The 55,818-nt window shown below is 72.7% G+C and carries 54 protein-coding genes and 3 tRNA genes (2 of these 57 only partly in view); 27 read left to right on the top strand and 30 right to left on the bottom strand.

All coding sequences use genetic code 11. The features are described from left to right. On the bottom strand, positions 1–139 hold the 5' end (the start) of the coding sequence (locus FHX71_RS02090) for an ATP-grasp domain-containing protein (protein WP_182614197.1). 758 nt of this gene lie to the left of the window's left edge; only the first 139 of its 897 coding nucleotides appear in the window; its start codon is at positions 137–139; its stop codon lies off the left edge, out of view. A gap of 51 nt (positions 140–190) precedes the next feature. Then, complete coding sequence (locus FHX71_RS02085; RefSeq protein WP_182614196.1) at positions 191–1,309, bottom strand: ABC transporter ATP-binding protein; 1,119 nt, start codon at positions 1,307–1,309, stop codon at positions 191–193. A gap of 42 nt (positions 1,310–1,351) precedes the next feature. On the opposite strand from FHX71_RS02085, the gene FHX71_RS02080 reads away from it, so the two are divergent. From FHX71_RS02080 to FHX71_RS02070, 3 genes are all read left to right on the top strand, one after another. Next, the gene (locus tag FHX71_RS02080; protein ID WP_182614195.1) at positions 1,352–2,011 is read left to right on the top strand and encodes an ABC transporter permease; all 660 of its coding nucleotides are present in this window, start codon (positions 1,352–1,354) and stop codon (positions 2,009–2,011) included. After that, positions 2,008–2,691: an ABC transporter permease gene (locus tag FHX71_RS02075; RefSeq protein ID WP_182614194.1), complete on the top strand. Its 684-nt coding sequence runs from the start codon at positions 2,008–2,010 to the stop codon at positions 2,689–2,691. Before FHX71_RS02080 ends, FHX71_RS02075 begins: the two co-directional genes overlap by 4 nt. Before the next feature lie 157 nt (positions 2,692–2,848). Then, positions 2,849–3,883: a glycine betaine ABC transporter substrate-binding protein gene (locus FHX71_RS02070; protein ID WP_182614193.1), complete on the top strand. Its 1,035-nt coding sequence runs from the start codon at positions 2,849–2,851 to the stop codon at positions 3,881–3,883. Positions 3,884–4,064: 181 nt separating this feature from the next. Here FHX71_RS02070 and FHX71_RS02065 read toward each other — a convergent pair whose 3' ends face one another. The 3 genes from FHX71_RS02065 to FHX71_RS02055 form a co-directional block, all read right to left on the bottom strand. Then, a complete protein-coding gene (locus FHX71_RS02065) occupies positions 4,065–5,705 on the bottom strand; it encodes a dihydrolipoyl dehydrogenase family protein (protein WP_182614192.1) in 1,641 nt (546 codons plus the stop codon). A gap of 54 nt (positions 5,706–5,759) precedes the next feature. Continuing rightward, positions 5,760–7,535 (bottom strand): TetR/AcrR family transcriptional regulator, encoded by a 1,776-nt coding sequence (locus tag FHX71_RS02060; protein ID WP_182614191.1) that lies wholly within the window; start codon positions 7,533–7,535, stop codon positions 5,760–5,762. A gap of 176 nt (positions 7,536–7,711) precedes the next feature. Further along, positions 7,712–10,132, bottom strand: a complete 2,421-nt coding sequence (locus FHX71_RS02055) for a Tex family protein (RefSeq protein WP_182614190.1) — start codon at positions 10,130–10,132, stop codon at positions 7,712–7,714. A 257-nt stretch (positions 10,133–10,389) separates the two neighbouring features. On the opposite strand from FHX71_RS02055, the gene FHX71_RS02050 reads away from it, so the two are divergent. From FHX71_RS02050 to FHX71_RS02025, 6 genes are all read left to right on the top strand, one after another. After that, on the top strand, positions 10,390–11,019 hold the full coding sequence (locus FHX71_RS02050) for a nucleotidyltransferase domain-containing protein (protein ID WP_182614189.1): 630 nt from the start codon (positions 10,390–10,392) through the stop codon (positions 11,017–11,019). Continuing rightward, positions 11,016–11,432 carry a hypothetical protein gene (locus FHX71_RS02045; RefSeq protein ID WP_182614188.1) on the top strand — a complete coding sequence of 139 codons (417 nt, stop codon included), beginning with the start codon at positions 11,016–11,018 and terminating at the stop codon, positions 11,430–11,432. Before FHX71_RS02050 ends, FHX71_RS02045 begins: the two co-directional genes overlap by 4 nt. A gap of 79 nt (positions 11,433–11,511) precedes the next feature. Further along, positions 11,512–12,834, top strand: coding sequence for a serpin family protein (locus FHX71_RS02040; protein ID WP_312876894.1), 1,323 nt, complete (start codon positions 11,512–11,514; stop codon positions 12,832–12,834). Positions 12,835–12,974: 140 nt separating this feature from the next. Beyond that, positions 12,975–14,372 (top strand): OFA family MFS transporter, encoded by a 1,398-nt coding sequence (locus FHX71_RS02035; protein ID WP_182614187.1) that lies wholly within the window; start codon positions 12,975–12,977, stop codon positions 14,370–14,372. Between the two features lie 2 nt (positions 14,373–14,374). Continuing rightward, the gene (locus tag FHX71_RS02030) at positions 14,375–14,521 is read left to right on the top strand and encodes an MFS transporter small subunit (RefSeq protein WP_182614186.1); all 147 of its coding nucleotides are present in this window, start codon (positions 14,375–14,377) and stop codon (positions 14,519–14,521) included. Positions 14,522–14,697: 176 nt separating this feature from the next. Beyond that, positions 14,698–15,249 carry an RICIN domain-containing protein gene (locus FHX71_RS02025; RefSeq protein WP_182614185.1) on the top strand — a complete coding sequence of 184 codons (552 nt, stop codon included), beginning with the start codon at positions 14,698–14,700 and terminating at the stop codon, positions 15,247–15,249. Between the two features lie 45 nt (positions 15,250–15,294). On the opposite strand, the gene fdhD is transcribed toward FHX71_RS02025, so the two are convergent. Continuing rightward, positions 15,295–16,200 carry a formate dehydrogenase accessory sulfurtransferase FdhD gene (fdhD, locus tag FHX71_RS02020; RefSeq protein WP_246402144.1) on the bottom strand — a complete coding sequence of 302 codons (906 nt, stop codon included), beginning with the start codon at positions 16,198–16,200 and terminating at the stop codon, positions 15,295–15,297. A gap of 138 nt (positions 16,201–16,338) precedes the next feature. Between fdhD and FHX71_RS02015 the strand changes: the two genes are divergently transcribed. Both FHX71_RS02015 and FHX71_RS02010 read left to right on the top strand, forming a co-directional pair. Further along, positions 16,339–18,663 carry an FdhF/YdeP family oxidoreductase gene (locus tag FHX71_RS02015; protein WP_376770116.1) on the top strand — a complete coding sequence of 775 codons (2,325 nt, stop codon included), beginning with the start codon at positions 16,339–16,341 and terminating at the stop codon, positions 18,661–18,663. Positions 18,664–18,770: 107 nt separating this feature from the next. Beyond that, the gene (locus FHX71_RS02010; RefSeq protein WP_182614184.1) at positions 18,771–19,766 is read left to right on the top strand and encodes an epimerase; all 996 of its coding nucleotides are present in this window, start codon (positions 18,771–18,773) and stop codon (positions 19,764–19,766) included. Positions 19,767–19,834: 68 nt separating this feature from the next. Here FHX71_RS02010 and FHX71_RS02005 read toward each other — a convergent pair whose 3' ends face one another. The 3 genes from FHX71_RS02005 to trmB all read right to left on the bottom strand — a co-directional run bounded on the left by FHX71_RS02005 (position 19,835) and on the right by trmB (position 22,854). Beyond that, a complete protein-coding gene (locus FHX71_RS02005; protein WP_182618413.1) occupies positions 19,835–21,469 on the bottom strand; it encodes a monocarboxylic acid transporter in 1,635 nt (544 codons plus the stop codon). Between the two features lie 11 nt (positions 21,470–21,480). Further along, positions 21,481–21,819 carry a DUF485 domain-containing protein gene (locus FHX71_RS02000; protein ID WP_182614183.1) on the bottom strand — a complete coding sequence of 113 codons (339 nt, stop codon included), beginning with the start codon at positions 21,817–21,819 and terminating at the stop codon, positions 21,481–21,483. Between the two features lie 240 nt (positions 21,820–22,059). Continuing rightward, entirely contained in the window at positions 22,060–22,854 is a 795-nt protein-coding gene (gene trmB, locus FHX71_RS01995) for a tRNA (guanosine(46)-N7)-methyltransferase TrmB (protein WP_182614182.1), read from the bottom strand. A gap of 130 nt (positions 22,855–22,984) precedes the next feature. Between trmB and FHX71_RS01990 the strand changes: the two genes are divergently transcribed. Then, the gene (locus tag FHX71_RS01990) at positions 22,985–23,164 is read left to right on the top strand and encodes a hypothetical protein (protein WP_182614181.1); all 180 of its coding nucleotides are present in this window, start codon (positions 22,985–22,987) and stop codon (positions 23,162–23,164) included. Positions 23,165–23,198: 34 nt separating this feature from the next. Further along, positions 23,199–23,495 carry a hypothetical protein gene (locus FHX71_RS01985; RefSeq protein ID WP_182614180.1) on the top strand — a complete coding sequence of 99 codons (297 nt, stop codon included), beginning with the start codon at positions 23,199–23,201 and terminating at the stop codon, positions 23,493–23,495. Between the two features lie 48 nt (positions 23,496–23,543). Here the strand turns inward: FHX71_RS01985 and FHX71_RS01980 are convergent, their stop codons facing one another. Further along, positions 23,544–24,107, bottom strand: a complete 564-nt coding sequence (locus FHX71_RS01980; RefSeq protein WP_220489427.1) for a TetR/AcrR family transcriptional regulator — start codon at positions 24,105–24,107, stop codon at positions 23,544–23,546. A gap of 85 nt (positions 24,108–24,192) precedes the next feature. On the opposite strand from FHX71_RS01980, the gene FHX71_RS01975 reads away from it, so the two are divergent. Beyond that, on the top strand, positions 24,193–25,194 hold the full coding sequence (locus FHX71_RS01975) for an alpha/beta fold hydrolase (RefSeq protein ID WP_182614179.1): 1,002 nt from the start codon (positions 24,193–24,195) through the stop codon (positions 25,192–25,194). A 131-nt stretch (positions 25,195–25,325) separates the two neighbouring features. Here FHX71_RS01975 and FHX71_RS01970 read toward each other — a convergent pair whose 3' ends face one another. Then, positions 25,326–26,621, bottom strand: a complete 1,296-nt coding sequence (locus tag FHX71_RS01970) for a HupE/UreJ family protein (RefSeq protein WP_182614178.1) — start codon at positions 26,619–26,621, stop codon at positions 25,326–25,328. Next, a complete protein-coding gene (locus FHX71_RS01965; protein ID WP_182614177.1) occupies positions 26,618–30,127 on the bottom strand; it encodes a metallophosphoesterase in 3,510 nt (1,169 codons plus the stop codon). Before FHX71_RS01965 ends, FHX71_RS01970 begins: the two co-directional genes overlap by 4 nt. Positions 30,128–30,301: 174 nt before the next feature. On the opposite strand from FHX71_RS01965, the gene FHX71_RS01960 reads away from it, so the two are divergent. Next, positions 30,302–30,604: a hypothetical protein gene (locus FHX71_RS01960; protein ID WP_182614176.1), complete on the top strand. Its 303-nt coding sequence runs from the start codon at positions 30,302–30,304 to the stop codon at positions 30,602–30,604. A 69-nt stretch (positions 30,605–30,673) separates the two neighbouring features. Here FHX71_RS01960 and FHX71_RS01955 read toward each other — a convergent pair. The 3 genes from FHX71_RS01955 to FHX71_RS01945 all read right to left on the bottom strand — a co-directional run bounded on the left by FHX71_RS01955 (position 30,674) and on the right by FHX71_RS01945 (position 31,338). Further along, positions 30,674–30,746: transfer RNA gene (locus FHX71_RS01955), tRNA-Lys, on the bottom strand. A 107-nt stretch (positions 30,747–30,853) separates the two neighbouring features. Further along, positions 30,854–30,929 (bottom strand) — tRNA-Lys (locus tag FHX71_RS01950). Positions 30,930–31,041: 112 nt separating this feature from the next. Continuing rightward, complete coding sequence (locus tag FHX71_RS01945; RefSeq protein WP_182618411.1) at positions 31,042–31,338, bottom strand: GroES family chaperonin; 297 nt, start codon at positions 31,336–31,338, stop codon at positions 31,042–31,044. A 149-nt stretch (positions 31,339–31,487) separates the two neighbouring features. Between FHX71_RS01945 and bcp the strand changes: the two genes are divergently transcribed. The 5 genes from bcp to FHX71_RS01920 all read left to right on the top strand — a co-directional run bounded on the left by bcp (position 31,488) and on the right by FHX71_RS01920 (position 34,673). Next, a complete protein-coding gene (gene bcp / locus FHX71_RS01940) occupies positions 31,488–31,970 on the top strand; it encodes a thioredoxin-dependent thiol peroxidase (RefSeq protein WP_182614175.1) in 483 nt (160 codons plus the stop codon). After that, a complete protein-coding gene (locus FHX71_RS01935) occupies positions 31,970–33,181 on the top strand; it encodes an acyl-CoA dehydrogenase family protein (RefSeq protein WP_182614174.1) in 1,212 nt (403 codons plus the stop codon). Before bcp ends, FHX71_RS01935 begins: the two co-directional genes overlap by 1 nt. 35 nt (positions 33,182–33,216) lie before the next feature. After that, positions 33,217–33,298, top strand: a tRNA-Leu gene (locus tag FHX71_RS01930). Between the two features lie 62 nt (positions 33,299–33,360). Beyond that, complete coding sequence (locus tag FHX71_RS01925) at positions 33,361–33,768, top strand: hypothetical protein (RefSeq protein WP_182614173.1); 408 nt, start codon at positions 33,361–33,363, stop codon at positions 33,766–33,768. Positions 33,769–34,058: 290 nt separating this feature from the next. Then, positions 34,059–34,673, top strand: coding sequence for a DsbA family protein (locus tag FHX71_RS01920; protein WP_312876893.1), 615 nt, complete (start codon positions 34,059–34,061; stop codon positions 34,671–34,673). A gap of 41 nt (positions 34,674–34,714) precedes the next feature. Here FHX71_RS01920 and trxA read toward each other — a convergent pair whose 3' ends face one another. Next, complete coding sequence (gene trxA, locus FHX71_RS01915; protein WP_182614171.1) at positions 34,715–35,080, bottom strand: thioredoxin; 366 nt, start codon at positions 35,078–35,080, stop codon at positions 34,715–34,717. Between the two features lie 155 nt (positions 35,081–35,235). On the opposite strand from trxA, the gene FHX71_RS01910 reads away from it, so the two are divergent. Both FHX71_RS01910 and FHX71_RS01905 read left to right on the top strand, forming a co-directional pair. Further along, positions 35,236–35,805, top strand: a complete 570-nt coding sequence (locus FHX71_RS01910; protein ID WP_182614170.1) for an NUDIX hydrolase family protein — start codon at positions 35,236–35,238, stop codon at positions 35,803–35,805. A 185-nt stretch (positions 35,806–35,990) separates the two neighbouring features. Next, positions 35,991–36,518: a hypothetical protein gene (locus tag FHX71_RS01905; protein WP_312876892.1), complete on the top strand. Its 528-nt coding sequence runs from the start codon at positions 35,991–35,993 to the stop codon at positions 36,516–36,518. Between the two features lie 116 nt (positions 36,519–36,634). Here the strand turns inward: FHX71_RS01905 and FHX71_RS01900 are convergent, their stop codons facing one another. After that, positions 36,635–38,314, bottom strand: coding sequence for an ABC-F family ATP-binding cassette domain-containing protein (locus FHX71_RS01900; protein ID WP_182614168.1), 1,680 nt, complete (start codon positions 38,312–38,314; stop codon positions 36,635–36,637). A gap of 131 nt (positions 38,315–38,445) precedes the next feature. Here FHX71_RS01900 and FHX71_RS01895 point away from each other — a divergent pair, with 131 nt between their 5' ends. Continuing rightward, positions 38,446–39,663, top strand: coding sequence for a sulfotransferase family protein (locus FHX71_RS01895; RefSeq protein WP_182614167.1), 1,218 nt, complete (start codon positions 38,446–38,448; stop codon positions 39,661–39,663). Between the two features lie 58 nt (positions 39,664–39,721). Continuing rightward, complete coding sequence (locus tag FHX71_RS01890; RefSeq protein WP_312876891.1) at positions 39,722–40,105, top strand: DUF3054 domain-containing protein; 384 nt, start codon at positions 39,722–39,724, stop codon at positions 40,103–40,105. A 95-nt stretch (positions 40,106–40,200) separates the two neighbouring features. On the opposite strand, the gene rdgB is transcribed toward FHX71_RS01890, so the two are convergent. Further along, positions 40,201–40,872: an RdgB/HAM1 family non-canonical purine NTP pyrophosphatase gene (gene rdgB / locus FHX71_RS01885; protein ID WP_182614166.1), complete on the bottom strand. Its 672-nt coding sequence runs from the start codon at positions 40,870–40,872 to the stop codon at positions 40,201–40,203. Positions 40,873–40,913: 41 nt separating this feature from the next. Continuing rightward, complete coding sequence (rph, locus tag FHX71_RS01880; protein WP_220489423.1) at positions 40,914–41,666, bottom strand: ribonuclease PH; 753 nt, start codon at positions 41,664–41,666, stop codon at positions 40,914–40,916. A 204-nt stretch (positions 41,667–41,870) separates the two neighbouring features. On the opposite strand from rph, the gene murI reads away from it, so the two are divergent. Both murI and FHX71_RS01870 read left to right on the top strand, forming a co-directional pair. Then, entirely contained in the window at positions 41,871–42,674 is an 804-nt protein-coding gene (gene murI / locus FHX71_RS01875) for a glutamate racemase (RefSeq protein ID WP_182614165.1), read from the top strand. Further along, the gene (locus FHX71_RS01870) at positions 42,674–43,501 is read left to right on the top strand and encodes an MBL fold metallo-hydrolase (protein ID WP_182614164.1); all 828 of its coding nucleotides are present in this window, start codon (positions 42,674–42,676) and stop codon (positions 43,499–43,501) included. The genes murI and FHX71_RS01870 overlap by 1 nt, the downstream gene beginning before the upstream one ends. A gap of 69 nt (positions 43,502–43,570) precedes the next feature. Here the strand turns inward: FHX71_RS01870 and FHX71_RS01865 are convergent, their stop codons facing one another. The 5 genes from FHX71_RS01865 to FHX71_RS01845 all read right to left on the bottom strand — a co-directional run bounded on the left by FHX71_RS01865 (position 43,571) and on the right by FHX71_RS01845 (position 48,387). Then, positions 43,571–44,323: a DUF2017 family protein gene (locus FHX71_RS01865; RefSeq protein ID WP_182614163.1), complete on the bottom strand. Its 753-nt coding sequence runs from the start codon at positions 44,321–44,323 to the stop codon at positions 43,571–43,573. After that, complete coding sequence (gene clpS, locus FHX71_RS01860; RefSeq protein WP_182618408.1) at positions 44,320–44,628, bottom strand: ATP-dependent Clp protease adapter ClpS; 309 nt, start codon at positions 44,626–44,628, stop codon at positions 44,320–44,322. Before clpS ends, FHX71_RS01865 begins: the two co-directional genes overlap by 4 nt. Positions 44,629–44,742: 114 nt before the next feature. Beyond that, complete coding sequence (locus FHX71_RS01855; protein ID WP_182614162.1) at positions 44,743–46,191, bottom strand: nicotinate phosphoribosyltransferase; 1,449 nt, start codon at positions 46,189–46,191, stop codon at positions 44,743–44,745. Between the two features lie 91 nt (positions 46,192–46,282). After that, entirely contained in the window at positions 46,283–48,088 is a 1,806-nt protein-coding gene (locus tag FHX71_RS01850; RefSeq protein WP_182614161.1) for a DEAD/DEAH box helicase, read from the bottom strand. Further along, a complete protein-coding gene (locus tag FHX71_RS01845; protein WP_182614160.1) occupies positions 48,085–48,387 on the bottom strand; it encodes a DUF3039 domain-containing protein in 303 nt (100 codons plus the stop codon). The genes FHX71_RS01850 and FHX71_RS01845 overlap by 4 nt, the downstream gene beginning before the upstream one ends. Positions 48,388–48,513: 126 nt before the next feature. Between FHX71_RS01845 and FHX71_RS01840 the strand changes: the two genes are divergently transcribed. Further along, complete coding sequence (locus FHX71_RS01840) at positions 48,514–49,920, top strand: AAA family ATPase (RefSeq protein WP_182614159.1); 1,407 nt, start codon at positions 48,514–48,516, stop codon at positions 49,918–49,920. Between the two features lie 63 nt (positions 49,921–49,983). On the opposite strand, the gene nagB is transcribed toward FHX71_RS01840, so the two are convergent. The 6 genes from nagB to FHX71_RS01810 all read right to left on the bottom strand — a co-directional run. After that, positions 49,984–50,763 (bottom strand): glucosamine-6-phosphate deaminase, encoded by a 780-nt coding sequence (nagB, locus tag FHX71_RS01835; RefSeq protein ID WP_182614158.1) that lies wholly within the window; start codon positions 50,761–50,763, stop codon positions 49,984–49,986. Continuing rightward, a complete protein-coding gene (locus FHX71_RS01830; RefSeq protein ID WP_182614157.1) occupies positions 50,763–51,782 on the bottom strand; it encodes an ROK family protein in 1,020 nt (339 codons plus the stop codon). Before FHX71_RS01830 ends, nagB begins: the two co-directional genes overlap by 1 nt. A gap of 59 nt (positions 51,783–51,841) precedes the next feature. Beyond that, entirely contained in the window at positions 51,842–52,693 is an 852-nt protein-coding gene (locus tag FHX71_RS01825; protein WP_182614156.1) for a carbohydrate ABC transporter permease, read from the bottom strand. Then, positions 52,690–53,637: a carbohydrate ABC transporter permease gene (locus FHX71_RS01820; protein ID WP_246402141.1), complete on the bottom strand. Its 948-nt coding sequence runs from the start codon at positions 53,635–53,637 to the stop codon at positions 52,690–52,692. Before FHX71_RS01820 ends, FHX71_RS01825 begins: the two co-directional genes overlap by 4 nt. Positions 53,638–53,770: 133 nt before the next feature. Beyond that, entirely contained in the window at positions 53,771–55,063 is a 1,293-nt protein-coding gene (locus FHX71_RS01815; protein ID WP_182614155.1) for an extracellular solute-binding protein, read from the bottom strand. 90 nt (positions 55,064–55,153) lie between these two features. Beyond that, positions 55,154–55,818 carry the 3' portion of an ROK family transcriptional regulator gene (locus FHX71_RS01810; protein ID WP_182614154.1) on the bottom strand. It continues 490 nt past the right edge of the window, so the window shows 665 of its 1,155 coding nt (coding positions 491–1,155); the start codon falls outside the window, past its right edge; the stop codon is at positions 55,154–55,156.

Genomic DNA, 55,818 nt, shown 5'->3' with positions numbered 1-55,818 from the left:
AGTCGACGGCCGGGTCGTCCCACACGGCGGGTTCGGCCGTCACGCCGCGCTCGGCGAGCGCCGCGATCAGCGGCACGTCGTCCTTGTCGAGGTCGGGCAGCTGGGAGCAGGTCGCGAGGGCTACACGTGCGTTGGTCACGCCCCCGAGACTATCCGGACACGTTCGTTGAGGTCCCGGCGTGCGCGCAGGTCAAGACGCGGCGTCGGTCACAGCGGCGTCGTCGGCGTCCGCCGTCGCGCCCGTCGCGCTCGTCGCGCCCGCCCCGCCGCTCCCGGCCGCACCATCAGCGTCGCCCGGCACACCGTTCGCCGGCTCCTGGGCCGCCGCGTCCGCCGCGCGGCGCAGCGCCCCGAGGATCCCGTCCGCCGTGAGCGAGCCGACGACGTCGCCCGACTCCCCCACGACCGGCACCCGACCCATGGCCGACGCCGGCAGCGCGGCCACGGCCTCGAACGCGTCGGTGAGGCGCGCGCCCAGCCGCACGGGGGCGGGGGCCGGCTGCACGATCCGGTCCGCGCCGTCCAGGTCGGCGCTCTGCACGCGGGCGAGCGACAGCATGCGCGAGGCCGCGCCGTCGCCGATGAAGTCGCGCACGCGCTCGGAGGCCGGGTGGGCCAGCACCGCGAGCGGGCTCGCGACCTGCTCCAGCCTGCCGCCGCGGGACAGCACGGCGATGCGGTCGCCCAGGCGCGCGGCCTCGTCGATGTCGTGCGTCACGAGGATCACCGTGGTGCCGGTCTCCTGCTGGATGCGCTGGAACTCGGTCTGCAGGTGGCGGCGGAACTCCGGGTCGACGGCGCCGAACGGCTCGTCCATCAGCAGCACCGGCGGGTCGGTCGCGAGCGCCCGGGCCACGCCGATGCGCTGGCGCTCACCGCCGGACAGCTCGTGCGGGTACCGCTTCGCGTACGTGGCGGCGGGCAGGCCCACGAGGTCGAGCAGCTCGGCGACGCGCGCCCGGGTGCGCCGGCGGTCCCAGCCGAGCAGGCCCGGCACGGTGGCGATGTTCGCCTCGACGGTCCGGTGCGGGAAGAGCCCGACGTTCTGGATCACGTAGCCGATGCGGCGGCGCAGGGCCACGGGGTCGGTGGTGGTCACGTCCTCGCCGTCGAGCAGGATGCGGCCCGACGTCGGCTCCACCAGCCGGTTGACCATGCGCAGCGTGGTGGACTTGCCGCAGCCCGACGGCCCGACGAGCGCCAGGACCTCGTGCTCGCGCACGGAGAGGCTCAGCCCTTCGACGGCGACGGTTCCGCTGCCGAACGACTTACGGACGGAGTCGAGCTCGATCACGGTGCGAGAAGCCATGTGCTCGAACCTACCGGGTGAAGAGCACGATAGGTTCTCACCATGCCCGGCAACCCATGGTTCTCCTGGTCGTACGTGGTCAACAACGCGCCCTTGATCTGGCAGCGCACGCTCGAGCACGCCGGCCTGACGATCGAGGCCGTCCTGATCTCGGCGGCCATCGCCATCCCGCTCGGCGCCCTGGTCTCGCGGTCGCGGTGGCTGGCCGGGCCGGTGCTCGGCACCGCGGCGGTCATGTACACCGTGCCGTCCCTGGCGCTGTTCGCGATCCTCGCGCCGCTGCTCGGCATCGGGCGCACGCCGGTCCTGGTAGGCCTGGTGGTCTACGCGCTGCTGATCATCCTGCGCAACACGGTCGCCGGGCTCTCGACCGTGGACCCCGCCGTCACCGACGCCGCCCGCGGCCTGGGCTACGGGCCCGGCCGCCTGCTGGTCCAGGTGGCCATGCCGAGCGCGCTGCCGAGCATCATCGCCGGGCTGCGGCTGGCGACCGTGTCGACCGTCGCCCTGGTGACCGTGGGCGTCGTCGTCGGCTACGGAGGCCTGGGGCAGCTCATGTTCCAGGGCTTCCGCAACAACTTCTACCGGGCCGAGATCATGACGGCGACGCTCGCCACGATCCTGCTCGCGCTCGTGCTCGACCTCGCCCTGTGGGCCGTCGGCAGAGCCCTGACCCCCTGGCTGCGCAGGAGGACCGCATGAGCGCCCCGACCGGAGTCGTCCAGCAGGCGATCGTCTGGCTCAACGACCCCCTGACCTGGACCGAGCCCGGCGGCATCCTCGAGCTCGCGGGCGAGCACCTGGTCATGACGGCGATCGCCGTGGTCATCGCCGCCGCCGTCGCCATCCCGACCGGCGCCTGGCTGGGGCACAGCGGCCGCGGCGCGGGCACCGTCGTCTGGCTCACCAACGCCTCCCGCGCGCTGCCGACGCTCGGCATCATCCTGCTGCTCGCCGCCGGCGGGCTGTTCGGCAACACCGCGACGGTCATCGCGGCCGCCTTCTTCGCCGTGCCCGTGCTGCTCGTCAACACCTACGAGGGCGTGCGCGGCGCCGACCCCGACGCCAAGGACGCCGCCCGCGGCATGGGCATGAGCGACGGCCGCATCCTGCTCCAGGTCGAGCTGCCGCTCGCCACCACCCTGGTCTCCGCCGGCCTGCGCGTCACGATCGTCCAGGTGGTCGCGACCATCCCGCTCGCGGCGCTCGCCGGGGGCGGTGGCCTGGGCCAAATCATCGCGCTCGGCATGGGCACGCAGCGCTACGGCGAGGTGCTCGCGGGCGGCGTGGTGGTCGCCGGGCTGTGCCTGCTGATCGACGCCGTGCTCGCCGTCGGGCAGCGCCTCGCCACCCCGGCGCCGCTCCGGCTGCGCGCCGGGTGACCTGCCTTCTCCGGGAATAAAGTTCGAAGTGCCCGACCGAATGTAACGACATTCTCACGAGAGGGTTTATCCCTTGCGATCGTCCGCCGGCCGAGGTCGAATGGTACAGATCGAAGCCGTAGAACAGATGTACGCCACCCACGTTCGGAGACATTCGATGAAGTTCCCCCGCAAGCATGTGTCCTTGCCCCGCGCGCTCGGCGCCGCGGCCGCCGTCGTCTCCCTCGCGTTCCTGACCGCCTGTGGCGAGCCGGGTTCCGCCGGTGGCAACGACGGTGGCAGCAGCCCGACCGGCGGCACCAGCCTCGCCGCCTGCGAGGCCGTGCCCGGCGACGAGCTCGTCGTGCTCGACGACGACAAGCAGCTCCAGACCGTCGACAACATCATCCCGGCGATCAACGCGGCGGCGGTGGAGGGCGACGACACGCTGATCCCGCTCCTCGACTCCGTCTCCGCCGCCCTCGACACCGACACCCTCATCGGCCTGAACAAGGCCGTGGACGTCGACCGCCGCACCTCCGCGGAGGTCGCCGAGGAGTTCGTCGCCGACGCCGGCCTGGACAACCCCGAGCAGAGCGGCAGCGGCAAGATCGTCGTCGGCGCCGCGGACTTCGCCGAGAGCGCCACGCTCGGCACCATCTACGCGACGGTGCTCAACGCCGCCGGGTACGACGCCGAGGTGACCACCATCGGCAACCGCGAGGCCTACCTGCCCGCCCTGGAGGACGGCAAGCAGGTCCAGGTGATCCCCGAGTACGTGGGCACCCTGACCGAGTTCATCAACAAGGACGTCAACGGCGCCGACGCCGAGCCGGTCGCGAGCAGCGACCTCGACGCGACCGTCGAGGGCCTCACCGGCCTGGGCGAGGAGGTCGGCCTCGTGTTCGGGACGCCGTCCCCCGCGCAGGACCAGAACGCGTTCGCCGTGACCAAGGCCTTCGCCGACGAGAACGGCGTCACCACGCTCAGCGAGCTCGCCGAGACCTGCGGCGGCCTCGTGCTCGGCGGCCCGCCGGAGTGCACGGAGCGCCCGTTCTGCCAGCCGGGTCTCGAGGAGACGTACGGCCTGCAGTTCGCGGAGTTCCGCTCGCTCGACGCCGGCGGCCCGCTGACCAAGTCGGCGCTGCAGCAGGGCGAGGTCACCCTCGGCCTGGTCTTCAGCTCGGACGGCTCGCTGACCCCGTCGGAGTGACGACCCGCTGACCGCGCCCAGGCGCTGACCCGCCGGGTGCGGTCTGCGGATCGCGGCTAGCAACTCACCTTCGAGACCTAAGTTTCTTCGCTTTGAGCCTGCTCAAAGCGAAGAAACTTAGGTCTCGAAGTGGTTTGGGGGCCCGGACCTTGGGTCCCGGCCTCGGGGCAGAGGGCCCGGGTCAGAGGCCGTAGGACTCCAGGAAGCGGACCCAGACCTCGCTGACCGTCGGGTACGCGGGCACCGCGTGCCAGAGGCGGTCCAGCGGCACCTCGCCGACGACGGCGATCGTCGCGGCGTGCAGCATCTCGCCGGCGTCGGGCCCCACGAACGTGGCGCCCACCAGCACCCGGCGCTGCGTGTCGACGAGCACCTGGGCGCGGCCCGTGTAGTTCGGGCCGTCCACGCTGGCCCCCGCCATCCAGGACAGGTCGTACGACACGGCCTCGACGGGGATGCCGGCCGCCCGCGCCTCGCGCTCCGTCGGCCCCACCCAGCTCACCTGCGGCCGCGTGAACACGACCTGGACGCGCGCGCCGTGGTCGGCGGTCGCGGCATACCGCGACCACGGCTTGCCCTCCTGCCCGACGGCGGGCTCCGGGTCACCGCTCGTCGGGGAGCGGTCGCCGGCCTCCGTGCCGTACCGCGCCGCGACCACGTCGCCGACGATGCGCCCCTGGTACTTGCCCTGGTGCGTGGTCGGCGCCCGGCCGGTCACGTCGCCGCACGCGTACAGCCAGCCGCCGGGCACGCCCACGACCTCCAGGGACTCGTTGACGACGAGCGCCCCGCCGCGGCCCAGGCTCGACGCGTCCAGGCCCACGCTCTCCACGTTGAGGTCGGTCGTACGGGGCACCCGGCCCGTCGCGACGAGGATCTCGGCAGCGGTGACCGTCCCGCCGTCGGACAGCGTGACGGTGACCGGGCCCGCGGGCTCGTTGTCGCTCCCCGTGCCCGGCCGGTCCACCGAGGCGACACCGACGCCGGTCCGCACGTCGACGCCCGCCGCGCGCAGCGACTCGGCGACCATCTCGCCCGCGAACGGCTCGGCGTTCGACAGCAGGCCGCCCCGGGAGAGCAGCGTGACCTGCGCGCCGAGGTCCGTGTACGCGTTCGCCATCTCGACGCCCACCACGCCGCCGCCGACCACGACCAGCGACTCGGGGATCGCCTCGGCGCCCGTCGCCTCACGGCTGGACCACGGTGAGGCGGCCGCGAGGCCCGGCGTGTCGGGCAGCACGGGCACGCTGCCGGTCGCGGCGATCACGGCGTGCCGGGCGCGCAGCAGCCGGGTCCGGGGGGCCTCGCCCGTCTCGGCCTCCGCGAGGCCGCCGCCGGCGTCCTCGTCGTCGGAGCCGGAACCGGCACCCGCGCCGGCGCCGCTGGCCGAGGAACCGCCGGCCCCGTCCGCCGTCGGCAACGTGACCTCCACCAGCCGCTCGCCGGCGAGGCGGCCGTGCCCGCGCACGAGCGTCAGGCCCGCACCCTCGACCCACGAGACCTGCCCGGAGTCGTCCCAGTCGCTGGTGATCTCGTTGCGCCGTGCCAGCACGGCGGCGACGTCGGGCGCGCCCGGGTCGGCCAGCCCTGGCGTGTCGCGCGCCAGCGCGCGCACGGTGCCGGCGCGCAGCAGCACCTTGGACGGCATGCAGGCCCAGTACGAGCACTCACCGCCCACGAGCTCGGACTCGACGAGGGCGACGGACAGGCCGGTGCGGGAGGCGCGGTCCGCCGCGTTCTCGCCCACGGGCCCGCCACCGATCACGATGACGTCGTAGGTCTCGTCCGCCTGCTCGCCGGGTGTCTCAGGTGCGTTGTTCATGTCGCCATCCTGGACCTGACCCGCGTTACCGGTCTATCGGACGCGGGCGGAACGTCACGAGATGTCTCGTACGAGCACGACGTCGGGCGAGACCGGTCGGTCGAAGATCTCGTGGACGTCCGCCATGAGGTCGAGCACCAGGGCGTCGAGGCGCGCCGCGGCCTCGGGCGCGCCGACATCGCCCACGTGGCCGTAGACCGTCAGCGTGAGCAGGCCCCAGTGCCGAGCCGAGCACAGGTTCATCGCGTGCAGCAGACCGAGCGGCACGTCCGGCGGGAAGTCCGGGATGCCGAGCATCGCCTTCCGCGCCGCCCGCAGGTGGGGCACGAGCGCGGGCGGGAGCTCGTCGTCGGGGATCACGCGGCAGCCCGCCCGCCACCAGGCCAGGGCGATCGGCGCGAACACGGCGCCGACGCGCTCCAGCGCCATCAGCGGTGCGGGGCCGGACCCGTGGGACTCCTCGGCCGCCGCGACGCCCGGGCGGGAGATGCGCAGCCGGCCCGACATCAGCAGGTCGTACTCGTTGCGGTGGGCGAGGCACCAGCGGAACGTCGCGTGCACGACGGCGTGGCACTGCGCGCTCGGGTCGTCCGCGGGCTGGCGCGACCTGGCGTCCTCGACGGCGGCCAGCAGCTCGTCGACGACGTCCTGGTGGGTGGCGTGCAGCAGGCCCGGCCGGCCGTCGAAGTAGCGGTAGAGCCCCGGCGCCGCGATCCCGACGTCCTTCGCGACGGCCTGCATCGTGACGCCGTCCGCGCCGTGCTCGTCCAGCAGGCGGCGGGCCGAGGCCAGCGACTCCTCCAGCAGCGCGCGGCGCAGGCGGGCGCGGCGGCCCGTGGCGCTCGGCGACTCCCCGTCCGCGGGGTGCGGGCCCGCGGGGTGCGCGGCCGCCGGGTATGCGCCCTCCCGCGTCTCCGCTCGGCCGACGCCGGTCAGGCCCGCCTGCGCCGGACCCGGACCGTGCGCGGGCGTCCCGGCAGCGGGTGCACCGGCGTCGGGCACTCCAGCATCGGGCCTACCGGCGTCGGGCCCACCGGTCCCGGGACCGGACGCGAAGACCGGGTCGACGACGGCGGCGGCGCTGACGCCCAGGCCGAAGAGCGCGAGGTTGCGCGCGGTCAGGTCGTCCAGCAGGGCGGTGATGTAGCCGCGCCGGACCGGCCCGTCGGGTTCGGTGATGTGGCCGTACACCGTCATGCACAGCAGGCCGAAGGTGCGCTGCCAGGCCACGCGGCCGGCGGCGAGCAGCCCGAGCGGCGCGCCCGGGGGAACGTCCGGGTACGCGGCGAGCAGCACGTCGCGCCGCGCGGCCAGCTCGGGCGCCAGCTCCGGGCGGACGGGCTCGTCGAAGCGGGCCGCGCCGTCGGCCCACTGCCCGGCGAGCGCCGTGAACGTCAGGGCCGCCACCTCGTAGAACGTGCCGTTGCCGCCCTCGTCGCCCACCGGGGCGTCCGCCTCGGCCAGGCGCAGGTCGCCGCCGAGCAGCAGGTCGAACTCCCGGGGGTGCGCCACGCACCACCCGAACATGGCGTAGGTCAGCGCCTGCAGCGCGGCGGCGCGGTCGCCGGCCGGCTGGCGGGTCGTCGCGGCGCGGACGTGGGCCACCAGCTCGTCGAGCACGTCCCGGTGCGTCGCGCGCAGCAGGTCGGCGCGGCTCGGGAAGTAGCGGTAGAGCGCGGGCCCGGCGATGCCGACCTCCCGGCTGACCGCCAGCATCGTCACGCTCTCGACGCCGCCGTCGGCGAGGAGGCGACGCGCCGTGGCGATCGAGGTGCTCATCAGCTCCTGGCGCCGACGCCGTCGCGGCGTGACCTCTGCTTTGGTGCTCACGGGGCGTACTTGATCTCCGATGGTGACGACAATGTGGCACCAAGTCTCGCACGCTTCGGGCGCACAAAGATCACGTGGTGGTCGAACGTAGGGTTGGTCGCCGCATCACGCCTCTTGCAGCGACCAACCCTACGTTCAACCGATCCCCGCCCCGGGGCGGGGCGGGTAAGCGGGCGTCAGGCCAGGCCCGCTCGGCGGAGGGCGTCCGCCATGGCCGTGTCTGCCGGGGCCGGGCGGCCGCGGCCGCCCTGTCCGCCCTGGCCGCGCTGGCCCTGACCGCCATGGCCTCGGCCCTGACCGCCCCGGCCGCGACCGTCGCCACCCGGGCGACCGCCGCGCTGGCCACCGCCCTCGCCGCCGGACCCGGAGCCACCCGACCCGCCGGAACGCCCGCCGCCCGACGTGCGGCCACCGGGGGCCACGCCGATCTCGTCGTCCAGGCGCAGGGTCAGCGAGACCCGCTTGCGCTGCAGGTCGACGTCCATCACCTTCACCTTGACGATGTCGCCCGACTTCACGACCTCGCGCGGGTCGCTGACGAAGTTCTTGGACATCGCCGAGACGTGCACGAGCCCGTCCTGGTGCACGCCGACGTCGACGAACGCGCCGAACGCCGCGACGTTGGTGACCTGACCCTCCAGCACCATGCCGGGCACCAGGTCGCCGAGGGTCTCGACGCCGTCCGCGAAGGACGCCGTGGTGAACGCCGGACGCGGGTCGCGGCCCGGCTTCTCCAGCTCGGCGAAGATGTCGGTCACGGTCGGCAGACCGAACGTCTCGTCCACGAACTGCGTGGGCTTCAGCGTGCGCAGGGCGCCGCCGTTGCCGATGAGCGCCTGCACGTCCGCGCCCGACGCCGTCACGATGCGCCGCGCCAGCGGGTACGCCTCGGGGTGCACCGACGACGCGTCCAGCGGCTCGGCGCCGCCCGACACCTTGAGGAAGCCCGCGCACTGCTCGAACGCCTTGGGGCCCAGGCGCGGCACGTTCTTGAGCGACGCCCGCGACGCGTACGGCCCGTTGGCGTCCCGGTGCGCCACGATGTTCTCGGCCAGCGTCGAGGTGATGCCGGAGACGCGGGACAGCAGCGGCACCGACGCGGTGTTCAGGTCCACGCCGACGCCGTTCACGCAGTCCTCCACGACGGCGTCCAGCGACCGCGACAGCTTGGTCTCGGTGATGTCGTGCTGGTACTGGCCCACGCCGATCGATTTGGGGTCGATCTTCACGAGCTCGGCGAGCGGGTCCTGCAGGCGGCGCGCGATCGAGACGGCGCCACGGATGGACACGTCCAGGTCGGGCAGCTCCGCGCTCGCGTAGGCGGACGCCGAGTACACGGACGCGCCCGCCTCGGACACGACGGCCTTGGTCAGGCCGAGGTCCGGCACCTTCTTCATGAGGTCGGCGGCCAGCCGCTCGGTCTCGCGCGATGCCGTCCCGTTGCCGATCGCCACCAGGTCCACGTTGTGCTTCTGGGCCAGCCGGGCCAGCACGGCCAGCGACTCGTCCCAGCGGTTGGCGGGCTGGTGCGGGTAGATGGTCGCGTGCTCCACGACCTTGCCCGTGGCGTCGACGACGGCGACCTTGACGCCCGTGCGCAGGCCCGGGTCGAGCCCCATCGTGGCCCGCGTCCCCGCGGGCGCCGCGAGCAGCAGGTCGCGCAGGTTGGCGGCGAAGACGCGCACGGCCTCGTCCTCCGCCTCGGAGCGCAGCCGCAGCCGCACGTCGATGCCGAGGTGCACCAGGATCTTGGTGCGCCAGGCCCAGCGGACCGTGTCGTTGAGCCACCGGTCACCCGGACGACCCTGGTTGGCGATGTCGAACTGGTGCGCGATCGTGCCCTCGTACGACGTCGGCACGCCCTGCTCGATGCCCTCCTCCGGCTCGATCGTGAGGTCCAGCACGTCCTCCTTCTCCCCGCGGAAGAGGGCGAGGACCCGGTGGGACGGCAGGCTGGACAGGGCTTCGGCGAACTCGAAGTAGTCCGAGAACTTGGCGCCCTTGTCCTGCGCCCCGTCGCGGACGGCGGACAGCATGCGCCCGCGCTTCCACAGCCGCTCGCGCAGCGTGCCGATCAGGTCGGCGTCCTCGCCCATGCGCTCCACGAGGATCGCGCGGGCGCCGTCGAGGGCCGCGGCCGGGTCGGCCACGCCCTTGTCGGCGTCGACGTACGGGCCGGCCGTCGTCGTCGGGTCGAGCGACGGGTCGCCGATCAGCGCGTCGGCGAGCGGCTCCAGGCCGGCCTCGCGCGCGATCTGCGCCTTGGTGCGCCGCTTGGGCTTGTACGGGAGGTAGATGTCCTCCAGACGCGACTTCGTCTCCGCCGCCAGGATCTGGGCGCGCAGCTCGTCCGTGAGCTTGCCCTGCTCCTGCACCGACGCCAGGATCGCCGCGCGCCGCTCCTCGAGCTCGCGCAGGTACCGCAGCCGCTCCTCGAGGGTGCGCAGCTGCGCGTCGTCGAGGGTGCCGGTCACCTCCTTGCGGTAGCGGGCGATGAACGGCACGGTCGCGCCGCCGTCGAGCAGGTCGACCGCCGCGGTCACCTGCCCTTCGCGAACGCCCAGCTCCTCAGCGATGCGCTGGTTGATGCTTGCCAACGTCCCCTACCTCACTTCGTGCGTCGAGACCCCGTGCGTCGAGCCCACCCGGGTGGTCGGGACAGATTGTGCCCGGCGCCACTGACATCTGTCGCATCCGCCCACGCGTGTCAGACACACAGATCACCCAAGGGACCTGTGTGTCTGACACGTGGTCGGGGCGAGGCCGGGCTCGCAGGGCGGACGCCCCTTCTTCCAACTATTATTCTGATGAGCGAACAATAGTTCTGATACGAGTCGGACGGTTGGGGAGCGCGATGGACTGGAACCACCCCGAGCACGTCTTCGGGACGTCGCTCGAACCAGTAGTTCTCCAGGTGCTCTGGCGAACCACGTCGAGCATGACCGGGGCGCAGATACACCGCCTGGCCGGCACAGGTTCGGACCAGGGTGTCCGCCGAGCCCTGGAACGACTCGTCAGGTTCGGCATCGTGCGCTCCCGTCAGGCGGGACGAGCCACCCTCTACACGCTGAACCGGGAGCACCTGGCCTTTCCCGCGGTCGACGGCGCCTTCAGCGCGCTGCAGCCGGGCCGAGCCTTCCGGAGCCTCGTGGAAGCCATCGTCACCGAACACTTCCCGGACGACCCGGGGGCCGTGTCGGTGGCGCTGTTCGGTTCCGTCGCGCGCGGCGAGGCGCGGCTGGACTCCGACGTCGATGTGCTCGTCGTCGTTCCCGACTCGTACTCCGAACCTGCCCAGCGCGTAGCGGACGACCTCCGTGCGCTCGAACCACGGATCGGCCAGTGGATCCAGGTCTATCTCACCGACCCCGGCCGCCTCCGGGAGGCGGTCGAGACCCGGGACCCGATCGTCCAGTCGTTCCAGGACGACAGCGAACACCTGCACGGACCCGACGTACGCACCTATCTCCGAGGAACCACATGAGCCCGAAGCATCCGCCGCGCACCCGCTCGATGAGCCGCGGCGACGTCACGGTACGAGCCGCCACCGCTCGGAAGTACCAGGACGTCGCGGAGCTCGTCATGGGTGAGGACAGCGCGGACCGCCACGTGGCGGCGGGCCTCGCGGTGCTGGCCGCCATCGCGGCATCGGACGCGATCTGCGGGGCGACGCTCCGCGAGTGCGCCAGGGACCAGGACCACTCCCGTGCCGCGGATCTCCTGGCCACGGTGGCTCCCGACGGGAAGGAGCTCTCCGTACGCCTGCGCAAGGTCCTCGACGAGAAGACCGCCGCCCACTACGGCACCTCGTTCCTGAGCCCTCAGCAGAGCGCCTACATGGTCAAGCACTCCCGGTCGCTCGTGGACTCCATGGAGGGGTACGTGGGCCGACCCTGAACAGGGCAGACCTCCCTGCAAGACCGCACGCCACCGCGACAGATACAGACCGAACCCGAAGGCACACAGGGAGGTCGTCGTGCATCGTCGCGATTCAGTCGTAGGCCCCACCAGAGCACGTCGTCGCGCAACGATCGCGGCGTCCGTCGGCGCAGCATGCTTCCTCGCGCTGACCGCCTGCGCCCCCGCCACCGACGAGGCCGCCGCCGAGGGCCTGGAGCGCTCCGACGCCGCGCGCGTCGTCGTCGCCCCCGCCGACGCGACCGCCGGGCCGGACGCCGTCGCCGCGACCGAGGAGCTCGGCCTGCTCGCCCTGCGCGCGACCGCCGAGCCCGAGGACAACGCCCTCGTCTCCCCCGCGTCCCTGTCGTTCGCGCTGGCGCTGCTGGCCGAGGGCGCCCGCGGCGAGACGGCGGCGACCCTCGACACCGCGCTCGGGGCGGCGGGCGCGGACCGCACCGCGGCCTACAACGCCCTGCGGGGCGAGCTGGCGAAGCACGACGGCGACCCCGCCGTCGCCCAGGACGACGAGCTCCCGGAACGCCCCGTGCTGCACCTGGCGAACCAGGCGGTGCTGGACGACCAGCTCGTCGTCGAGCAGGACTACCTCGACGCGCTGGCCTCCGGGTTCGACGCCGGGGTGCAGCACACCGACCTGGGCGGCGGCGAGGGCAAGAAGGTGCTGGACGCCTGGGTGAACCACCACACGGGCGGCCTGATCGAGGAGTCGGCGATCCAGCCCGACCCGTCGCTGCGCCTGGTGCTGCAGAACGCGATCCTGCTGGCGGCGCGCTGGCAGATCCCGTTCGAGGAGTCGTCGACCGGCGACCAGGAGTTCACTGGCCCGGACGGCACGGCCCCCACCGAGATGCTGCGCGGCACGCGCCCGTGGGCCTACGCCGAGGCCGACGGCTGGGCCGCCGTCCGCCTCCCCTACGCCGAGGCGTTCCACGCGGACGTGCTCCTGCCCCCGGCCGGCACCGACCCGGCCGACGTCGACCCCGGGACGCTGACCGCGCTGACGACCGCGCTCGACGACGCGGCGCCTCAGGTGGTCGAGCTCGCCATGCCGACGCTGGAGCTCGAACCGCCCACCCTGGACCTGGCCCCGGCCCTGGAGCAGGCGGGCCTGGGCGGGCTGTTCGACGCCCCGGACCTGTCCGGCATCAGCACCGCCGAGCAGCTCCGGGTGAGCCAGGTGCTGCAGCAGGCCTACCTGAGCCTGGACGAGGAGGGCACCGTCGCGGCCGCCGTCACCGAGATCGCCGCCGAGACGACCAGCGCCATGCCCGAGGAACCCGCCGTCCGCATGACCGTCGACCGCCCTTACCTGCTGCGGATCGCGCACACGGAGACGCGCCTCCCCCTGTTCCTCGCGGCGGTCCGCAGCCCGCAGCACTGAGCCCACGCACCCGCCGCGCAGACCCCGCGGCGCGGCGGCGCGGACCATTGACCCGGGCATCCGACGCCAGTAGCGTGCGCACGCAAACGGGAGAAACCGCACCTCGTGCGGCCTGATCCCCTGAGCACGAGGAGGTGCGCATGGCGCTGTCGTTCCTCGACCGCGAGCACACGGTGGCCAAGCCCGGCTACAGCAGGTGGCTCATCCCGCCGGCCGCGCTGGCCATCCATCTGTGCATCGGCCAGGCGTACGCCACGAGCGTCTACAAGAGCGCGCTGGTCGCCCACTTCGAGTCGAGCCTCACCGCGATCGGCGTCATCTTCTCCATCGCCATCGTGATGCTCGGCCTCTCGGCCGCGGTGATGGGCACGTGGGTGGAGCGCGCCGGGCCGCGCGCGGCGATGTTCGCCTCGGCCTGCTTCTGGGCCTCCGGCTTCCTCGTCGGGGCGCTCGGCATCGCGACGTCGCAGCTCTGGCTGGTCTACCTCGGGTACGGCTTCATCGGCGGCATCGGGCTCGGCATCGGCTACATCTCGCCGGTGTCCACGCTGATCAAGTGGTTCCCCGACCGGCCGGGCCTCGCCACGGGCATGGCGATCATGGGCTTCGGCGGCGGTGCGCTCATCGCCTCGCCGCTCTCCCGCCAGCTCATGGCGGCCTACGACAGCGGCTACGACCCGTCCGACCCCACCTCCGTCGCCACCGGCGGCGCCGTCGCCTCGCTCTTCGTGACGCTGGGCATCGCCTACTTCCTGGTGATGATGCTCGGCGTGTTCACCGTGAAGGTGCCGCCGCCCGGCTGGACGCCCGCGGGGTTCGACGCCGCGGCGGTCGCCGCCAAGCCGATGGTCTCGACCGCGAACGTCTCCGCGGCGAACGCGATCAGGACCCCGCAGTTCTGGTTCCTGTGGACCGTCCTGTTCTGCAACGTGACGGCAGGCATCGGCATCCTGGAGCAGGCAGCGCCGATGATCCAGGACTTCTTCCGCGAGGACGGCATGTCCTCGGTCGCGCCGGCGACGGCGGCCGGGTTCGTCGCGTTCCTCTCGCTGTTCAACATGGCGGGCCGGTTCGTGTGGTCCTCGACGTCGGACTACATCGGCCGCAAGCCCACCTACGTCCTGTACCTGGGCGTCGGGATGATCATGTACGTGCTGCTGGCGACCGTCGGGCACACGTCCACGGTGATCTTCGTGCTGGTGGCGGCCGTGATCCTGTCGTTCTACGGCGGCGGGTTCGCCACGATCCCCGCCTACCTGCGCGACCTGTTCGGCACCTTCCAGGTGGGCGCCATCCACGGCCGGCTGCTGACCGCGTGGTCGGCGGCGGGCATCGCGGGGCCGCTGATCATCAACGGGTTCCTCGACGCCCAGGGCACGCCCGGTGAGCTGGTCGCCGCGGACTACCGGCCCGCGCTGTTCACGATGGTGGCCGTGCTCGCCGTCGGCTTCGTGGCCAACGCCCTGGTCCGGCCGGTCTCGGCGCGGTTCCACGAACGGCCGGGACAGCCGGACGAGCTCGTCGAGGGGAAGGTGTGACCATGGTCGAGCAGACCCAGGAGCCGACGGCGGAGCAGCCGCCCAACCAGACCCTGCGGCTGGTGCTGACCTGGCTGGTGGTGACGGTGCCGCTGGCGTACGGGCTGTTCCAGACCGTCCGGAGCGTGATCCCGCTGTTCACGGGGTGAGGTGGCGGGGCCCGGTCTGATACACGGCGCGGGCCTGTTTCGGCCGGTGCGGCCGGAATTCGCCGAGGATCGAACGTCATAGCCTGCGCGGGACACCCGGATCAGAGTTCCTGGTGTTCCGCGCAGCGCTCGGCACGGGGTCGGGCGTCGGTCGCGGGGCAGGACGGAACGAACCGATGACAGCTCAGAGACTGACCCCCCGACGACGCGGCGTGGCCGCGCTGTCGGGACTCCTGATGGTGCTCCTGTGCGCCCTCGGCGGCGCCCAGACGGCCCAGGCCGGCACCCGCGTCACCGACGCCGGCGCAGGCACGACGGCGGAGGCCCGCCAGGCGGCCGCCGCTCCCCTCCGGGTGGCCGACGAGGTCCTCCGGTACCGGAACCAGGCGACCAACCGCTGCATGGACGACAGCAGCGCGGGGTTCCGCACGTGGACCTGCTTCCAGAACAGCAACCAGACGTGGACCGCGCACCCGTGGAACGACGGCACGTGGCGGTTCCAGAACCACGCCACCGGGCGGTGCATCCAGGCGACCGGCTCGACCACGCTCCGCACCTGGACCTGCGACTCCTCGGAGCAGCAGAGCTGGATCATCACCTACTGGGCCGACGGCACCCGCAGGCTGAAGAACGAGTACTACGGCACCTGCATCGACGACTCCAGCGGCAGCGGCTTCCGGCTCAACTCCTGCAACTCCAGCACGTTCCAGAGCTGGTGGCGCCAGTGACGGCGGTGACGCCGGTGGCAGTCGGTCCGCGCCCCGCGTGCTGACTCAGCGCAGCCGGTCCGCCCGCGTGTAGACGTTCATCGAGTCGCCGCGCACGAAGCCCAGCAGGGTCAGGCCGCACTCCTCGGCCAGGTCCACCGCGAGGGTCGACGGCGCGGAGATCGCGGACAGCACCGGGATGCCGGCCCGCGCGGCCTTCTGCACCAGCTCGAACGACGCCCTCCCGCTGACCTGGAGCACCGTCCCGGCAGCGGGCAGGGCGCCGTCGCGCAGGGCCGCGCCCACGACCTTGTCGACGGCGTTGTGCCGGCCCACGTCCTCACGGACGTACAGCGGCTCGCCGTCGGCCGTGAACAGGCCGGCGGCGTGCAGGCCGCCGGTCCGCTCGAACGCACGCTGGCGCTCGCGCAGCAGGTCGGGCAGCGCGGAGATGACGTCGGCGCCGACCGTGACGGGGTCGCCCGCGACCGGCCAGCGCAGCGCGGCCCGTACCTCGACCACGGTGTCCGACCCGCACACCCCGCACGCGCTCGTCGTCGCGAACGCCCGGGCCCGCGGGGGCTCGACGCCGCGCGCGAGGGCCACCTCGACGGTGTTGTCCTCGTCGGGGCACAGGCGCATCGCGGCGATGTCGGCGGCGGCCCCGACGACGCCCTCCGAGACCAGCCAGCCAGCGACCAGGTCGAAGTCGTCGCCGGGGGTCCGCATCGTCACGGTCAGGGTCTCGCTGCCGGGCCGCGCCGGGGCGCCGTCGTCGGACAGCGGGCCGCCCACCGGGACCACGGGCCCCACGAGCCGTGGGCCGCCCAGCGGCCGCGGGGCGCCGAGCGGCGTCCCGGGCGCGACGAGCCGGACCATGAGCGGTTCCTCGACGGCGAGCGTGTCCGGGCGTGCCGCGCGGACGCCCTCGCGGACGCGGACCACACGGCGTCGGTCGGTGACGACTCCCATACCGCCAGTCTCGCACCTCCGGCGGGCGCTTCCCCAGACCCTTCCGCCGGACCTTGCGCAGGCCCTTCCGCCGGACCTTCCGCGACCGATATGTCCGCAGCCCCCACAGGTCGTCGACTCCGGCGTAGGGTCAGGAGGGTGACAGACGTGAGCGACGAGGCCCGTACCGACGCCCCCGAGAAGAGCCTGCGCATCGGCCCGCCCAAGACGGCGGCCGCGGGCGTGCCGGGGGTGGTGCACGGCCTGGCCCACGTCTTCGAGGAGGCCGGCGTGGGCCGCGGCCTGCGCACGCTGCCGCTGCTCAACCAGCAGCGCGGGTTCGACTGCCCCGGCTGCGCCTGGCCCGAGCCCGGCAAGCCGCACCTGGCGGAGTTCTGCGAGAACGGCGCCAAGGCCGTGGCCGAGGAGGCGACCCGCAAGCGCGCGGACGCGGCGTTCTTCGCCGAGCACGCGATCTCCGAGCTCGCGACGTGGACCGACCACCGGCTCGGCAAGTCGGGCCGGATCACCGAGCCGATGCTGCGCGAGGAGGGCTCCGACCACTACCGGCCGGTGTCGTGGGACGAGGCCCTGGACCTGGTCGCGGGCGAGCTGCGCGGGCTGGACTCGCCGGACGAGGCGGCGTTCTACACCTCGGGCCGCACCAGCAACGAGGCCGCGTTCCTCTACCAGCTCCTGGCGCGCAAGCTCGGCACGAACAACCTCCCGGACTGCTCGAACATGTGCCACGAGTCGTCGGGCACCGCGCTGGTCGAGACGCTGGGCATCGGCAAGGGCAGCGTCTCGCTGGAGGACATCACCGACCACGCGGACCTGATCGTCGTCGTCGGCCAGAATCCCGGGACGAACCACCCCCGCATGCTCACCGCGCTGGAGGAGGCCAAGGACCGCGGGGCGCGGATCGTCGCGATCAACCCCCTGCCCGAGGCGGGGCTGCAGACCTTCAAGAACCCGCAGCGCGTCCGCGGCGTCGTCGGGCAGGGCACCAAGCTCGCCGACCGGTTCCTGCAGGTCCGGCTGGCCGGCGACCTGGCGCTCTTCCAGGCCGTGAACCGCCTGCTCCTGGAGGCCGACGACGACGCGCGGACCGCCGGGCACGCCCCCGTCCTGGACCACGCCTTCATCACCGAGCACACCTCGGGCTTCCCGCAGGCGGCGGCCGCCTGGCGCGCCGTCGACCAGGGCGAGGTCGAGCGGGCCACGGGCCTGGACTGGGCCGAGATCGAGGCGTTCGTCGAGGACGTCAAGGCCGCCGACAACATCATCGTGTGCTGGGCGATGGGCCTGACGCAGCACAAGCAGGCCGTCGCGACGATCCGCGAGGTCGTCAGCTTCCTGCTGCTGCGCGGCAACGTCGGCCGCCCGGGCGCGGGCGCCTGCCCCGTGCGCGGCCACAGCAACGTGCAGGGCGACCGCACCATGGGCATCTGGGAGCGGCCCACCGAGCTGTTCCTGGACGCGTTGGCGACGGAGTTCGACTTCGAGCCGCCGCGCGCCCACGGGCTCGACGTCGTGGACACCGTCCGGGCGCTGCGCGACGGGCAGCTCAAGGTCTTCATGGCCGTCGGCGGCAACTTCGCCGCGGCCACGCCGGACAGCGCGGTCACCGAGGCCGCGCTGCGCGAGGTGCCGCTCACGGTGCACGTCTCGACCAAGCTGAACCGCTCGCACGTGCTGCCGGGCAAGCGGTCGCTGGTGCTGCCCTGCCTCGGCCGCACCGAGCGCGACACGACGGGCGGGCGCGAGCAGGTCGTCACCGTCGAGGACTCCATGAGCGTCGTGCACGCGTCGCGCGGCCGCCTGGCTCCCGTGACGGAGGCCCTGCGCAGCGAGACCGCGATCCTCTGCGACCTGGCCCGCCGCGCGCTGGGCCCGGAGGACCCGACGCCGTGGGAGGAGTTCGCCGCCGACTACTCGCGCATCCGCGACTCGATCTCCCGCGTGGTCCCGGGCTTCGAGGACTTCGACCGCCGGGTCGCCGAGCCCGGCGGGTTCGTGCTGCCCCACCCGCCCCGCGACGCCCGCCTCTTCCCGACGACGACGGGCAAGGCGAACTTCACGGTGAACGAGCTCGAGATCGTCCAGGTGCCGGAGGGCCGCCTGCTGCTGCAGACCGTGCGCTCCCACGACCAGTTCAACACCACGGTCTACGGCCTCGACGACCGGTACCGCGGCGTGAAGAACGGGCGGCGCGTCGTGTTCGTGCACCCGGACGACCTGGCGTCGAGCGGTGTGGCCGACGGCGACACGGTGAACCTGATCAGCGAGTGGCCCGGGCCCGACGGCTCGGTCGGCGAGCGCCGCGCCGAGGGCTTTCGCGCCATCTCGTTCCCGACGGCGCGCGGCTGCGCCGCGGCGTACTTCCCGGAGACGAACGTGCTGGTGCCGCTGGACCACACGGCGGACCAGAGCAACACCCCGGCGTCGAAGTCGGTGGTCGTCCGCCTGGAGCCGGCCCACTAGACCGCTCCGTTGAGTGCTGGGTATTCGCCCTTTTCCGCACGCCGGAAGGGCGAATACCCAGCACTCAACGAGGCAGGGGTGGGAAGGCGGGCGATACGCTGCGACGCATGACCGAGGCGAGGCGGGCCGTCGTAGCAGGCTGGACCGGGTTCATCGGACGGGCGCTCGTCGACGACCTCACCGCGCGCGGGTACGACGTCGTCCGGGTCGGCCGCACCGGCCCCGACGCCCGCTGGTCCGACGTCGCCGCCGTGCAGCGCCTGGTCGACGGCGCCGACCTGCTGGTCAACCTCGCCGGCAAGAGCGTGGGCTGCCGGTACACGGACCGGAACCGCGACGAGATCCTGCGGTCACGGGTCGAGACCAACCGGCAGCTCCACGACGCGGTCGCGACGTCGGCCCGCCCGCCGCGCGTGTGGCTCAACGCGAGCACCGCCACGATCTACCGGTACGCGCTCGACCGGCCGCAGACCGAGGACGACGGCGAGCTCGGCGCCGGGTTCTCCGTGGACGTCGCGCGGAGCTGGGAGCACGAGCTCTTCGCGGGACGCCTGCCCGGCACCCGGCGGGTCGCGCTGCGGATGGCGATCGTGCTCGGTGGCCCGGCGTCGGACATGCTCGCGCGGGTGGCGCGGCTCGGCGTCGGCGGGCCGCAGCTCGACGGGTGGTGGTTCCGGCACCGGCGCTACCGCGGCATCGGCGAGCACCCGACCGGTGGCGCCGTGCCGGTGCACCGCAGCGGCGGCCGGCAGAAGTTCTCGTGGATCCATGTCGACGACGTGCTGCGCGCCGTCCGGTTCCTGGAGGAGCACGACGACATCTCCGGGCCGGTGAACCTCGCCGCGCCGCGCCCGGTGGACAACCGGACGCTCATGGCGGAGCTGCGCCGCGTGACCCGGATGCCGGTCGGCGTCCCGGCGCCCCGCTGGCTGCTGGAGCCGGCGCTGTGGGTGCTGCGCAACGAGGCCGAGCTGGTGCTCAAGAGCCGCTGGGTGCTGCCCGAGCGGCTCACCGAGTCGGGCTTCGCCTTCCGCTGGCCGACGCTCGCCCCGGCCCTGGACGACGCCCTCGCCCGCCCGCCCCGCCCCACCCGTATTCGTTGAGTGCTGGGTATTCGCCCTTCTCGCGCACGAGAAAGGGCGAATACCCAGCACTCAACGACGGGGTGGGGTCAGTGGGCGGTGGCCTTCTCCGCGCCCGCGCCCGTGAGGGAGCGAACCTCCATCTCGGCGTACTTCTCCGGGTGCGACCGCTCCTTGCTCAGGTAGGTGCCGACGATGCCGAGCACGAACGCGAGCGGGATCGTCACGATGCCCGGGTTGTCGAGCGGGAACCAGTGGAAGTCGATCGACGGGTCGCTGATCATCGACTTGCTGAGCCCGGTGACCGGGTCCGCGGGCTTCCCGGAGACGACCGGCGAGAAGATGATCAGCACGACGGTCGAGACGAGGCCGCCGTAGATGCTCCACAGCGCGCCGGACGTGTTGAACCGCTTCCAGAACAGCGAGTAGATGATCGTCGGCAGGTTGGCCGACGCCGCGACGCAGAACGCCAGCGCCACGAGGAACGCGATGTTCTGCCCGTTGGCGAAGATGCCGCCGATGATCGCGATGATGCCGATCACGACCACCGTCCAGCGGGCGACCCGGACCTCGCCGTCGGGCGAGACCTGCCCCTTCTTGATGATCGAGGCGTAGATGTCGTGCGAGAAGCTCGCCGCCGCCGTGATCGTGAGCCCGGCGACGACCGCGAGGATCGTCGCGAAGGCGACCGCCGCGATGATGCCGAGCAGGATCTCGCCGCCGAGCTCGAACGCGAGCAGCGGTGCCGCCGAGTTCTGCCCGCCGGGTGCCGCGAGGATCGTCTCGGGGCCAACCAGCGCGCCCGCGCCGTACCCGAGCACCAGCGTGAACAGGTAGAAGATGCCGATCAGCCAGATCGCCACGACCACGGACTTGCGGGCCTCCTTGGCCGACGGCACCGTGTAGAAGCGCATCAGCACGTGCGGCAGGCCCGCGGTACCGAGCACCAGGGCGAGCGCGAGCGACAGGAAGTCGAGCTGCGACAACGCCGTCGCCCCGTACTGCAGGCCCGGCTCGAGGATCGCCTCGCCGTTCTCGCCGGCCATGTTGACGGCCTCCTGCATGACGGCCGACAGGTTGAAGCCGAAGCGCGCGAGCACCCAGATGGTCATGGCGCCGGCGCCCGCGATGAGCAGCGTCGCCTTGATGATCTGCACCCAGGTGGTGCCCTTCATGCCGCCCACCAGCACGTACAGGATCATCAGCGCGCCGACGACAGCGATGACCAGGCCCTGGCCGGCCTTGTCGGTGATGCCGAGCAGGAGCGCGACGAGGCCGCCCGCGCCGGCCATCTGCGCCAGCAGGTAGAAGAAGACGACGGCGAGCGTGGACAGCGCCGCCGCGAGCCGGATCGGGCGCTGCTTGAGCCGGAACGACAGCACGTCGGCCATCGTGAACTTGCCGGTGTTGCGCAGCAGCTCGGCGACCAGGAGCAGCGCGACGAGCCACGCCACGAGGAAGCCGATGGAGTAGAGGAAGCCGTCGTACCCGTTGACGGCGATGGCGCCCGCGATGCCCAGGAAGCTCGCGGCGGACAGGTAGTCGCCCGCGATGGCGGTGCCGTTCTGCGTGCCGGTGAAGTTGCGGCCGCCGGCGTAGAAGTCCGCGGCGCTTTTGTTTTGCCGGGACACCCGGAAGACGACGACGAGCGTGACCACGACGAACGCCGCGAAGATGCCGATGTTGACCCAGATGTTGCCGACGTTCGTGGCCGCCGCTGCCATGACGGTCCCGTTCACAGCTCGCCCCCCTCGATCTCCTCGCGCAGGGCCTGCGCCCGGGCGTCGAATTTGTCGTTGGCCCACCGCGCGTAGAGCGTGGTGATGACGAACGTGGACACGAACTGCAGCAGCCCGAAGACCAGCCCGACCGTGATGGTGCCGGCCACACGGATGCTCATGAACTCGTGGGCGTACGTGCTCATCAGCGCGTACAGGAGGTACCAGACGAGGAACAGCGCCGTCATCGGGAAGACGAAGTTCCGGAACGCCCTGCGCAGGCTCTGGAACTCGTCCGAACGCTCGACGCGTTGGTAATCGGTTTCGGCAGGCCCTGCGGCCTGTACGTCACTCATGACGCCTCCATTGGCTCATGGGGGGCGCGCGCTCTGCCGCGGCCCGGTGTGCGCATCTCGCACCCGGCCCAATGTGCCGTACCTCACACGCTCGGGGCAAACGGTTCAGACGGCGCGTTTCATGACTTGACCAAGTCGTTACATTCGCGACGGCTTTCACCCGCTCGCCACGGGAAACCGGCAGGTCAGCGCGACGTCGCCGCGACGGCGGCATGACACCTGCGTGACGTCGGCGTGACGTCAGCGGCGCACGTACTCCAGGTCCGCGATGTCCCGCCCGGCGTCGTGCGCCTTGCGCTCGAACCCGGTCAGCACGCGCCGCTCGAACCGCGGCGCCAGGACGCCCGGACCGTGCGCGTTGACGAGGTTCTCGTCCGCCTCCAGGACCTCGACCATCTGCTCGGCGTACTCGGCCCAGTCGGTCGCGAGGCGGAGCGTGCCGCCCGGCCGCAGCACGCGCGCCGCAAGCGCCGCGAACTCCGCGGTGACCAGGCGGCGCTTGTGGTGGCGGGCCTTGTGCCACGGGTCGGGGAAGAACACCCAGAGCTCGTCGACCGACCCGGCCGCGACGGTGGTCTCCAGCAGCTCGGCCGCGTTGGCCTGCACCAGCCGCAGGTTCGGCAGCCCGTCCTGCCCCAGCGCCGCGCTGGCCCGCTCGGCGCGGGCGATCGTGTGCGCCAGCCCGGGCTGGTAGACCTCGACGGCGAGGTAGTCGCGCTCGGGATCGGCCGAGGACGCCGCGACGACGGCGTCACCCAGGCCGGAGCCGATCTCCACGACCAGCGGGGCCGTGCGCCCGAAGACGGCCGCCGGGTCCAGCACGTACTCGGGGTGCACGGAGGTGCGGGCGATGGCGCGCGGCACGTCGACGACGTAGGCCGTGCGGCGCTCGGCCAACAGCCGCTTCTGCTTGTCCGTGAGGCGGCCCGAACGGCGCACGAAGGACACCGGCTTGGTCCGGAACCCCGAGAGGTCGAGCGGGGTGTCGGTGTCCTGGCGCGCGGTGTCGGGCTGGGCGGAAACGGGCTGACTCACAGGGAAGAGCGTACGAGGTCGCGGGCGGGCGTTGCGTATCCGCACTGATTCGCCGCCCGACGCGCGGGCCTGCGGACGCACCGGGCAGGCTGGGTGCAGCCGCCTCACCCAGCAGAGTCAGGAGCCACCGATGCTCGCCATCGCACCCGGAGCCGTGCCTTCCGAGCAGCCCGAGCGTCCTCGCGACCGCTCGTGGGACGAACCAGTCGACCTCCCGCTCGCCTCCAGCGGCGACCCGACCTTCGCCTCGCGCACCGCCGAGTTCTTCTGGTCGACCTTCCCGGACGCGGAGACCAGCCGGCCGTCGTGACCATGCCATCAGCCTCATCCGATCGGATGCATCCATGACCGACCGCGGCTCCTGCGCGCGCGTCGAGCTCGACGGCCGGCGGGTCGTCGTCGACCTGTCCGACGTCGACGGCGACCAGCTCACCGCGATGGCCGCCCGGAGCGGTACCTCCGGGCCGCAGCTCGTGCTCGGCTGGATCCGGCGCGGGCTCCTCGACGGTCCCGCCCGGGACCCCCGCGCCTGGGACGGGCCGGTCGACCGCGGGGCCCGGCTGGCGCGGGACGTCGAGGTCGCACGGCAGGCCGACGAGGCGTTCGGCGACCTGTTCGGGAGCCCGGATCGCGCCGACTGACGCCGGGAGCGTTCGGGCCACCCGGGCCGCCCGGGCGCCCGACCCCGGCTACCCCCGACCGACCTCGGCCTCCAGCATCCCCAGCGCCTCGTCCGGCTCCAGGTCCCGGACCAGCACCCGCAGCGTCAGCCCGTCCGCGAGCGCCAGCAGCCGACGGGCCTGGGTCAGCGCGGCCTCGGCACTCACATCCCGGTCGGCAACGATCAACCGCACGCACTCGTCCTCGGCGCCGCGTCGCGCCTCGGCCAGGACCTGGCGGACGGCGGCGTCGTTGATCGACTTGGCCACGTAGGCGTACCAGACGCTGACGCCGACCCGTCCGGCGTCGTCCCGCGGGATCTGCTGGCTCATGACGTGCAGCAGCCGCTCACGGGGAGCGGCGTCGGCGGTCTCCTGGTAGCCGCCGTAGGCGCGGTCGACGAGCGCGGTGCAGCCGGCCAGGACGAGGGCGTCCTTGGTGCCGAAGTAGTGCTGGATGCGTCCCATCGAGACGCCGGCCTCGGCGGCGACGTGGCGCAGGCTGACGCCCTCGATCCCCTGCTGGGCGATGACCAGCCAGAGCGCGAAGACGATCTCCCAGCGGCGCTCCTCATGGTCCACGACTCTCGGCATGCGCCCAGGATAGCAATGCGGTCGCATCGCTACCTGTTACGATGCGAGTGCATTGCAAAACGCACCGACGTCGAGAGGAACCCCGATGAGCACGCGAACCACCGGTCCGAGGCGCCGTCGGTGGCCGACCGTCCTGCTCGCCGTCGTCGCGGCGGTCTCCACGAGCGGGCTGGTGCTGCTCGTCGCGGCGGGCGGGCCCGGCGTCGGCCACTTCCGCACGCCCGAGGCACGCCAGGCGTACGACGACGCGTACACGGACGCGATGGCCGGCCTGCCCGAGCCCACCGCCACGCACGACGTCGCCACGAGCTTCGGCACGGTCCGCGCCTACGCCTGGGTGCACCCCGACGACGCCGACGCCACGCCCGTGGTCCTGCTGCCGGGCCGGTCGGCCGCGACCCCGATGTGGGCCGACAACCTGCCCGACCTCGTCGAACACCGCACCGTCTACGCCTTCGACACGCTCGGCGACACGGGACTGTCGGAGCAGACGGTGGCGATGCGCGACGTCGGCGACGCCGCACGCTGGGTGGACGAGGCGCTGGCCGACCTCGACCTCGACCGGGTTCACCTCGTGGGGCACTCGCAGGGCGGCGGGCTCGCGGCCGCCGTGGCGGTGCGGCACCCGGACCGGCTGGCGAGCCTCACGCTGCTGGAGCCCGTCATGACGCTGGGCATGATGCCGCTCTCCGTGATCCTCACGACCATCCCGGTCTCGCTGCCGTTCCTCCCCCAGTCGTGGCGGGAGTCCGCGCTGAACCGGATCGGCGGCGTGTCGGACGACGAGGTGGACCCCGGCGACCCGCTGGCCCGGATGATCGCCGTCGGCTCGGAGAGCTACAGCTCGTCGGGGCTGCCCAGCCCGAGCGTGCTGAGCGACGCCGAGCTGGGGGCGCTGCCGATGCCCGTGTACGTGGCGATCGCGAGCGACTCGTCGCTGGCCGGGGGCGAGGCGGCGGCCGACAAGGCGCGGCTCATCCCGGACGCGCAGGTCAAGATCTGGCCGGACACGACGCACTCGCTGCCGATGCAGGTGGCGCCGGCCCTGGACGCAGAGCTGGAGACGTTCTGGTCGGCGCATCCGTAACCGGCCGCTGATGCCGAACGGCTGGGCTCCCGGGCACAACTGAACGTAGGTGTGGTCGCACTCTGAGCGCTCAGAGTGCGACTACACCTACGTTCAAATTCCGCCGGCGTCCGCCGGCCAGCCGCAGAGCGTCAGCCCGCGAGCCGGTCCACCACCCAGTAGAGGGCCAGCGCCGCTATCGCCGCGCAGCTCACCAACAACACCCAGCGGGCCGTTCTCGGCGCCCGCACGCGCAGCAGGACCAGCAACGGGAACACCACCGCGATGATCCCGAGCTGCACCGCCTCGATGCCCACGTTGAACGACAGCAGCGACCACAGCAGCGTCCACGACCAGGCCGCGTCGATGCCGAGCGCGCCCGCGAACCCGACGCCGTGCACCAGCCCGAAGACGAACACCACGGGCAGCCGCCACCGGTCCCACGCGCCGCGCTCGTCCCGGAGACCGGCGTCCCGAAGTCCGCCGTCACGAAGACCGGCCGGCGCCCGCCACCGCAGCGCGTCCCGCACCGTGCCCGACGTCGGACCGGCCGACGCCGACCCCCCGAGCCCGAGCCCGCCCCCGGCCCCACCCCGCCAGATCAGCACCAGGTCCACCACCGCCACGACCGCGATCGACGCCGCGATCACCGGCTCCACCACGATCGCCGGCACCGACACCACGCCGAGGGCCGCGAGCAGGAACGTCACGGAGTGCGCCACGGTGAACGCCGTCGCCATCAGGACGACGTCGCGCAGCCGCCGCGCCCCGATCAGCAGCGCCAGCAGGAACAGCACGTGGTCGACGCCGAACAGCAGGTGCTCGCCGCCCAGCACGAAGAACTCCCCCACCTGCTGGAGCAGCCGGTGCTCCCCCGTCGTCAGGGTGGGCGACGCCGTGGTGAGCACCGCCGAGCCGTCCTCCTCGTCGAGCGAGTACCGGATGATCGTCTCGGTGGAGTGCACGAACGACTCGGCGTCCGGGAACAGGGCGCTGGACACCTCGTGCACGCCCTCCGGCTCGCCGTCGCACACGAACGTGTAGGCCAGCGAGGCGTAGGCCCGCTCTCCGCGCTCGACGACGTCGGCGCCGGACAGCGCGGGGGCGCAGGGCTCGCCGTCGTACGTGACCACGAAGCGGTCGGTGACGTACCCGTCGACCTCGGCCTCGTGCTCGCCGAGCTGGGCGAGCTGGTCCGCCCGGTCCGTGGCCTCGTACGCCTCGGCCCGCAGCCAGGCGGACTTCATCAGCAGGTCGTACTCGAGGTCGAGCACGGCCGACACGTCCGTCGTCGGCCCGCCACCCTCAGAACCCGGGCCCGACGGCGCCGAAGTCACCTCCGCGTACACGTCGCTGGTCGCGTCGTGCGCCCAGGCGGCCTGCCCCACGGCGGGGCTGCTCACGACCGCGAGCAGCCCCGCCAGGGCCAGCGAACGGCGCAGTCTCACCGACGCGCCGTGGTGAAGTACGCCGGGGACGCCGTCGTCGTGCCGCCGCCGGAGGTGCGGGCGGTGACGAACCAGGCGTAGGTGCGGTCCGGCTTGAGACCGGTCCACCGGACGGAGGCGACCTCGCCGGAGCCGACGCGGTCCCGGCCGATCTCGTCCACCGGGTCGTACAGAACCACGGACTCCGTGCTGAACGACGTGGTGCGGGAGGTCAGGTCGACCGGCAGCACCATGTTGTCCTCGAGCCCGTTGTACCGGTGCTCGGTGTCGTACTCCGTGGCGCCGAACTCGCCCAGCAGCGGCGAGTAGGTGTCGATGGAGACCTCGCCGCGGTCGACGTCGAACTGCAGCATGCGGAAGAACGACGCGCCGAACTGGAGCTGGTCGGCCGGCTCGTACCCGCCGATCTCGGCGAGCCCGAGCTGGCCGGCGGACACCGTGTAGAACTGGTAGTCCGCGAGCAGCTCGACCACGCCGCCGCCGATGTCCCCGACCACGGGCGGGCGCACGTTGGTGCCCACGCCGTGCCGGTGCCCGGCGAGCACCATGAACACGTTCGGGTTGTCCTTGACGAGCAGGTTGTAGAGCAGCGGCCCGTCGGACCCGCCGAAGTTGGCGCCGCGCCCGTCGGGCGACGAGGAGGGCTCCAGGTAGTCGTGCGTGAGCAGGATGCCGTTGCGGTGCGAGTAGCGCTCGAAGATCGACGCGGCCCACTCGGCCTCGTCGCGCGTGACGCCGTAGGACAGGCCGACGACGACGAAGTCCAGGCCGCCGGCCGAGAACAGGTCGTAGTGGTTCTCGTTCGAGCCCGGCGTCATGGTGCCGCCGTAGGACGCGTCGTCCCAGCCCTGTTCGAGGTCCTCGTACCGGTCGGGGCCGAAGTACTGGTCGTAGAGCGTCGGGTCGGTGCCGGACTGGTTGTCGTGGTTACCGGCGACGACGCCGTTCGGGATGCCGGCGGCGTCGATCCGGGCCTGCGCCTGGGACGCGAACTCGAACTCGCCGATCACCTGGTCCTCCAGCTCCGGCGGGTACGCCCGGATGTTGGTCTCGGTGATGTCGCCGGTGTGCGCCACGTAGGCGATCTTGCGCTCGTCGGCGTTGTCGACGATCCAGTCCATGACGCCGTTGTAGCCCTGCGCCCAGACGGCCCGCTCCTCGGCGGTCTCCTGCTCGACGGCGCCCTCGGTCAGGTACTGCGTGTCCGTGTAGTGCACCATCGAGAAGTCGTAGGCGTCCGGGTCGTCGAAGCGGTCCTTGTCCCCGGCGTCGAGGTCGTCCGCGAAGGGGTCCTCGCCGGTGACCATGGCGTGCACCTTGCCGCGGTCCACGTAGTCCCGGCTCACGGTGCCCTCCAGGACGGTGCCGCCCTCGGCCGCGCCGCGCGCGGAGGCGACGACGTCCCAGGCGTCGGTGTCCGGGTTCCAGGCCCGCAGGCTGACCAGACGCGCCGGGTCGGCGGTGCCCTCCCAGCGCAGCACGGGCGCCTCGACCTTGCCGCGGACCGGCACGTCGAACCGCTGGTAGGTCACGTCGCCCGCGGCCGGGGACTCCACCGACTTCCCGTCGCCGGGCTCCAGCGCCTTGGTGCTCAGCTTCTTCTCGCCCCGCACGCTCAGCGTCGTGGGGACGGCGTCCGCCCGGCCCTGCCAAGCCTGGTTCGGGGTCAGGATCTCCGCGGCGGAGAAGCGCGCGGTGACGTCGCCGCCGTCGGGCTCCGCGACCGTCGCCTTGAGCGTGGCCGTGCGGCCCACACCCTTCGTGCCCGACGCCGGGGCGACGTCCGTCGGCACGTCCGGGATGCCGGCGCTCACGAAGGCGATCTCGTGGGTGACCTCGTTGCCGAGGCCGTCCGTGGCCTTCACCACGAGGGTGTGGTCGCCGGCGGGCAGGCCCGGGCCGACGGGGTCGCCGACGGCGATCTCGTCGCCGTCGAGCGTGACGTCCGGGCCCTGCACCACGCCGGAGGCGTCGTCCACGGCAACGGCGAGCGGCACGGCGGAGGTGAGCCGGTCGCCGTCCGCGGGGGTCGCGGAGACCAGCGCCGGGCCGGAGTTGTCGGTGAAGAGCGCGCGGGTGGCGGTCTCCCCCGTGGTCGACGTCGCCGCGAGTTCGTGCTCGCCGTCGGACAGGGTGGCAGTGTCCACGTCGGCGCGCAGGCCGCGCGCGGGGGCGTCGACCGTGAAGGTCAGCGTGACCTCGCGCAGCGCGGTGCCGCTGGAGCCGCAGGTGCCGTCGCCCATCGCGTAGGAGGGCTTGAGCCCGACGCCGGCCGCGGTGCCCGCGGCGGGGGTCAGCGCGAGGTTCGAGATCGTGAAGTCGTCGCGGTTGCAGTCGCCCGCGAAGGTGCCGGTGACGACCTTGACCGTGTTGTCGCCGGGGCGCAGCCACTCGTTCGGGATGACGACGTCGGCGCGCTGGCTCGCGTACGAGCCGCCCATCGGCGTCTCGATGCCGTTGACGACCAGCAGGTTCGCGGCCTGGCCGTCGACGGCGTTCGAGCCGACGTTGAAGGAGAAGGCCGCGTCGCCCGCGCCGAGCGTCTCGGTGGTCTCGACCGCGTCGCCGTCGACCGTGAGCTCAGCCGTCGCGCCGTCGCCGTCCGCCGGGCGCGCGCCCGTGACGGTGACGGTGCTGTTGGCGAGCGTGCCGTCGACGGGCGTGAGGCGGGGCGCGCCGGCGGGCGCGTTGTTCACGCGGACGCGGTGCTTCGTCGAGTCGCCCGACGCCGTGCGCGCCTCGATCGTGTGCGCGCCGTTGGTCAGCGTCGTGGTGTCGAGGTCGGCGCTCAGGCCGGTGGTGCCCTGCGGGTCGCCCTGGACGAAGAAGGTCAGCTCCGCGCGCAGCAGCAGGCTGGTGTTGCTGCCGCAGGTGCCGTCGCCGAACGAGTAGGTGTACTCGTTCTCCTCGCCGTCGGCCAGCTCGCCGAGCGGCTCCAGGGTCAGGTCCGAGAGCACGAAGTCGTCGTGGTTGACGCCGCAGTCGGAGCTGATGGTGCCCACGACGACCTCGACCGTGTTCTCGCCGGTCACGAGGTACTCGTTGGGCACCTCCAGCTCGACGCGCTCGCTCACGGCGTCGGGCAGGTAGATGGGCGCCGAGCCGTTCACGACCACGTGGTTCTTGTACCGCGCCTCGGTCGAGTTGGTGCCGACCGTGTAGCCGAGCACCGACGTGCCGAGGGTCTCCGTGGCGCCGGGGACGTCCGTGCCGTCGACGGTCAGGCGCTCGACGTCGTCGCCGGGCGCGACGGGCACGGCCGCGACGGGCACGGTGCCCTCGAGGAACTCGCCCTCGTCCGGGGTGAGAATCGGGGCGCCCGACGACGGCGCCTCCGGCGCGTGCGGCGCCGTCCTGGTCGCGGCAGGCGTGCCGGTGTCCGTGTCCGCGGGCGCGGCCGACGACGACGTCGCGGCCCAGCCCGTCAGGGCGAGCGTCGCGGCCGTGACCGCCGCGACGAGCGCGGCCTGCTGCCGGCCGCGCTGTTTCCTGGTGACTGGCCGCATGGCCGTCCTCCCTAAGGTCCGTGGGGTGGACGGCTCCGAGCACGCCCGGAGGACAAACCTGGCCGGAGCGGGTGAACTCCACAGGTGCACCAGGCGACAACCGGACAAATTGTGGGCACCCCGCGGGGGTCGGCCGGGCTCTCCCGTCAACCGGCAGGGCTCTAGGCTCAAGGTGTGGCGAACGACGACGAGGAGATCCGGCTGTGCTGCCTGCTGTGGGCGCACCCGGGCCAGGAGGCGGCCATGGCGGCCTACGAGGACCGGGTGCTCGCACTCGTCCCGGAGCACGGCGGCACGGTGCTGCAGCGCGCGTCGTCCGACGGCAGGCGGGGCCGGCCGCACGAGGTGCAGCTCTACCGGTTCGCCGGGCAGCGGGAGCTCGACGGGTACCTGGCCGACCCCCGGCGCACGGCGCTGACGGAGGAGCGGGACCGGGTGGTGGCGCGGACCGAGCTGTTCCCCGTGAAGGTGTTCTGACCCTGATCTCAGGCAGACACAGCGGGAACGGCGAAGGCCCCCACCGTGGTGGGGGCCTTCTGCATGCTGTGCGCCATCATGGACTCGAACCATGAACCCGCTGATTAAGAGTCAGCTGCTCTGCCAATTGAGCTAATGGCGCCTGCGACGGAAAGATTACCAGGGCTCAGGACCCTCGGCGCACCACTTTTCTCCGCCTCGCGACAGTGCCCGCCAGCACCCCCGGAGGGGGCCGTCGAACCGTCGCGTTGGTGCGCCATCTAGGACTTGAACCTAGAACCCGCTGATTAAGAGTCAGCTGCTCTGCCAATTGAGCTAATGGCGCGCAACGGGAAGAAACACTACCAGGACCAGCGGCGTCATCGGTAACCGAACGAGCTGGCCCGGCCTGTGAACTGCACGACAGCCGGCCCGCGCCGCGAGGATCCGGGAGCGGCCTAGAGGTAGAGCCCCGTGGAGCCGTCGGCCTCGTCGCTCTCGGCCACGCCGTGCACGTCGCGCTCGCGCAGGAGCACGTAGTCGGTGCCGGCCAGGTCGACCTCCGCGCGGTCCTCCGGGTCGAACAGGACGCGGTCGCCGACGTCGACCTGCCGCACGTGCTCCCCCTTGGCCACGACCGTCGCCCAGGCGAGCCGCTTGGGGCCGACGGCGGTCGCCGGGATCACGAGACCCGCCGTCGACTGCCGCTCCGACGAGTCCGTCTCGGGCTCGACCAGCAGCCGGTCGTGCAGCATGCGGATCGGGAGGTTTCCGGGCTTCGTCACGGAGTCGGTCACGGCGGAGGTGCTCACAGGACAACGCTACGCGACTGCCGAACGGGGTTGTCCACAGGCCGCCGGCGCACGGCGCACGGGGAGCCCCGAGGGCGGCTAACGTTACGGGCATGACGACTCGCCTCGAGCCCGGGGACAAGGCTCCCGACTTCACTCTCCCGACCGCCGACGGCGCCTCCGTCCGCCTCGCCGACCTGGCGAAGAGCACGGACAAGGGCGTCATCGTGTACTTCTACCCGGCCGCCGCGACGCCGGGCTGCACCAAGGAGGCGTGCGACTTCCGCGACTCGGAGGCGTCCCTGCTGGGCGCCGGCTACGCCGTCGTGGGCATCTCCCCCGACAAGGTCGCCAAGCTCGCCAAGTTCGCCGAGTCCGAGGCGCTCACCTTCCCCCTCGCGTCCGACGAGGAGCACGCGACGCTGGAGGCGTACGGCGCCTGGGGCGAGAAGCAGAACTACGGCAAGACCTACGTGGGCGTGATCCGCTCCACGGTCGTCGTGAACCCGGACCTGACGGTCGCCGAGTCGTTCTACAACGTGAAGGCGACGGGCCACGTGGCCCGGATCCGCAAGGTGCTGGGGCTCGACTCCTAGTGGGATCGCCGGCCGACCTGCTCGACCTCGACGCCGAGCTCAGCGACACCGAGCTCGCGACGCGCGACCGCGTGCGGGAGTTCGTGGACCGCCGGGTGCGGCCGGACATCGCGCGGTGGTTCGCCGACGCGCACTTCCCGCGCGAGCTCGTCCCCGAGCTGGGCGAGCTCGGGGTGCTCGGCATGCACCTGGAGGGCTACGGCTGCGCGGGCCGGTCCGCCGTCGAGTACGGGCTGGCGGCGCAGGAGCTGGAGGCCGGCGACTCCGGCATCCGCACCTTCGTCTCGGTGCAGGGCTCGCTGGCGATGTCGGCCATCCACAAGCACGGCTCCGAGGCGCAGAAGCAGCGGTGGCTGCCGCGGATGGCCACGGGCGAGGTCGTGGGCTGCTTCGGGCTCACCGAGCCCGGGGCCGGCTCCGACCCGGCGAGCATGACCACCCGCGCCAGGTTCGAGCCCGGCGCCGAGGGCGGCGACGCCGGCGGCGAGTGGGTCCTGGACGGCGCCAAGCGGTGGATCGGCATGGCCTCGTTCGCCGACGTCGCGATCATCTGGGCCAAGGTCCGAGAGCCGCAGGACGACGGGAGCGAACGGGACCGGGTGCGCGGGTTCGTCGTGCCGACGTCGACCCCCGGGTTCACCGCGGTGCCCATCGAGCCGAAGCTGTCGATGCGGGCGTCGGTGCAGTGCGACGTCACGCTGGACGGCGTGCGCCTGCCCGCGGACGCGATCCTGCCGGAGCACCCGGGACTGGCCGGGCCGTTCGCGTGCCTCGACGAGGCCCGCTACGGCATCGTGTGGGGCGCCGTCGGCGCCGCCCGGGACGCCTTCGAGTCCGCCCTGGCGTACGCGCAGGGGCGCGAGCAGTTCGGCACGCCGGTCGCGGGCTTCCAGCTCACGCAGGCCAAGCTCGTCGACATGGCGCTGGAGATCACCAAGGCACAGCTCATGGCGCTGCGCCTGGGCCGGCTCAAGGACGCCGGACGTCTGCAGGGGCACATGATCTCGGCCGGCAAGCTGAACAACGCCCGCATCGCGATCGACGTCTGCCGGACCGCGCGCACGATCCTGGGCGGCAACGGCGTGACGCTCGACCACTCGCCGATGCGGCACGCCAACAACCTGGAGTCGGTGCGCACCTACGAGGGCACCGACGAGGTGCACACGCTCGTGCTGGGCCGACACATCACGGGGATCGCCGCGTTCCGCTGACCTGGGCGCTCACCTGCCCGTAGACTGAGCGCCGCGCGCGAGTGGCGTAATTGGCAGCCGCGCCAGGTTTAGGTCCTGGTGTCTCCGGACGTGGGGGTTCGAGTCCCCCCTCGCGCACCCTGAGCAGTGTCGACGTCGACCTCCCGGCATCGGGCCGGTTCGTCTACGATCGCCCCGACATGACCCTCTCGACCCGGCCCGGAGCGCGCGCGACCGCCTCGCGGTACGCGCTCGTCGTGCTGCTCGCGCTGGCCGGGCTGCTGGGCCTCGCCACCCCGGGCACCGCGGCGCCGGAGCCGCACGTCGTGACGGTCCAGCACCATGCCGACCAGCCCTCCGGCAAGGGCGTGGCCGCGGCCTCCGACGACTGCCCCGCGCACGGCGGGCAGCACGGCACGGACATGCCCGGCCTGCTGAGCCTGCGCGCACCGCTCGTCACCGGGTCCGAGCCGGCCGTGTGCGCGCCGGCGGCGTACCGCGTCGTCCTGCCGCCCCTGCTCCTCGCGGGGGCCCACGTGGCGCAGGCGCACACCCTGGCGCGGGCGCTCGGGCACGACCCGGTGCTCTGGGGCATCAGCCGCACGTAGGCAGGCTCGCCGGGCGGACGCCGTCGTCCGCCGTGCGAACCACCGCGCGGCCACCGGCCGCGCGCCCACCCGCCCTGATGCCGGGGCGCCCCGCGCCACCGGCATGCCCGAACCCGTGGAGGAATCCCATGACCCAGCGACCCGCCGGCCCACGTCCCTCGACCCGGCGAACTTCCGACCAGCGACCCACGACCAACCGATCCGCCTCCGCGAGGTCGGGATCCGGAGGCCCGGCTCCCCGGCGCACGACAGCCGCCGGGCGTCTGACGCCGCGGCGGCTGCTGCAGATCGTGCTCCTGGCCGGGGTGCTCGGCCTGGTCGTCCTGCTCGTCGTGTTCATCCTGACGTCCCGCCCCGACGCACCGACCGGGGACGCCCAGGTCGTGCGCGAGGACAGCCACGTCCTGAACCAGGCCGCCGACGAGCAGGCCGTGCTCGTCGAGTTCCTGGACTTCGAGTGCGAGGTCTGCCGCGCCTACTACCCCACGGTCGAACAGCTCAAGGAGCAGTACGGCGAGGAGCTCACCGTCGTGATCCGCTACTTCCCGATCCCCGCGCACGCCAACTCGGTCCACGCCGCCGTCGCGGTCGAGGCGGCGGCCGGGCAGGACGCCCTGGAGCCCATGTACCAGCGCATGTACGAGACGCAGGCCGAGTGGGGCGAGGTCCAGGACTCGCAGGCCGAGGTCTTCCGCGGCTTCGCGCGGGACCTCGGCCTCGACCTGGAGCAGTTCGACGCCGCAGTGGCCGACCCGGCGACCGCCGAGCGCGTCCAGCGCGACTTCGACGAGGGCCGGGCGCTCGGGGTCAGCGGCACGCCCACGTTCTTCCTGGACGGCGAGAAGCTGGAGACCCAGAGTCCCGCCGACCTGGTCGCGGCCGTCGAGGGGTCGCTGGGCCAGTAGGCGTCACGGCCGCGGGCGGGCCCTCGGGCCCGCCCGTCGCGTCAGTTCTGCTGCTGCGCGGCGATGTCCTTGCGGACCACGTCCATGTCGAGGCCACGGACGGCCTCGACGACCTCGGCGAGGCCCTTGGCGGGCAGGGCGCCGGCCTGGCGGAAGACGAGCACACCGTCGCGGAACGCCATCAGCGTCGGGATGGAGGTCACCTGAGCGGCGGCCGAGATGCCGGGGTTGGCGTCGGTGTCGATCTTCGCGTGCACGATGTCGTCGTTCTTGTCCGAGGATGCCTCGAAGACAGGTCCGAACATCTTGCACGGCGGGCACCAGGTGGCCCAGAAGTCCACGAGGACGATCCCGTTGTCGCTGACGGTCTTCTCGAACGTGGCGTCGGTGATGTCGACAGTTGCCATGTCACGCTTCCTTTCGTTGGGCGTCTACCTGGTGAAGCACAGCCCCACCCTCTGCTATTCCAGGAGCGGCGGTCGGGCGATCCGTGTCACATTCGGGTACCGATCGGGCGGGGCGGGTCAGGCACCGCAACGCCCGAACTGGTAGAACGGACCCCGTGACGGACACTGCCGACTACCCTGCCGACGATTTCTACCGCGAGCCCGCCCCTGTCTCGGGGTGGATGACCGACGAGGACCTCGCCGTGGTACGCGCGCAGCTCCCCCTCGTGTACGTGGACGCCGTGCCGGTCCGGGTCGACGACTCAGGTGACGTGGTCGCCGTCGGGCTGCTGCTGCGCGTGAACCCGCAGGGCGCGATGACGAGGGCCCTGGTCTCGGGTCGCGTGATGTACCACGAGCGGCTGCGGGACGCGCTGCTGCGACACATCGAGAAGGACCTCGGCCCCGTCGCGCTGCCGCAGGTGCCGCCGTCGCCGCAGCCGTTCACCGTCGCCGAGTACTTCCCGACGCCGGGGATCACCGCGTTCCACGACCCGCGCCAGCACGCGGTCTCGCTCGCCTACGTGGTGCCCGTGACGGGCGACTGCCGCCCGCAGCAGAACGCGCTCGACCTCGCCTGGCTCACGCCCGAGGAGGCGTGCGCCGACGACGTCCAGGCCGAGATGATGAACGGCCAGGGCATGCTGATCAAGCAGGCGATGGCCCACGTGGGCCGGCTGCCCTGAGCAGCGCCGGCGCGCTGCGCCGGCCCTGGATCGCACTTCCCACGCATGGCGCGCTTGTCTGGACGAGCGCGCCATCAGGAGTGCACCTAGCCTGATCCTTGATACCCGAAGATGTCGGTTCCCGTTGCGTATACGCAACAGCCCGCCACCAGACCCATCAAGGAGAGGCTCGATTGAGCGGGCACGTGTTCGTCGACGAGACCAAGGCTCGTGACTACCTTCTCGTCGCCGTCGCGCTCGGCAGCGCTGATCTCAGGACGGCACGGGCCGAGATCAGATCGCTGACCATGCCGGGCCAGGCGCGGCTGCACATGCACCGTGAGAGCGACTCGCGCAGGCGAAAGATCCTCGCGGCCATCTCGCGTCTCCCGGTCGAGGCGACGATCTTCCGTGCCGTCGACGCCGACCGTCCGCGGCGCAAGGAGGCCGAGCGGCGCAGGGCCTGCCTTCAGGAACTCGTCACCGGGGCGATCCGGGACGCGCGGACCACCATCTGCCTTGAGCACGACGACAGCATGGTCCAGGTGGACCGTAGGGTTCTGATCGCCGTGACGAAGGCCCACCGCTCCGAGGACGCCCTGCACTACCGCCACGACCGCGCCGCGAGCGAGCCTCTGCTGGCGCTGCCTGACGCCATCGCCTGGGCGTGGGCCCGCGGCGGCGAGTGGCGGCCGCGATGCGAGGAGATGGTGACGAAGGTGGTCGACGTCTGAGATGCGCGAAGCCCGAGCGCACAGCCGTCCGGCTGGCTCTCGGGCTCACTTCCCTCCGCTTAGCGCGGCGGGCTGGTATCAGGATAGGCCGCCGTCGCCCAGCGCTGCAACGGGAGTCAGGTCGTCGACGTCAGGTCCAGGACCGGCCAGTCCTCCAGGTCCGCGCGCATGCGGCGGTCGTGCGTCGCCACGACGACGGCGCAGGGCGTGACCTGGAGGGCGCGGGTCAGCTCGTCCACGAGGTCGATCGACAGGTGGTTGGTCGGCTCGTCGAGGAGCAGCAGGTGCGGGGCGTGCAGCAGCGCCCGCGCCAGCTCGAACCGGCGGCGCTGACCCGCGGACAGCTCGGCCAGCGGCCGGTCCAGGTCCTCCTCGCTGAGCAGGCCCAGGCCCGCGACGGGCACCACGTGGTCGGGGTCCAGCTCGTTGGACGCGAGCAGCCGGAGCGCCTCGTCGGCGTACGTCTCGAACCCGGTCTTCAGGCGCGCCTTGCCGGTGATCGGTTCGCTCTCCTGGCCGACGACGCCGATGCGCGCGCCCGGCGCGACCGTGCGGCTCCCCCGGTCCAGCTCCAGGGTGCCGGCGAGCGCCGCGAGCAGCGTCGACTTGCCGGTCCCGTTCGGGCCCACCACGAGCAGCCGGCCCGACGGCGGGATCGCGACCCGCGTGCCGGGCAGGTCGAGCCGGGCGGCGCCGTCGTCCGCGATGCGGCCGTCCGAACCGCCGTCGTCCGCCGGGAGCCCGACGCGCGGCGAGCGGACCTCCACGACGGGGTTGCTGGGGTCCCAGCCCGGTGACATGGCGGGCAGGTCGGGGAAGCCCAGCTCGACCGGCGGCGCGGGCACCTCGATGGCCTCGGCCTCCAGCTTCTGGACCAGCCGATCGGCGGCCTTGACGTGGATGCGGGCGCGGGTGGCGCGGCGGTGCTTCTGCGAGCCCTTGCCCGGGCGCCACTCGTCGGACAGGCCCTCGTAGGACTCGTCGAGCCGTTCGGCCAGGGCCGCGGCCCGCTTGCGCTCGGCCCGGTAGCGCTGGCGCCACCGGTGCAGCGCCTGGGTCTTGGCGAACCGGTAGGCCAGGTAGCCCGGCTGCCCGTAGAGCACGGGCTTGCCGTCCCAGGACGGGTCGAGGTCGAGGATCGCGGTGGCGACGTCGTCGAGCAGCTCGCGGTCGTGGGTCACGAGCACGACGCCGCCGCGCCACGCGACGAGCTCGCCCGTGAGGAACTCGATCGCGGAGTCGTCGAGGTGGTTGGTGGGCTCGTCGAGCAGCAGCAGGTCGGCGCGCTCGGCGAGGCGGCAGGCCAGCCGGACCCGGAACCGCTCGCCCACGCTGAGCTGGTCCAGCCGGCGGGCGGGGTCGCGCGGGGCGCCCAGGCGGGTGAGCGCCACCTCGACGCGGCGGTCGGCGTCCCAGACCGCGAGGTGCTCGGCGAGCGACAGGGTCCGCTCCAGCACCGCCAGGTCGCCGGAACCGTGGTCGAACGCCGCGGCGGCGGCCTCCAGCTCGGCGGCCGCGGTGCGCAGGCCGTCGAGCGTCCCGGCGACGAGGTCGCCGATGGTCTGGCCCGGCTCGGGGTGCAGCTCCTGCTCGACGAGCGCCACGCTGCCCTGCCGGCGCACCTCGCCCGACTTCGGCTGCAGGTCGCCGGCCAGGAGGTGCAGCAGGGTGGACTTGCCGGACCCGTTCTCGCCGACGACGCCGAGCCGCGTACCCGGCGACACGGAGAACGAGACCCCGTCCATGACGGGCCGCCCGGGGTAGGCGAAACCGAGGTCCTGGGCGACGAGGTGCATCCGACAAGCCTACGGGGGCCGCTGCCGACGCCGAAGCCGGCGGGCACCGCCGCACGTCTGCTTGATGCCCGGGAGCCGCCCGCGCGAGGATGTGCCGGACCCCCGGCCTGCACCACGACCCCTGGAGCACCGTGCCCTCGACCTCGTCCGGCGTCCGGCCGGCGCTGCGCCTGACCAACCTGCTGCTGGCTCCCGCGACGCGCACGCGCCGGGACCCGGACGCCGTGTTCGACCGGATGGTCGCGCAGGCCTCGCGCGGTCGAGCGCCGCTGAGCACCGAGAACGCCGCGGACCTCGACCACCTGCGGCTGGCCCTGCACGCGTTCGCCGGCTTTCCCGGCCTGAGCCCGCTCGGCTGGGCGGCGGGCCAGGAGCTGGTGCGCCTGCGGGTCCGCAACCGCGTGGTCGTGGGCGACCTGCGCGCGCGGCACCCGGAGGTCGCCGGGCAGCCGGTGACGGCGCCGGTGTTCGTGGTGGGCATGCCGCGCACGGGCACGACGCTCGCGTACAACGTGCTGTCCAGGTCGCCCGCCCACCGCGGCCCCCGGCTCTGGGAGATGACCTTCCCCGGCCTCGCCGTCGACGACGCCACCGAAGCCGCGCTGGTCCGGCGCACCCGGCGCAAGTTCGCGATGACGTCGCGGCTGAGCGACACGTGGGGCACGATCCACCCGATGGACGCGGCGTCCGAGGAGGAGGACACGTTCATCCGGGCCCACTCGGAGATGCACGCCGCCGGTGTGCCGATGCCGGACTACCTCGACCGGCTCGCGACGTTCGACGCGCGGCCCGACTACCGGTTCCTGCGCGACACCCTGCAGCTTCTGTCGTACGGCCGCCCCGAGCGGCGGTGGGTGCTCAAGCACCCGGCGAACCTCTTCCACCTGGCCGCGATCCGTGACGTGTTCCCGGACGCCCGTTTCGTCTGGACGCACCGCGCCCCCGAGACCGCGTTGGCCTCCCTGTGTTCCCTGGCCGAGTCGGCCCAGCGGATCCACCGGCGGCCCGACGCCGTCGACCTGGCCCGGATCGGCCCGGAGTGGCTGGCGATCATGTCCCGCGGCGTGTCCCGCGCGCTGGAGCAGCGCGCCGCGCTGGGCCCCGACGTCGTGCTCGACCTGTCGTACGACCGCCTCACCGGGGACCCCGGCGTCGTGCTGCCCGAGCTGTTCGACCGCCTCGGCGCGCGCTGGGGCGCCGACGACGACGCCAACCTGGCCGCCGCGCTGGACGCACCACGGCACCTGCCGCCGCACCGGTACACGCTGGAGCGGTTCGGGCTGGAGCCCGGCGAGGTGCGGGCCGCGCTCGGCGGCTACGTGGACCTCCTGCGTAACCTGCCCGCCTAGCAACCGGCCGACCCACGGGCCGCCGGGTCCGCGGGCAGCGGGCGCCTAGGATGCGCTGGTGAGCACTTCTCGAACCCCGGTCTGGCCCGCGGCCGTGGCCGACGCCGTCGCCGTCCTCGTCTTCACGGTCGTCGGCATCACGTCGCACGACGGGTCGCTCGTCGCCGCCCTGGGCCGCGTGGTGTGGCCGTTCGCCCTGGCCGCCGCGATCGGCTGGGCCGTGGCCCGCGCGTGGCGCGACCCGTCGCGTGTCTGGCCCACCGGCGTGACCATCTGGGCCGTCACCGTGCTCGGCGGCCTGGCGCTGCGCGGCCTCTCGGGCGGCGGGCTGGCGTGGTCGTTCGCGCTGGTCACCGCCATCTTCCTGGCGATCACGATGCTCGGCTGGCGCGGCCTGGTGACGGGCATCCGCCGCGGCCAGGCCCGCGCCGCCGAGAGCTGACGCGCGCCTGGTCCGACCGAGACCATGCACCTGCTGCCAGACCGAGTCCAGTTCTGGCAGCAGATGCATGGTCGCCGCGCGCGAGCGAGCGCGGCTCAGCCCCGGAGCAGCTCGACCACCAGCGGGGCCAGCGCGCGGAACGCCTTGCCCCGGTGGGAGATCGCGTTCTTCTCGTCCGCGGACAGCTCCGCGGCGGTGCGGCGGGGTGTCTCGTCGGACACGACGTCCACGAACAGCGGGTCCTCGTCCGGGACCAGGATCGGGTCGTAGCCGAACCCGTTGATGCCGCGCGGCGCGGCGGCGAGCACGCCCCGCATCTCACCGAGCCGCACCTCCTCGCGCCCGTCGGGCGTGACCAGCGCGGCGGCGCACACGAACCCGGCCTGCCGGTGCTCGGGGCGCACGTCCCCGAGCTGGCCGAGCAGCAGCTCCAGGTTGGCGAGGTCGTCGCCGTGCTTGCCGGCCCAGCGGGCCGAGAAGATGCCGGGGGCGCCACCCAGGACGTCCACGGCCAGGCCCGAGTCGTCGGCGACGGCGGGCAGGCCGGTCGCGGCGCACACCGCGCGGGCCTTGATGAGCGCGTTCTCGGCGAACGTGACGCCGTCCTCGACCGGCTCCGGGGCGCCGACCTCGCCCGAGGTGACCAGGCCGCCGTCGGGCAGGTCCAGACCCGCCTCGGTGAGGATCGCGCGCAGCTCCGGGACCTTCTTGGCGTTGTGCGTGGCGAGGACGATTCGGGCGGCGGGCGGCACGGTCAGGGACGTCATGCCCCGATCATGCCAGCCGCCGCCCGTCGCGCCGCGCCCGCTCAGAGCTCCTGCGCGAGCGCTTCCTGCTGGATCTTGGTGAGCTCGGCCGTACCGCCCACCGCGAGGTCGAGCAGGGCGTCGAGCTCGGCGCGGTCGAACGGCGCGTGCTCCGCGGTGCCCTGCACCTCGATGAACTTGCCGCCGCCCGTGACCACCACGTTCATGTCGGTCTCGGCGCGCACGTCCTCGACGTAGGGCAGGTCGAGCATCGGGGTGCCGTCGATGATGCCGACCGAGACGGCGGCGACCGAGTCGGCGAGCACCTGCTTGCCGCCCTTGATGTGCCCGTGGCGGCGGCCCCACGCGATGGCGTCGGCGAGGGCCACGTAGGCGCCGGTGATCGCGGCGGTCCGGGTGCCGCCGTCGGCCTGGAGCACGTCGCAGTCCAGCACGATGGAGTTCTCGCCGAGCGCGCTCATGTCGACGACGGCGCGCAGCGAGCGACCGATCAGGCGCGAGATCTCGTGGGTGCGGCCGCCGATCTTGCCCTTCACGGACTCCCGCTGGCTGCGCTCGTTGGTGGCGCGCGGCAGCATCGCGTACTCGGCGGTGACCCAGCCCTCGCCCGAGCCCTTGCGCCAGCGCGGCACGCCCTCGGTGAACGACGCGACGCACAGCACGCGCGTGCGCCCGAACTCCACGAGCACCGAACCCTCGGCCTCGTCGAGCCATCCCCGGGTGATCTTCACGGGGCGGAGCTGGTCGGTGGCGCGCCCGTCGGCGCGCACGATCTGGTCGGTGCTGGAGGTCATGCGCCCAGCCTAGGCCGTACGTCTCCGCGCCCGACGGCGGCCCGACGACGGCCCGGGCCCGCCGCCCGTGGGGCCCGTCCCGGCCGGCCGTCTTTTCGCGCTCCGGAAAGCACGCCGCTGACCTGGCGGAACGTGTCACGCGTCACGCACAGCGCGTGGCGCTGGTAACGGTTCCGACACGATGTCGTCGCTAGGCTTCACCCCGTGAACGACGCGCCCATCGGGATCTTCGACTCCGGCCTCGGCGGCCTCACGGTCGCGCGCGCCATCCTGGACCAGCTCCCCAACGAGCAGGTCCGGTACCTCGGCGACACCGCGAACAGCCCCTACGGCCCCAAGCCGATCGCGGCGGTCCGGGCCATGGCCCTGGACGCCATGGACCGCCTCGTGGCGGACGGCGTGAAGATGCTGGTGATCGCGTGCAACACGGCGTCGTCGGCCATGATGCGCGACGCGCGCGAGCGGTACGAGCAGCGGCACGGCATCCCCGTGGTCGAGGTGATCCTGCCCGCGGCCCGGGCCGCGGTGACCGCCACCCGCACGGGCCGGATCGGCGTCATCGGCACGCGCACCACGGTGCGGTCGCGCGCGTACGACGACGCGTTCCACGTGACGCCCGGGCTGACGATCACGAGCCAGGCGTGCCCCGAGTTCGTGCGCTTCGTCGAGGAGGGCCGCACGTCGGGCCCGGAGGTGCAGAAGTTCGCGCACGAGTACCTCGACCCGGTCAAGGCGGCCGGCGTCGACACCCTCGTGCTGGGCTGCACGCACTACCCGCTGCTCGCGGGCGCCATCTCGTACGTCATGGGCGAGGAGGTCACGCTGGTCTCCAGCGCCGACGAGACCGCCAAGGACGTGTACCGCACCCTCGTGGCGCACGACCTGGAGCGCTCCCCCGACTCCGGCGCCCCGGTGCACAAGTTCCTGACCACCGGCGACCCGGCGCCGTTCGGGCAGCTCGCCAGCCGGTTCCTCGGCCCCGAGGTCTCCCTCGTGGAGGCCGTCTGATGCGCCTCATCCCCCTGGGGGTCGCCGGCTCGTTCCCCGGCCCCGCCACGCCCGCGTCGTCGTACCTGGTGCAGGTGACCGCCGCCGAGTCCGCGGCGTCGGGCCACGAGGAGCGCGACTGGAACGTGCTGCTCGACCTGGGCAACGGAGCCTTCGGGGCGCTGCAGCAGCACGTCGACCCCCACGCGCTCGACGCCGTGTCGATCTCGCACCTGCACCCTGACCACTGCGCCGACCTGGCGGGGCTGTACGTCTACCTGCGCTACCACCCCGAACACGGGTCGCTGCGCGCCGGGCGCCGGCACCAGCCCCTGCCGGTCTACGGGCCGTCCACCGCCGAGCGGCACGTCGCCGTGTCGTACGGGCTGAGCGACGGCGAGTCCATGGAGAACGACTTCGACTTCCGGTCCTGGGCCGACCACAAGCGGATCGAGGTCGGTCCGCTGACCATCGAGCCGCACCGGGTGTTCCACCCGGTCGAGACGTACGGCGTGCGGATCACGGGCCCGTCGTCGTCCGGCGGCACGACGACGCTCGCGTACACCGGTGACACCGACGCCTGCACCTCCGTGGTCGAGCTCGCGCGCGACGTCGACCTGCTGCTCAGCGAGGCCGCCTTCCTGGAGGGGCGCGACGACGTCGTCGAGCGCGGCATCCACCTCACCGGGCACCGCGCCGGTCAGGTGGCGACCGAGGCCGGCGCCCGGCGCCTGCTGCTCACGCACCTGCCGGTGTGGAACGACCCGGAGGACTCCCTGGCCGAGGCCCGCGGCTCGTACGCGGGCCCGGTAGAGATCGCGAAACCGGGAACGGTCTACGAGCTCTGACGTGTCAGACGTACAGGTCCCCCGGGGGACCTGTACGTCTGACACGTGGGTCGCGCGGGGTGGGGCGGGCTAGGCGAGCGGACGGCGCCCGCGGAGCTCCGCGAGCATCACGTCCATGAGCGTCTCCTGGGCGTAGCCCGCCGCGACGAACACCCCGGACCAGAACCGCCGGGCGGCGCGCCCGTCGGTCGCCACGGGGATCTCGCGGCCCGCCTGCCGGTCCCACATGATCTCGTCGGTGAGCTGCATGACCTGGTCGTCGGTCTTCAGCCCGAGCCGCTCCGCGATCACGAGCCGCACGTCCGTGAGGGCGCCCGCGAACTGCTCGGCGTCCTCGCGCGGCACCCGCACCGGGGGCGGCGCGCCGTGGCGGCCCACCGTCGACGGCGCGTCGTCGCCCGAGGGCAGGTCCAGCAGCGCGGCGAACGCCTCCAGCCGGTCCACCTTCGCCTGGGCGACGTCGTTCTGCGTGAGCCGGCGGAACTCGTCGGCGACGTCCGCGTCGTCCTTGCTCGCGTCCGGCAGGAGCCGCTGCGCCGCGGGGTCCGTCGGGATGCGCCCCACGCCGGTCACGCCGGTGAGCCGCGCGAGGTCGGCGTCGGTCAGCTCGTCCGGCGCGAGGAGGCCGTTGGCCCAGGCCTGTCCCTTGCCCGGGGCGTGGTGCGAGGAGGGACCCGGCTCGTCGCCGTCGGCGAACAGGTCCAGGCCCGCCTCCTCGCGGAGCATCGCGGAGACGTCGCGCGCCACCTTGGCCAGGACGACCCGCTCAACCGGTTCGAACCGAGCCTCGTAACCCCGCCGCATGGCGCGGAACGGCGTCATGCGACTCCCCGAGCGCCCGACTCCTGCAGCGTCGCCCACAGCCCGAACCCGTGCATCGCTTGCACATCCACCTCCATACGCTCGCGCCCGCCGCTGGACACGACGGCACGACCGTTCTTGTGCACCTGGGTCATGAGCTGCTCCGCCTTGGCGCGGGGGTACCCGAAGTAGCTCTCGAACACGTACGTCACGTATGACATCAGGTTCACCGGGTCGTTCCAGACGATGGTCACCCACGGGTCGGCGATCCCCGCGAAGATCGCCTCTTCGGTGTCCTCCTCGACGGCCGTCCCGGCTGACCCCAGGGGCGTGAGCAGCGGCAGCTGGGTGGAAGTCACAGGTCTCACTCTAGGCTGTTTCGTCCCCGGACTGGACACCCCTGTCCGAGATTCCCACGAAGTTGTCGCCTGGCTGTGACCTCAGTCGGGAAGGTCGTCCAGCCGCAGGTCGACGGTCGGGATCGCCGGGTCGCCCTTGGACAGCCGGCGGGCGCCCCGCGGCAGCTCGGCGCGCACCATACCGTGGTTGATCGCGGCGTTCGCGACCCCGTACGGGCCCACCCAGCGCGAGTCCACGGCGCCGTCGACCACCAGCGGCGCGAGCAGCGGGCGCAGGTCGTCGCTCTGCGGCGTCCACTCCGCCACGGCGGTGTCCGGGCCGGTCACCATGATCTCCTCGATGGCGTACCCGTCGCGGCCGTAGCGGCGCGCGGCGGCCTTGCGCCCGCCCACCGACGCCTTGTTCGCCGAGGCCTTGGCCACCGGCTGCAGCACGCCCGACGAGTCGGCGCGCGCCACGAGCTTGTAGACCATGCCGCAGGTGGGTGCGCCCGAGCCGGTCACGAGCGACGTGCCGACGCCGTAGACGTCCACCGGCGCGGCGGCCAGCGAAGCGATCGCGTACTCGTCGAGGTCGGAGGTGACCACGATCTTGGTGTCCCGCGCGCCGAGCGAGTCGAGCTGGCGACGCACCTCGCCCGCCAGTCCCCCGAGGTCGCCGGAGTCGAGCCGCACGGCACCGAGCCCGGTCCCCGCCACCTCGACGGCCGTGGCCACGCCCTGCTTCACGTCGTAGGTGTCGACAAGCAGCGTGGTGCCGGCGCCCAGCGAGGCGACCTGCGACGCGAACGCCTCCCGCTCGCTGTCGTGCAGCAGCGTGAACGCGTGCGCGGCGGTGCCGATGGTGTCCAGCCCGTAGCGCATGCCGGCCTCGAGGTTGGAGGTGCCGGCGAACCCGCCGATCACGGCGGCGCGGGCGGCCGCGACGGCCGCCTGCTCGCTCGCCCGGCGGGAGCCCATCTCCAGCACGGGCCGGTTGCCGGCCGCGCTCGTCATGCGCGACGCCGCCGACGCCACCGCCGAGTCGTAGTTCAGGATCGACAGGATCAGCGTCTCCAGCAGCACGGCCTCGGCGAACGAGCCCTCGACCTGCAGCACGGGCGAGCCGGGGAAGAACACCTCGCCCTCGACGTAGCCCTGGATGGTCCCGGTGAACCGGTAGTTGGCGAGGTAGTCCAGCGTCCTGCGGTCCACCACCGCGTTCTGCTCCAGGTACGCCAGCTCGGCGTCCTCGAAGACGAAGTGTGGCAGCGCTTCCAGGACACGGCCGGTGCCCGCCAGGACGCCGTAGCGCCGGCCCGCGGGCAGGCGTCGCGTGAACACCTCGAACACGCAGTGCCGGTGCGCGGTGCCGTCGGCCAGGGCCGCCTGGAGCATGGTCAGCTCGTAGCGGTCGGTCAGCAGCGCCACCGACGGCCGGACCGCCGGAAGGGGTGCTGCGGGGAGCGGCCGCGGTTCCCCGACGACGTTGTCGAGGGCAGGCCACGAGTCGGTGAGCGGAGCGCCGATGCTCCGAAGCTCGTCGGTCATGCACTCACGGTAGGCCAGAGAACTGGCCTGGGCCGGGCGAATCCGGCCAGGACGGCCTCTTGTCTCACCATGCGGATCTTCTCGCTCCCGTCTACTTCTGACCGACGAACCAGCGCCGGACCTGTGCCACGCGCGCCTCGAGCTGGTCGGCCGTCGCCAGGGGCACCTCGGGCCCGCCGCACTTGCGGCGCAGCTCGGTGTGCACCATGCCGTGCGGCTGCCCGCTGCGCTTGGCCCACGCGGAGACGAGCTTGGACAGCTCCTTGCGCAGCTCGGCCGCGCGCCGGTGCTCCTGCTCGGACCGCTCGTTCTGCACCTCACGCGCGGTGGGGGCGCCGCCGCGCGCCTTGAGGTGGTCGGCCTGACGCTGCCGCAGCAGCGTCGCCACCTGGTCCGGCTCCAGGAGCCCGGGCAGGCCGAGGAAGTCCTGCTCCTCCGCCGAGCCGAGGTCGGCGCTCGTGCCGAACTCGCCGCCGTCGAACAGGACGCGGTCGAACGAGGCCTGCGCCTCCAGCGCCTGGAAGGACCCGAGCAGCTCGCTCGACGCCTTCTCCTCCTTGTTCGCCTCGGCGACCAGCGCCGCCTCGGGGTCGTACTCGATGCCCTGCTCCTCGGCCGTGCGCGGCCGGTCGAGCGCGTGGTCGCGCTCCTGCTCCATCGAGTTGGCCAGGTTCAGCAGCGGCGCGACGCTCGGCAGGAAGATCGACGCCGTCTCGCCGCGCTTTCGGGCGCGCACGAACCGGCCGATCGCCTGGGCGAAGAACAGCGGCGTCGAGGCGCTGGTGGCGTACACGCCGACGGCGAGGCGCGGCACGTCCACGCCCTCCGACACCATGCGCACGGCCACCATCCAGCGGTCCTCGCCCTGCGCGTACTCCTCGATGCGCCCGGAGGCGCCCTCGTCGTCCGAGAGGACGACGATCGGACGCTTGCCGGTGATCTCCTGCAGGTGCGTGGCGTAGGCGCGCGCGTTGTCCTGGTCGGTCGCGATGACCAGACCGCCGGCGTCGGGCACCGTGCGGCGCACCTCGGTGAGGCGCTTGTCCGCGGCGGCGAGCACCGACGGGATCCACTGCCCCTCCGGGTCCAGCGCGGTACGCCACGCCTGCCCGGTCATGTCCTTGGTCATGGCCTCGCCGAGACGGGCGCTGACCTCGTCGCCCATCTTGGTGCGCCAGCGCATGTCGCCCGCGTACGACAGGAAGAGCACGGGGCGCACGACGTGGTCGCGCAGCGCCTCGCCGTAGCCGTACGTGTAGTCGGCCTTGGAGCGGCGGATGCCCTCGGCGTCGGCCTCGTACTGCACGAACGGGATCGCGGAGGTGTCGCTGCGGAACGGGGTGCCGGTGAGCGCCAGGCGGCGCTCGGCGCCCTCGAAGGCCTCGCGGACGGCGTCGCCCCAGCTCAGGGCGTCACCGCCGTGGTGCACCTCGTCGAGGATCACCAGGGTGCGGGCCGCCTCCGTGCGGGCGCGGTGCAGCGCCGGCTTGGCCGCGACCTGCGCGTACGTGAGCGCGACGCCATCGTAGTGCGAGCCGTGCCGGCCCTGCGAGTTCTTGAACTGCGGGTCGATGCGGATGCCGACGCGTGCGGCGGCGTCGGCCCACTGGGTCTTGAGGTGCTCGGTGGGCGCCACGACGGTGACCCGCCGGACGATGCCCTGCTCGAGCAGCTCGGTGGCGATGCGGAGCGCGAACGTCGTCTTGCCCGCGCCCGGGGTGGCGACGGCCAGGAAGTCCCGCGGGTTCGACACGCGGTACTGCTCCAGGGCCTCCGCCTGCCAGGCGCGCAGACTCGACGCCGTGCCCCAGGGGGCGCGGCGTGGAAAGGCAGGGCTGAGCGACGAAGCGGCCGCAGACGACGGTGTGTGGGGCAGCTGCTGCGGCTGGCTCGTCACTTGGTGGAGTCGCCCTCGCCGCCGTCCTGCGGGTCACGGAGACCGTCGTAGATCTCCTTGCACCGGGGACACACCGGGAACTTGCCCGGGTCGCGTCCAGGGACCCAGACCTTGCCGCAGAGCGCGATCACGGGCTTGCCGCTCATGGCGGACTGCATGATCTTCTCCTTGCGCACATAGTGCGCAAAACGCTCGTGGTCTCCCGGTTCCGTCTCCTCCCGGGTCTCCTCGCGCTCGAGGACGCTCGTGCCGCCCTGCGTACTGGGCTCGTCCTGCGGGCTGGAGAGTGGTTCGGTCATGCGGACAAGTCTACGCGGGACCACCGACAGCCATGCCGTCGGCACGCCCTCGGGACCTCCGCCCCGGGCACCTCTTGCGCGGAAATCCTTGCGGTCGTGTCGGTGACCACGGATATAACTGTGCGCATGTCACGTCCCCGCCCTGAGAGGAGCCTCACCCTGCCCGACGACGGCGCCGCCTCCGCGACCGACCTCGCCGAGACCCTGACCACCGCCGCCCTGTCCGACATCCCCCGCGGCGCGCCCGAACCCGTCTGGCCCGACTTCGGCGACCACGACGAGGCCGCCCGGCGCGCGGTCGCCGCCGTCGCCGCGATGCTAGGCCGCCCCGTCCCGGACCGCCCCAAGGAACCCCGCTCGTCCGCCGAGTGGCTCGCCCGCCGCTGGGAGGCCGACGAGAGCACGCTCGTCAACGTCTCGCGCGACATGTCGCGCACCCTGCAGCGGCTGCACGCCTACGCGCTCCAGCGCTGGGTGGACCGCCACCCCGACGACGTCGCCGTGTTCGGCCCCGGCGGCGCCCCGCAGCGCGCGGCGCTGGACCTCGGCAACGGCACCTCCGTGAGCGTGCCGTCGGTCGCCACCGTGCTCTTCCCCGCCGGGTCCGCCTACGACACGGCCGTGGCCGTCGAGGTGGCCTACCGCTACGGCCAGCCCACGATCACGGCGTTCACCCCGCCGGGCGGGCTGGCGCTCGCCGAGCGGGTGCTGGCCGACCTGGCCCGCACGCTGGAGGAGGACCACCCGTACCGCGGCGGCGTGCTGTCGGCCAGGTCCGGGAACGGCACCGTCGACCTGATGCCCGTGAAGCACACGGTCCAGGTGCGCGGCGACGTCGTGCTGCCCGCCGAGCTGTGGCGCGAGGTGGACCTGTTCTGCTCCAGCGTGACCACGCGCCGCGACGCGCTGCGGGCCCTGGGCCACACGACGTCGCGCGGCCTGCTGCTGGCCGGCAAGCCGGGCGTCGGCAAGACCAAGCTCACCCGGGTCATCGCCACGGAGCTCGCCGGGCCGCTCACGGTCGTGCTGGTCACCGCCGAGGTGCTGCGCACCTGGATGACCGAGCTGTACGAGGAGATCCGCGGGCTCGGCCCGTGCCTCGTCGTGCTGGAGGAGATCGACTCGGTGGCGTCCAAGGGGTCGCGCGGCGACACCTCGTTCGCCGAGTTCCTCGACGCCCTGGACGGGACGCGCAGCTCGGACGACGTGCTGACGGTCGGCACCACCAACGACCCGGACTCGCTGGACCCGGCCGTGAAGCGGCCCGGCCGCTTCGACACCATCATCGAGGTGCCGCCGCCGGACCAGACAGGGCGCACGGAGATCCTCCGCCTGTTCCTGCCGCCGGACGCCCCGGTCGACGTGGACCTGGTCGCGTCGTACCTGGACGGCGCCACGGGCGCGGACCTGCGCGAGGTGGCCCGCCGCTCGATCCTGGAGCACGGCCCCGACGGTCTGACGACCGGCCGGGTCGCCGACGTGGCGACGTCGGGCCGGTGGAAGCCCGCCCCGGTCGCGGGTAACTATCTCTGACGGGCCCTCTGACGTGTCAGACGCTCAGGTCACCCGAGGGACCTGAGCGTCTGACACGTGGCTCTACAGGCCCTGCCAGGCGGGCTTGTCGGCGTAGGTCTGCCGGTAGTAGTCGCCGAGCTGCAGGCGGGAGGCCGCGGCGTCGTCGACCAGCACGGTGGCGTGCGGGTGCAGCTGCATGATCGTGGCGGGCCACATCGCCGAGACCGGGCCCTCCACGAGCTGGTGCACCGCCTCGGCCTTGGCCCGTCCGGTCGCCAGCAGCACCAGGTGCCGGGCCGACATGATCGTGGCGAGGCCCTGCGTGAGGCAGTGCCGCGGGACCTGCTCGACCGACCCGCCGAAGAACCGCGCGTTGTCCTCGCGCGTCTGCTTCGTGAGCGTCTTGATCCGGGTGCGCGAGGCGAGCGAGGAGCCCGGCTCGTTGAACGCGATGTGGCCGTCCGTGCCGATCCCCAGGATCTGCAGGTCCACGCCCCCGGCGTCCGCGATGGCCTGCTCGTACGCGGCGCACGCCGCGGGCAGGTCCTCGGCCAGGCCGTCCGGGCCCTGGACCGCGCCGGGCGCGAGGTCCACGCGTGACGCGATCTCCTTCTCGATCACGTTGCGGTACCGCTCCGGGTGGTCCGCGCTCAGGCCGACGTACTCGTCGAGCATGAACGCCCTGGCGCGGGCGAAGGAGAGCCCGTCCTTGTGCCGGCGGGCCAGCTCGTCGTACACGGCCAGGGGCGAGGACCCCGTGGCCAGCCCGAGCACCGTCTCCGGGTCGGCCCGCAGCAGGCCCTCCACGGCGTCCGCCGCCAGCCTCGCCAGCTCGTCCGCCGGCGCGATCACGACCTCCATCAGCTCCTCCTCCCCAGCACCGCGGCGCCCACGGCCGCGACGGGAACGTGCGTCGGCGCCAGCCTGACCCGTTCCGCCAGCTTGAGCGACCCGAGGAACGACGACACCTTGGCCTGCTCGCGCAGCGCGTCCTGCACGGCGTCCAGCAGCTCGGTGCCGAGCAGCGCGACGCCGCCGCCCAGCACGACGTGCCGTACGTCGGCGGTCAGGACCAGCAGCCGCACGGCGGACGCCGTCGCGGCCGCGAACCGGTCCTTGACCGCGATGGCCTCCTCGTCGCCGGCGCGCGCCGCCTCGAACAGCTCCACCGGAGCCGGCTTGCCGTGCCGCGACGGCCACGCCGCCTCCAGCGCCTTGCCCGATGCGTACCGCTCCAGGCAGCCGCGCTGCCCGCACGGGCACTCCGGCCCCAGCGGGTCCACCGGGATGTGCCCGATCTCGCCGGCCGCGCCGCTCGCGCCGCGGCGCAGCTTGCCGTCCAGCACCAGGCCGGACGCGAGGCCCGTACCCAGCGCGAGGAACGCGAGGTCCTCGTGCTCGGCGGACCCGCCGGCCCCGCCCTGCCCGTCGGCCGTGCTCCCCGACCGCTCCAGCACGTGCGCCGCGCCGACGGCGGCCACGTTGAGGTCGTTCTCCACCACCACCGCGACACCGCCGAGCTCCGCGGAGAGCAGCTCGGCGAGCGGCAGCTCGTCGTCGTGCACCCCGAGGTTGACCGCGTGCTTCACGGTGCCGGACACGTGGTCGACGATGCCGGGGATGCCAAGCCCGACGCCGACCACGGCCGCGAGCTCCACCCCGCCGGACTCGACGACGTCGCGCACCGCCCGCGCGGCGCCGTCGACCAGACCGTCGGCGCCGTGCACCGTGGACCGGCGCACCGTGGCGACCACCTCACCCGCCGGGTCGAGGAGCGCACCGAGGATCTTGGTGCCGCCGATGTCGAGGCCGACCGTGTACCCGGGAGCGCGCCCGGTCCCCGACCGGGCGCCTCCCTGCCGCTTGCCGACCTTTCCCATCCCGACCTTTCGCTTGCTCGACCTGCCGAAGGACCACCTGGCCTGCTTTGTACCGCCCATCAGCCCTTCACCGCGCCGGAGACCAGCCCGCCGGTCATCCGGCCCTGCACGATGAGGAAGAAGATCACCGCGGGGATCGCGATGAGCACCGACGCCGCCATGACCGCGCCCCAGTTCGTGGCCTGCGTGGCCTGCACGAACGTGCGCAGCCACAGCGGCAGGGTCATCGCCTCGGGCCGCTGCATGATCACCAGCGCCGTGACGAACTCGTTCCACGCCTGGATAAAGGCGAACACGCCGGTGGCCACCAGGCCGGGTGCGAGCAGCGGGAACGTGACCCGCCAGAACGCGCCGGCACGGGAGCACCCGTCGATCATCGCCGCCTCCTCCAGCTCCTTGGGTACACCGTTGACGAATCCGCGCAGCGTCCAGATGGTGAACGGCAGCACTCCCGCCGCGTACACGAGCGTCAGGCCGATGATCGTGTTGAGGAGCTGCCAGCCGTCGATGATCCGGAACATCGAGATGATCATCGCCTCTCCGGGGATCATCTGGACGACGAGGATCAGCACGATGAAGGTGCGACGGCCCTTGAACTGGAACCGGGTCAGGGCGAGCGCGGCCACGAACCCGACGACCAGGACGATCACCAGGGTCAGGAACGTGACCCCGATCGAGTTCGCCACGGCGGGCGCGAACGGCGCCCGCGGGCTGAAGATCGCCGCCCGGTAGTTGTCCAGCGTGAACACGTCCGGCGTCGGGAAGAACGCGAGGTTCTCGCCGCGGATGCGGTTGTTCGGCAGGAACGAGGTGCTGACCATCCAGTACACGGGGAAGGCCGAGAGCACGAAGACGAACACGGCGATCACGCCGAACCCGGTGTCGGCGAAACGCTTGCGGATCTTGATCACAGCTCTTCCTCCCGCAGCGTGCGCCGCACATAGGGGTAGGCGATGGCCAGCATGACGAACACGAAGATGACGCCGATCGCGCTCGCCAGGCCGTAGTGCCCCTGGGCCATACCCATCTGGTAGATGTAGACGCCGATGGTGCTGGTCAGCTCCCGGTCGCCGCCGATGTCCTGCAGCACGAAGACCTGCGTGAAGAGCTTCAGGTCCCAGATCATCGACAGCACGACGAGCACCGTGACGATGCTGCGCACGTACGGCAGCTGGATGAGCCGGAAGCGCTGGAACGCGCTGGCGCCGTCGAGCTGCGCGGCCTCGATGACCTCTTCGGGGATCTGCGTGAGGCCCGCGTAGAGCGTGAACGCGACGAACGGCACGGCGCCCCACACGACGATGCACGTCACGATCACGAAGAAGGACAGCGGGTCGAGCAGCCAGGAGTAGCCGAACCACCGGTCCCCGGTGATCTTGGTGAGCAGGTTGTTGACCACGCCGTACTGCGTGTCGAAGAGCCAGCCCCAGACGGTGGTCGCGGCCAGCGACGGCATTGCCCAGGCCAGCAGCAGGCCGACCGAGACCAGGAGCCGCAGGCCCTTGCCGACCCGCATCATGAGCAGGGCCACGAGCATGCCGAGCACGATCGTGACGACCACCAGGACGACCATCAGCACGAAGCTGCGGGCCAGCACGGTCCAGAAGCCGTCGACGTCGGTCAGGATCGTCGCGTAGTTGTCGAACCCGACCCACTCGGCGGGCTGGCCCATCAGCTGGGCCCGCTCGTACTCCTGGAACGACATCACGACCAGGCGGACGAGGGGGAAGCCCGTCAGCACGCCGAGGAGGACCATCGCGGCCGACAGCAGGAGCCAGGGCAGGTACGGGGGCCGGCGCTTGCGCCGGATCTCTTGGCGCGGTGGCGCCGGTGCGTCGAGAAGTGTGGAGCTCATGTCCTGTCTTCCTCTGAGGCGGCCGACAGCCGCTCCACTGGAAGAGCAGCCGCGGGCATCAGGCGGGCAGTGGTGTCCCGTCCCGCCCGGGCCGTGTGGGCGCCGGGCGGGACGGGAGGTCGTGCTGACCAGGTCAGCTGTTGAGGATCTCCTCGATGTCCGCGTCGAGCTTCTCCGCGACCGTCTTCACGTCGTCGCCGGCGGCGATCCGGGAGAAGGCGGTCTGCAGCAGCGTCTTGGACTCGACGTCGGCCCACTTCGGGGAGGCCGGCGTGAGCTTCGCGTTGGCGGCGGCCTCAGCGGCGGCCTTGCCGATCGACGTCGACTGGTCGACCTGCTCGAAGAGCGAGGTCTTGGCCGGGAACAGGCCGATCCCGGCGAGGATCGACTGGTACTCGTCGCTGAGCAGGATCTCGTAGGCGCTCATCGCGAGGTCGGGGCGGGCCGACTTCTGCGCGATGGCGATGTTCGAGCCACCGGCGAACACCTGGGCGGCGCCGCCGTCCTTGCCCGGCAGGGCGAGGCCCTCGAGGTCCGAGCCGTACGTCTTCTCGCAGCCCGGCACACCCTCCGGCTCAGCGGGCTTCTCGGGAGCCTTGATGGACCACTGGATCCAGCTCGGCGCCGAGAGGAAGGCGACCTTGCCCTCGCAGAACGGCACCTGCAGGTCGGTCTCCTGCGCGTCGGACGGGGCGTTGTTGCCCTTGGTCATGATGGTCTGGATCTGCTCCAGGCCGGCGAGGCCACCCTCGGAGGAGAAGCCGGCGTCCCACGTGCCGTCCTCGGCCTGCTCGGCGACGTAGCCGCCGTTCTCCCAGATGAAGGGCAGGGCGTTGTACCAGTCCTGGCCGGGCCAGTAGACGCCGGACAGGTCGTCGGTCTTCAGGTCGACGGCGGTGTCGACGTACTCGTCGAGCGTCGTGGGCGCGGCGGTGTCGCCCAGGACCTGCTTCGAGTAGAAGACCACGCGCGAGCCCGAGTAGTACGGCAGCGCGTAGTGCTTGCCCTCCCAGTCGCCGGCCTCGACGAAGCCGGGGAGCAGGTCGGAGCCGCCCAGCGTCTCGAACTCCTCGCCGGTGATCTCGCGGAAGTAGCCGGCCGAGGTGAACGCGGCGGCCTGGGTGTTGCCGATCTCGACCACGTCGGGGGCGTCCGAGCCGGACAGCGCCGTCGTGTACTTGTCGACCAGGCCGTCCCAGGCCTGCTCCTCGATCGTGAGCGTGCTGCCCGGGTTCTCCTCCTCGAAGGTCTTCTTGAGGTAGTCGCGCGCCTCGGGCGGCGTGTCGGTGCCGACGAGCCAGACCCGGACCTCGCCGGGGCCGGTCTCCTCGGCGGTCGCGGCGCCGCCGGCGTTACCGCAGGCGCTGAGCGCGAGCGTCAGGGTGATCGCCGACGCCGCAGCGCCGACGAGACGGTTCTTGTTCACGTGTGGGTTCCTCCCGGGATACGACCAGGTGTCGCGGTACATAGGGAAAGCTCGATGGGATGCCCTCCGCCCACACGTGCGCACTGATGCTCACGAGACCCCCAGCTGGGCGGAAAGCACGAGGACGGCGGCACCCGCCAGCACCACGTCCTCGTCGAGTGCGGCCATCCGCAGCTGCAGGCCGGTGTTGATGGCCGGCATGGTCCGCTGTCGGATGGTGTCCAGCGCAGCCTCGCGCAGGGGGCCGTCGAGCAGGTCGCGTGGACCGCTCAGCAGCACCTCCGTGAGGTTGAGCGCGCTGACGACCGGGGCGAGGGTCACACCCAGCACCCGGCCGGCCGACGCCAGAGCGGCGTCGGAATCTTCTGGGCTCTTGCCCTCGACGGCGCTGCGCAGCGCCGGCACGGACAGGACCGTCTCGAGGCAGCCGCGGCGCCCGCAGGCGCACACGTTGCCGTCGTCGACCACGGTGACGTGGCCGATCTCGCCCGCGGCGTCGCGCTGGCCGTGCACCCGCACGCCGTCGACCACCACGCCCGCGCCGACACCGGCGCCCACGGTGACCACCAGCATGCTGCCGGTCGCCCCGCCGTAGGTGAACTCGCCGAGCGCCGCCGTGTTGGCGTCGTTCGCGACGTGCACGGGGAGGCCGAGCCGCTCGGCCAGGACCTCGGCGAGCGGTACGTCGTACCAGCCGCGGTTCGGCGCCTCGACGACGCGCCCGTCCAGGTCGATGATGCCGGGCGAGCCGACGC

Origin of the sequence: Promicromonospora sukumoe (assembly GCF_014137995.1) — a bacterium.
GTDB lineage: Bacteria > Actinomycetota > Actinomycetes > Actinomycetales > Cellulomonadaceae > Promicromonospora > Promicromonospora sukumoe.
The sequence above is the reverse complement of the archived record's forward strand: the minus strand, read 5'-3'. Positions and strand labels throughout refer to the sequence as shown.

Coding starts and splice junctions, on each gene's coding strand:
- FHX71_RS02010 (WP_182614184.1), top strand. CDS start 18,771: ATGACCGAGGCGAGGCGGGCCGTCGTAGCAGGCTGGACCGGGTTCATC.
- FHX71_RS01830 (WP_182614157.1), bottom strand. CDS start 51,782: ATGGGAAAGGTCGGCAAGCGGCAGGGAGGCGCCCGGTCGGGGACCGGG.
- FHX71_RS01975 (WP_182614179.1), top strand. CDS start 24,193: ATGAGCACGCGAACCACCGGTCCGAGGCGCCGTCGGTGGCCGACCGTC.
- FHX71_RS02075 (WP_182614194.1), top strand. CDS start 2,008: ATGAGCGCCCCGACCGGAGTCGTCCAGCAGGCGATCGTCTGGCTCAAC.
- FHX71_RS02070 (WP_182614193.1), top strand. CDS start 2,849: ATGAAGTTCCCCCGCAAGCATGTGTCCTTGCCCCGCGCGCTCGGCGCC.
- FHX71_RS01865 (WP_182614163.1), bottom strand. CDS start 44,323: ATGACGCCGTTCCGCGCCATGCGGCGGGGTTACGAGGCTCGGTTCGAA.
- FHX71_RS02035 (WP_182614187.1), top strand. CDS start 12,975: ATGGCGCTGTCGTTCCTCGACCGCGAGCACACGGTGGCCAAGCCCGGC.
- FHX71_RS02030 (WP_182614186.1), top strand. CDS start 14,375: ATGGTCGAGCAGACCCAGGAGCCGACGGCGGAGCAGCCGCCCAACCAG.
- bcp (WP_182614175.1), top strand. CDS start 31,488: ATGACGACTCGCCTCGAGCCCGGGGACAAGGCTCCCGACTTCACTCTC.
- FHX71_RS01820 (WP_246402141.1), bottom strand. CDS start 53,637: ATGAGCTCCACACTTCTCGACGCACCGGCGCCACCGCGCCAAGAGATC.
- FHX71_RS01990 (WP_182614181.1), top strand. CDS start 22,985: ATGCTCGCCATCGCACCCGGAGCCGTGCCTTCCGAGCAGCCCGAGCGT.
- FHX71_RS01965 (WP_182614177.1), bottom strand. CDS start 30,127: ATGCGGCCAGTCACCAGGAAACAGCGCGGCCGGCAGCAGGCCGCGCTC.
- rph (WP_220489423.1), bottom strand. CDS start 41,666: ATGACCTCCAGCACCGACCAGATCGTGCGCGCCGACGGGCGCGCCACC.
- FHX71_RS02005 (WP_182618413.1), bottom strand. CDS start 21,469: ATGGCAGCGGCGGCCACGAACGTCGGCAACATCTGGGTCAACATCGGC.
- FHX71_RS01855 (WP_182614162.1), bottom strand. CDS start 46,191: ATGACCGACGAGCTTCGGAGCATCGGCGCTCCGCTCACCGACTCGTGG.
- FHX71_RS02025 (WP_182614185.1), top strand. CDS start 14,698: ATGACAGCTCAGAGACTGACCCCCCGACGACGCGGCGTGGCCGCGCTG.
- fdhD (WP_246402144.1), bottom strand. CDS start 16,200: ATGGGAGTCGTCACCGACCGACGCCGTGTGGTCCGCGTCCGCGAGGGC.
- FHX71_RS01870 (WP_182614164.1), top strand. CDS start 42,674: ATGCGCCTCATCCCCCTGGGGGTCGCCGGCTCGTTCCCCGGCCCCGCC.
- FHX71_RS02085 (WP_182614196.1), bottom strand. CDS start 1,309: ATGGCTTCTCGCACCGTGATCGAGCTCGACTCCGTCCGTAAGTCGTTC.
- FHX71_RS01980 (WP_220489427.1), bottom strand. CDS start 24,107: ATGCCGAGAGTCGTGGACCATGAGGAGCGCCGCTGGGAGATCGTCTTC.
- FHX71_RS01845 (WP_182614160.1), bottom strand. CDS start 48,387: ATGACCGAACCACTCTCCAGCCCGCAGGACGAGCCCAGTACGCAGGGC.
- rdgB (WP_182614166.1), bottom strand. CDS start 40,872: ATGACGTCCCTGACCGTGCCGCCCGCCGCCCGAATCGTCCTCGCCACG.
- nagB (WP_182614158.1), bottom strand. CDS start 50,763: ATGGAGGTCGTGATCGCGCCGGCGGACGAGCTGGCGAGGCTGGCGGCG.
- FHX71_RS02045 (WP_182614188.1), top strand. CDS start 11,016: ATGAGCCCGAAGCATCCGCCGCGCACCCGCTCGATGAGCCGCGGCGAC.
- FHX71_RS01900 (WP_182614168.1), bottom strand. CDS start 38,314: ATGCACCTCGTCGCCCAGGACCTCGGTTTCGCCTACCCCGGGCGGCCC.
- FHX71_RS01985 (WP_182614180.1), top strand. CDS start 23,199: ATGACCGACCGCGGCTCCTGCGCGCGCGTCGAGCTCGACGGCCGGCGG.
- trxA (WP_182614171.1), bottom strand. CDS start 35,080: ATGGCAACTGTCGACATCACCGACGCCACGTTCGAGAAGACCGTCAGC.
- FHX71_RS01945 (WP_182618411.1), bottom strand. CDS start 31,338: ATGCTGCACGACCGGCTGCTGGTCGAGCCCGAGACGGACTCGTCGGAG.
- FHX71_RS01925 (WP_182614173.1), top strand. CDS start 33,361: ATGACCCTCTCGACCCGGCCCGGAGCGCGCGCGACCGCCTCGCGGTAC.
- FHX71_RS01840 (WP_182614159.1), top strand. CDS start 48,514: ATGTCACGTCCCCGCCCTGAGAGGAGCCTCACCCTGCCCGACGACGGC.
- FHX71_RS02080 (WP_182614195.1), top strand. CDS start 1,352: ATGCCCGGCAACCCATGGTTCTCCTGGTCGTACGTGGTCAACAACGCG.
- FHX71_RS02000 (WP_182614183.1), bottom strand. CDS start 21,819: ATGAGTGACGTACAGGCCGCAGGGCCTGCCGAAACCGATTACCAACGC.
- FHX71_RS02065 (WP_182614192.1), bottom strand. CDS start 5,705: ATGAACAACGCACCTGAGACACCCGGCGAGCAGGCGGACGAGACCTAC.
- FHX71_RS02050 (WP_182614189.1), top strand. CDS start 10,390: ATGGACTGGAACCACCCCGAGCACGTCTTCGGGACGTCGCTCGAACCA.